Source organism: Bacteroides graminisolvens, assembly GCF_963666085.1.
GTDB lineage: Bacteria > Bacteroidota > Bacteroidia > Bacteroidales > Bacteroidaceae > Bacteroides > Bacteroides graminisolvens.
The window spans coordinates 2,364,531-2,422,201 of record NZ_OY762556.1; the positions used below are offsets into that span (position 1 = coordinate 2,364,531).

Here is a 57,671-nt window from a genome sequence, read left to right on the forward strand (position 1 = left end):
AGGATCAGCTGGATGCGGCAACCATTTATAGTATATTGGAGACAGAGATCTTGCCATTGTACTATGACAAGAATGAAGATGGTTATTCCGAAGAATGGATTAAGTATATTAAAAACTCCATCTCTCAAATTGCTCCGCATTATACCATGAAACGCCAGTTGGACGATTACTATGATCGGTTCTACAATAAACTGGCCAAACGTTTCCATGTTTTAAATGCAGACAATTATAAGAAAGCTAAGGAAATAGCAGCATGGAAGGAAGAGGTTGCCGAGAAATGGGATTCTATTGAGGTCGTTTCTTTTGAAAAGAGTGAGGAATTAATTCAGGCTTCTATTCAAAGCGGCAAGGATTACACCATTACTTACGTCATTGATGAGAAAGGATTGAATGATGCGATCGGCATTGAGCTGGTTACCATTTTTACTGATGCAGATGGCAAAGAACATGTTTATTCTGTTGAACCTTTCGAGGTAGTTAAAAAGGAAGGAACACTTTATACTTTCCAGGCAACTCACAGCTTATCCAATGCCGGAAGTTTCAAGGTGGCATACCGCATGTATCCTAAAAACCCTGATCTGCCTCATCGTCAGGACTTCTGTTATGTTCGTTGGTTTAACTAAATAGAACGTATGATACTAAAAAAGGTCGCTAACTTAGCGACCTTTTTTAGTATCTGATTACCGGATGATTACTTAATAAGCTCGGCCAATTTAGCTTGAAGCTCTTCACCGTGTAAGCCACGTGCCACAATGGTTCCGTCTTTGTCAATCAGCACAACATGAGGAATGCTGCGGATGGCATAAAGTCGTGAACCTTCGCTTTCCCAGAATTTAAGGTCAGACATTTGAGGCCACGTAATATTCAATTGCTTGATGCCATCTTTCCAAGACTGGAGGTCTCTGTCTAACGACACACCTACAATTTCAAATCCCTTCGTTTTATATTTTGCATAAGCCTCAACCAAGTTAGGCATTTCACGTCTGCAAGGACCGCACCAGCTAGCCCAGAAGTCTACCAAAACCACCTTGCCTTTGCCAGCCACATCAGACAGTTTGATATCCTTGCCTTCGGGAGTTTTCATCTGGAAATCAACAAACTTCTGACCTACGGCGGTCGCTTTTGCTGTTTTAACCAACTCCTTCAGATGAACAATCGTTTCATTGCTTTGGAATGCAGCCGGAACTTTCTCGAGCAGCGGTTCAATTTCTGCATATTCCAGGTAGTAGTTATATTGCCCCAAAAGGAATACACCAACCGTGTTTTCTATGTTCTTCTGAATTCCGTCTTTTATTATTTTCATCATCTCTTCTTCCAGAGAATTCATCTCCTTCAGTTTGGCTTCTTTCTGCTCATCGGTCAGCGCCGGATTCCCCATTGATTCATAAATCTCATTCTGCTTATTATTCAATGCGCTCATTTGCGTTCTGAATTCCTGGTAAGCATTATTGGCCGGAGTACCTACGGCAGAATTCTCTTCCTTACCCATCTTCACATCAATCTTTCCGTTTTCAAGGAAGAAATCCATGATGAGTTGATTGTCGCCTTTGGCATACGTAATATATCTGTTAACAGTAGAGTCCTGACTTCCCTCAAAACTGAAACCACCTTTCGAGATAATAGCCGTATCAATCTTGTTGAATTCTCTGTCCGAACGTTCCTGTAAAAATACAGTATCACCATCTGCTGCGCCTTCAATAGTTCCGCTAATTGTGTAACCTTTATTTCCGCTGTTACAAGCTGATATACCCAGGGCTGTTACCGTAAGTAAATAGATCAGTTTCTTCATGCTTCTGTCAATTAAATGAATATTTATTTATGCAAAGATAGTTTTTTTGTTGAGCCTTGCCATAATGCTGATGTTATATTATGATAATATATTCATCTAATACTAGAAATATGTACCTTTGTGTGCCTAATAAAGTATGAATATGCAAGAAGAAGATTTTATCATAGAGATTCGTAACGTCTCAAAATTTTTTGGAGAAAAAACAGCTCTCGAATGTATCAATTTATCCGTTCGCAAGGGTGAGTTTGTGACTATTCTCGGTCCTTCGGGATGTGGTAAAACAACCTTGCTACGTTTGCTGGCCGGCTTTCAGACGGTTTCTGAGGGCGAAATACGTATTGCCGGCAAAGAAATTACGCAAACACCTCCGCACAAACGCCCTGTAAACACCGTTTTCCAAAAATACGCTCTCTTTCCTCACTTGAATGTATATGACAATATTGCTTTCGGACTCAAACTCAAGAAGCTTTCCAAAGCTGTGATTGAAAGAAAGGTGAGAGCCTCTTTGAAGATGGTGGGGATGACCGATTACGAATTCAGAGACGTAGACTCCTTGTCGGGCGGACAGCAGCAGCGAGTTGCCATTGCCCGTGCCATTGTCAACGAGCCGGAAGTTTTGTTGCTCGACGAACCCTTGGCTGCACTCGACTTGAAGATGCGCAAAGACATGCAGATGGAGTTGAAAGAGATGCATAAACGCCTGGGCATCACCTTCGTTTACGTCACCCATGATCAGGAAGAGGCGCTCACATTGAGCGATACGATTGTGGTGATGAGTGATGGCAAAATACAACAGATAGGCACACCCATTGATATTTATAACGAACCGGCCAACTCCTTCGTTGCCGACTTTATAGGCGAGAGCAACATCCTGAACGGTACCATGATCAAAGATAACCTGGTGCGTTTTTGTGATACCGATTTTGAATGCGTGGACGGAGGTTTCGGCGAACAGACTCCTGTCGACGTGGTCATCAGGCCCGAAGACATCTACATCTTTCAGCAATCGGATGCCGCTCAACTGACGGGAGTGGTGCAATCAACCATCTTCAAAGGTGTGCATTACGAAATGACTGTTCTCTGCGGCGACTATGAATTCCTGGTGCAAGATTACCATCACTTTGAGGTAGGCGATACGGTGGGCTTGCTGGTTAAGCCCATGGATATTCACATTATGCATAAAGAACGTCTTTGCAATACGTTTGAAGGCAAACTGCTCGATGCCGAGCACGTAGAGTTTTTAGGTTGCACCTTTGCCTGTATGCCTGTTAGCTGTGCCCAGCCGGGTGAGAAAGTGAGTGTTGAGGTCGACTTTAATCAGATTATTCTGCAAGACAACGAAGAAGACGGAGCGCTTACCGGCGAAGTACGATTCATTCTATATAAAGGAAACCATTACCACCTCACCGTTTTATCCGACTGGGACGAACTGGTGTATGTGGATACCAATGATGTGTGGGATGACGGTGACCGGGTAGGAATTACCATTCCGGCCGAGGCCATTCGTGTTGTGAAGTGCTAACCCATTAAAGAAACCAAGAAGTGATTAAAAGGATTTCATTGTTTTTTGCATCGCGCAAGAGTTGGACCCTCCCTTACGTCCTTTTCTCCGCCGTATTTGTGGTCATCCCCTTGCTACTCATTGTGGTGTACGCATTTACCGACGATAACGGAACGATTACATTGAGTAATTTCTCCAAGTTCTTTATGCACCAAGAGGCCATTAATACGTTTGTCTATTCCATTGGCATTGCCATTATCACCACGGCTATCTGCATCCTCATTGGTTATCCGGCGGCATGGATATTGAGCAACAGTAAGCTAAACTCATCGCGCACACTGGTGGTACTTTTCATATTACCCATGTGGGTTAATATATTGGTGCGTACGCTTGCCACAGTCGCTTTGTTCGACTTTTTTGCTGTGCCGTTGGGCGAAGGCGCTTTGATCTTCGGCATGGTGTATAACTTCCTGCCTTTTATGATTTACCCCATCTATAATACCTTGCAGAAGATGGACAGAAGTTACATTGAGGCGGCGCAAGACTTGGGAGCCACGCCCGTTCAAGTGTTTGTCAAAGCCATTATACCGCTTTCCATGCCGGGCGTCATGAGTGGGGTGATGATGGTGTTTATGCCTACCATATCGACTTTCGCCATTGCCGAACTGCTCACGATGAATAACATCAAACTCTTTGGTACCACCATTCAGGAAAATATCAATAACAGCATGTGGAATTACGGAGCGGCGCTTTCACTTATTATGCTGCTGCTTATTGCTGCAACATCCGTCTTTAACACTGACGATAAAGACAATTCAAACGAAGGAGGTGGACTATGGTAAAAAGAATTTTGGCGCAGGCCTATCTGTGGGTGATACTGTTTGTGTTGTATTTACCCATCGTGATCATCTTTATTTATTCGTTTACAGAAGCCAAAGTGTTGGGCAACTGGACGGGCTTCTCCACCAAATTGTACACGTCCTTGTTCTCTTCGGGCACGCACCATTCGTTAATGAATGCGCTGATCAATACCATTACCATAGCGCTGCTGGCCTCTTGTGTTGCCACGCTGCTGGGTAGTGTCACCGCCATTGGAATTTACAACCTCAAGGCGCGTTCAAAGAAAGCAATCGGCTTTGTGAACAGCATTCCCATCCTGAACGGCGACATTATTACCGGTATTTCTCTGTTCTTATTATTTATTTCGTTAGGCATTTCGCAGGGCTATCTTACGGTGCTGCTGGCTCACATTACCTTTTGTACTCCTTATGTGGTGCTGAGTGTGTTGCCCAGACTGAAACAGATGAATCCCAATATTTATGAGGCGGCACTCGACTTAGGAGCCACTCCCATGCAAGCCTTGCGCAAGGTCATCATTCCGGAAATTCGTCCGGGCATGATTAGCGGCTTTATGCTGTCGGTTACTCTTTCGATTGACGACTTTGCCGTAACGGTATTTACCATTGGTAATCAGGGTTTGGAAACGCTTTCTACCTATATTTATGCCGATGCAAGGAAAGGCGGACTCACACCCGAGCTGCGCCCGTTGTCAACCATCATATTTATCGTGGTTTTAACGCTGCTTATTGTCATAAACCACCGCACGGGGAAAGCGAAGAATAATTAGTAAAACAGCTGTAGTTCATTCTATTATAGGCTATATAACACAACGTTGATGAAAAGATATACCATTTACTTATTGACATTCTTTCTGTATCTCTCTCTTACGGCCTGCTATAACTCAGGCGAGCCGCGCGAGAATGTTTTGAAGATATACAATTGGGCCGACTATATTGACGAAGAGGTACTCAAAGAGTTTCAGACTTACTACAAGGAGCAAACGGGTGAGGATATACGCATTGTGTATCAAACATTCGATATCAATGAGGTCATGCTTACCAAAATAGAAAAGGGGCACGAAGACTTTGATGTGGTGTGCCCGTCGGAGTATATCATTGAGCGCATGCTCAAGAAAAAACTGCTTCTGCCCATTGACACAACGCTGGGTGGAACGGCCAATAACCTGCATAACATTGCACCTTACATACGCTCTCAAATAGATAAGTTGAGTCAGCCGGGCCAACAAGCAAGCCGTTATGCGGTTTGCTACATGTGGGGCACCACGGGTATCTTGTACAATAAAAAGTTTGTGTCCGATGTCGATGCTTCTTCGTGGTCGTGCTTGTGGAATGTAAAATACAAAGGCAAGATTCTGATGAAGGAAAGTTACCGCGATGCCTATGGCACGGCAGCCATTTATGCCCATGCCAATGAGTTGCGTAACGGAACCATTACCGTTGAAGACTTGATGAATGATTATTCTCCGCAGGCAATGGCTGTGGTGGAACAATATTTGAAAGCCATGAAGCCTTTGATTGCCGGGTGGGAGTCGGACTTTGGCAAGGAGATGATGACCAAAAACAAAGCCTGGCTTAACTTGACGTGGAGCGGAGACGCTGTTTGGGCCATTGAAGAAGCTGCTTCGGTAGGTGTAGAGCTCGATTATCAGGTTCCCGTTGAAGGCAGTAATATTTGGTATGACGGCTGGGTAATTCCCAAGTATGCAGGCAATCCCAAAGCGGCCAGCTATTTTATAAACTTCTTGTGCAGACCCGACATTGCCTTGCGAAACATGGATGCAACCGGTTACGTGAGCGCCGTTGCCACCCCTGAAATCTTAGAAGCGCAAACAGACACAACGCTGGGTTATTACTCGGATTTGACTTACTTCTTTGGTCCGGAAGCCGACAGTGTGCAGATTGACCGCATTCAATATCCGGATAAAAAGGTGGTAGAACGCTGTGCCATGATTCGCGACTTTGGCGACAAAACACAGAATGTGCTCGAAATCTGGTCGCGTATTAAAGGAGATAATTTGGGCGTAGGCATAACAATTCTTATATTTGCCGTGGTTGCTTTTATGAGTGGGTGGACTATCTATAAAAGATGGTTGAAATATAAACGAAATAAAATGCAGCGAAGAAGGAGTCGTCGAAAAACATTCCGCACGTTTAGAAAACCCTAAAAACATTCTTATCAATGATGAACTTGAAATCTTTTACTTTATTGGCTTTGTCGGCTTGCTGCTGGTTGGCTTCGCAGGCTCAGCCGCATGCGGCCAGAAATGAGTTTCTGCTCGACAAAGGCTGGAAGTTTACCAAAGGTGATGTGCCCGGCGCGCAGGCACAAAGCTATGATGACGCATCGTGGCAACGAGTTGTTATACCGCACGATTGGGCTATATACGGTCCGTTTGACCGCTCTCATGACTTACAGGAAGTAGCCATCACACAAAACCTTGAAACAAAGGCGTCGGTAAAGACCGGTCGCACCGGAGGCTTGCCTTATGTTGGCATCGGCTGGTATAGAAAATCCTTTTCCGTAGATGACTTTGAGAAAGGCAAACGCCGCGTAACGCTTCTGTTCGACGGAGCAATGAGTGAAGCCCGTGTGTATGTCAATGGCAAGGAAGCGGCTTTCTGGCCGTTGGGATACAACTCGTTTCATTGCGATGTAACCGACTTTCTGAATGCCGACGGCAAAAACAATGTGCTGGCTGTGCGCTTGGAAAACAAACCGCAGTCGTCGCGCTGGTATCCCGGAGCCGGACTTTACAGGAACGTTCACCTTATTGTGACGGACGAAATTCACGTTCCGGTGTGGGGCACTTATATAACCACCCCGCATGTGTCCGACGAATATGCGGCTGTCCGCCTGGAAACAACGGTCGATAACCTGGCAAATGAAAATGTACGCGTACAAACCGAAATAGTGAATGCTGCCAACGAGGTGGTTGCCCAGAAAAACGAGATGCGCAAGCTGATGAAAGGGCAAGCCTTTGTGCAGAACTTTACGGTGAACAACCCTTCATTATGGTCGCCCGAGACTCCTGTTTTATACAAGGCGGTATCAAAGATTTATGTGAAAGATCAATTGGTTGACGAATACACCACCCGCTTCGGAATTCGTTCCGTGCAGGTGATAGCCAACAAAGGTTTCTTCCTCAATGGCAAGCTGCGTAAGTTCCAAGGCGTTTGTAATCACCACGACTTAGGGCCGCTTGGCGCAGCAGTGAATGTGGCCGCTTTGAAACGCCAGCTTACGCTGCTTAAAGAGATGGGCTGCGATGCCATTCGTACGGCTCACAACATGCCGGCTCCCGAGTTGGTTGCGTTGTGTGACGAGATGGGTTTCATGATGATGATTGAACCGTTCGACGAGTGGGACAGGGCCAAGTGTGACAACGGTTACCATCGCTTCTTTAATGAATGGGCAGAAAAAGACATGGTCAACATGCTTCGTAACTACCGCAACAACGCCAGTGTAGTAATGTGGAGCATCGGCAACGAGGTGCCAACGCAGTGCAGCGCCGATGGCTATCGGGTGGCATCGTTCCTGCAAGAGATCTGTCACCGCGAAGATCCTACACGTCCGGTAACTTGCGGCATGGATCAGGTGACTTGTGTGCTGGGCAATGGCTTTGCTGCTTTGCTGGATGTTCCGGGGTTCAACTACCGGGTGCATCGTTACGAAGAGGCTTACGGCAAACTGCCTCAGGGAGTGGTGCTGGGCTCGGAGACTTCCTCTACAGTCAGCTCACGGGGCGTGTATAAGTTTCCCGTTGAGAAGAAAGCCGACGCGCTGTATGACGACCATCAGTCTTCATCATACGACATGGAGTACTGCTCTTGGTCTAACTTGCCCGACGATGATTTGGCCATGGCCGAAGATCATGACTGGACGATGGGACAGTTCGTGTGGACCGGTTTTGATTACTTGGGAGAGCCTTCTCCTTACGATACCGATGCCTGGCCTAATCACAGTTCCATGTTCGGCATCATTGACTTGGCTAGTATTCCGAAAGACAGATTCTACTTGTACAAAAGCATCTGGAATAAGAAGGAGCCTACTTTGCATGTGTTGCCACATTGGAACTGGGAAGGCCGCGAGGGTCAAACGACTCCGGTATTTGTTTATACAAACTGTCCTACAGCCGAACTTTTCGTAAACGGTAAAAGCTACGGCAAGCAGACTAAGAGCAAGGAGTCACTGCAACACCGTTACAGGTTGATGTGGATGAACGTGGTGTATGAACCGGGAGAAGTCAAGGTCGTAGCTTATGATGCGACAGGCAAGGTGGCCGATGAGAAAGTGGTGCGTACGGCAGGGAAGCCTCATCACATGGAGTTGGTGGTGGATAGAAAGGAGCTGACTGCCGATGGCAAAGACTTGGCTTACGTTACCGTGCGCGTGGTAGATAAAGACGGGAATCTTTGTCCGCACGACAACCGGATGATACGTTTCTCTGTAAAAGGCAACGGCAGTTACCGGGCTTCGGTCAACGGCGACCCTACTTGTCTGGACGTATTTCATCTGCCGCAAATGCATGCGTTTGGCGGACAGCTCACTGCTTTGGTGCAGTCGGCCGAAACACCGGGGAAGATTGTTTTTCAAGCCACGGCCAAAGGGTTGAAGAGCGCCCGCCTGGTGCTCACCGCTACTCAACCGTGATTGAAAAAAAGAGCAAAATAAAAAGGTAAATGCTTGACTTTGGCAATATAATGTATTATCTTTGTCAACATAATCCTATGGTACATTCAATTTAATATAGGCAAAAAGGCAGGAGCTCAAACTCCTGCCTTTTTTCGTTGGCTGCCGTTCAGTTTTTCCATCAGACGGTTGCTCACGCCGATTTGCACGGTAGCAAATGGTCCGGGAGAAACCGTCTCTTGGCGGGGAGACGGTTTCTCCCGGACCAAAAGACGGTTTATCTTTTTAAATTGCTCGTTATCTTTTTCAAATCGGCGGTTATGTTTTTCAAAAAGTTGGTTATCTTTTCTCAAATTCCTGCCGATGATTCGCTGTCTCTCCCCATTCGTTAATAATACATAAACCTGCTCTTGACAAGATTCAGCGAAACGAGTGCGAAAGTCAAACTATTTCTTTGTTATTTAGACAGTTTATCAGCGATATGGAAATAATCGAAGTCAACGAAACCGCCTACTTCTTTGGTCGCGTAATTAAATAGTCCGTAACGATATCCCATGAAGTGGGGGATGGTGTACGACATTTTAAGAGGCTTGCCAATGGAAGTCCACTGCTTGCCGTCTAAGCTATAATAGAAATACGCCTTATCGGTTCTGTTTTTGAAATCACAATCTATTTTGAGGTACACCTTATCTTGCGTCAAAGGAATGTTCTCTACCTCGGGTGCATCGGCAAAGTTCATGTTGACCATCACCAGGTGCTTCATATTTCCTTCTTTTCTGATGCCAACCCATCCGAAATCTTTCTGCAGCAAACTCAAGCCCGCGCAATCGCCGTCCTTCATGTTGCTGGCATCCATACAAGTTGAGCTGCTGCACTCGGGGCCAACGGTACGTTGCGTCAGTGTGTTGCGTGCCATCGTATATGATTGATCAATGCGTCCTGTCTTTAAGCGGAGGTAACCGTTTCTCTCAGTAACCGACCATAAATTATTGTCGGGGTTGTGATTCCACTGCCATACCAGCGGCAAAGCAGGTTCTCCTTTTTTCCTGTTGAACTCGTCGGAGTTAACAATGCCCGGTATCAGGCTTTTATTGGCAGGCAGATCGAGGAATTCAGGAACCTTGCCATTTTCGCCCAGCACAGGCCAGCCGTCTTTCCATTTCACGGGAACCAGGAAAGGAATACGCCCTACAGAACCACAGTCTTGGAACAGGTAAGCAAACCATCTCCCGTCGGGTGTGTCAATGAGTCCGCCTTGTGCCACACCTTTGTCTTGAAGCACCATCTTACCCTCGTACGGGCCTGTGATTTTGTCGGCGCGGTGAACAATAACCGTACGCATGCTGTTTCTGGGCCATGTAATATTAAAGAGGTAATACTTCCCTTTTATTTTAAAGAGCTGAGAACCCTCGGCGGGTAACCCGATGTTGTTTCCGGCGGGTAAAGCGGCATTCTCAATGATTACCTTTTCTTCAGTTCCCTTTTTTACTCCGGAAAGATCGTCTTCCAACTCCACCAACTTCAGCTTTCCGGCTCCGTATATGAGGTAGGTCTTGCCATCGTCGTCAAAGAAAAGAGTGTGATCATGGAAACTGGGTGCGAAGGTATGTTCCACCCAAGGCCCTTTGGCTATATCTTTTGTTTTATAGATATGAGTTCTGCCGGTTGGTTGGGCAAAGGTGCTGACGTAATACATTCCCTTGTGGTAGCGCAAACAGCTGGCCCAGGAGCCTCTTCCGTAGGTGCTTTCCCCGTTCTTCAGACTTAATGAATTGATGGTGTCTAAGGTTTGATAAGCATAGCTGATCATTTTCCAATTGACCAGATCGGTCGATTCCATGATGGGTACGCCCGGACTCATGTGCATGGTGGTGCTACTCATATAATACTTGTTGCCCACCCGTATTATCGACATGTCGGGCACGTCTGCATAAACAACCGGGTTATGAGCTTGCGTGTTTTGGGCCATAACCACTTGGCAAGTGGCGGCCGTGTTGAGAAGGAATAAACTTAATACGAAGTGTCTTAACATAGTTCCTTGATTTCGTTTGTTAATAAAATGGTTTATTATAGGAGCAAAGCTAATTAGTATTTGCTAAAAACAGGAACGATCAGGTAACATCTTCTTATGGTCATGTTACATATACCATAAAAAAAGTCTCCCGCACAAACTGTACGAGAGACTTTATACTTTTTAATCCTAAATAGTATCGGAATGCCGAAATTCGGATTATTCTGCAGCAGCTTCTGTTGCAGGAGCTTCAGCAGCTTCTTCAGCAGCAGGAACTTCTTCAGCAGCAGGTGCTTCTTCTGCAGGAGCGTTAGCAGCAAGTTCAGCAGCTTTCTTCTCTGCAAGAGCTTTAGCTTTCGCTTCATTCACTTTCTTTTCTGCTTCCAGACGAGCCTTAGCATCAGCTTTAGCTGCTTCATCTTGCTTAGCTTTCAATGTAGCCAAACCTGTTTGCTTGTTGTTTTTCCAAGCTTCAAATTTAGTATCAGCTTCTGCTTCGCCGAATGCGCCTTTAGCAACACCGCCTAAAAGGTGTTTTTTGAAGTACACACCTTCACGAGAAAGGATAGTACGTACAGTGTCTGTAGGTTGTGCTCCATTCATAACCCAAGAAAGGGCACGTTCGAAATTCAAATCTACTGTAGCAGGATTGGTGTTCGGGTTGTAAGTACCAATCTTCTCTGTAAATTTACCATCACGTGGTGCTCTGCTGTCTGCAATTACAATTGAATAAAACGCGTAACTTTTACGTCCGTGTCTTTGCAATCTGATTTTAGTTGCCATTTAAAAATGTTTTAAATTAATGATTTGAATAATGCTACTAACTCGTAATAGCGGTGCAAAGATACTTCTTTTATTCTGATTGACAAAGTTTTTGTATCTTTTTCAACTTTCGGTCAGGAATACTGCCGGGGGTATCTGATCAGAATGGAGGTCAAAGCAAATAATCCCATCATAAACGGGTAATACAGATTGCCGATAATGTGAATAGGAGAGATGTTTGCCAGTCCGGCGGCAATAAGCATCTGCGCTCCGTAGGGTATGATTCCCTGAATGAAACACGAGAAGGTGTCTAATATGCTGGCAACTTTTCTGCGGTCGAGGTGAAACTTGATGGCAATGTTGCGCGCAATGGGTCCTGTGGTAATGATGGCGATGGTGTTGTTGGCCGTACATAAGTTGGCTATGCTTACCAATGCCGCAATGCTTAGTTCGGCTCCGCGCTTATTCTTCACGCGTTTGGTTAACGCGTTAATGATGTAGTCGATGCCTCCGTTGTACCTGATTGTTTCGAGCATGCCGCCCGCCAGCAAAGTGACAATGATCAGTTCGCCCATGCCGATGATGCCGTTTCCCATGGAAGCGAACCAGCCAAAGAAGTCAAAACTGCCGGTGTACAAGCCCACCGCACCGGTAGAGATGATGCCCAGCAGCAGCACCAACATAACGTTCATTCCGGTGATGGCCGTTCCCAAAACAATGAGGTAGGGCACTACCTTGATCCACTCAATGGATGTGAGCGCGACGGGTGCCGTGATGGATAGTCCTTGAAAAATATAAACGCCCAGCACCACAATGGCAGCGGGAACCACAATCATGGAGTTGACACGAAATTTATCTCTCATCACACACTCTTGTGTTTTGGTGGAGGCTATGGTGGTGTCCGATATAAACGATAAGTTGTCGCCAAAGAAGGAACCTCCCACTACTACTCCTACCATGTAGGGCAGATCAATTCCGGTTTTTTGTGCCAGACCGATGGCCACGGGAGTTAAGGCTACAATGGTGCCAACGCTGGTACCGATGGACAAAGAGATGAAACACGAGGCGATGAATATACCGGCAATCAGCAGGTTGTCGGGCAGTATCTGCAAAGTGAGGTTCACCGTTGCATCAATGGCGCCCATGGCTTTGGCGCTTTGTGCGAATGCTCCGGCTAAAACAAATATCCATATCATTAACAGGATGTTCTTGTTGGAAGCTCCGGCGGAGAATTGTTGTATTCTATGCTCCAGGTTCAATCCGCGTGTTATGGCAATGGCATAACAAGACGAAAACAAAAAGGCAACGGTAATGGGTACTTTATAGAAGTCGTTCACCCAAACAGAGGTGACCAGGTAAAGGCACATGAATACCAGTAGCGGACTTAAAGCCAGCATGCCCGATATTTTGGTTTGCTGTTGTTGTTATCCATGAAGCAGTATGTTATAATTTGATTTTGCGAGGCAAAGATAATACATAGAAGGAACACTGACTCTAACAGTTACAGTTCTTTTGCATGATGTTTCTCAATTGAAACAAATAACAAGCAGCTTTGTAACGCTATAATCAGTGTTCCCCGATATATAAATGCCGGTTTTATAGAGTAGCTGTCGCAGTCCGGCATCCGACAACTACCATCTTCTTATAAAGTAACTCCGGTTTTGAAAATTGAAATTTCACGGAACCCTTTCTTCTCATTGTTAACTAATTCACCGCTGGCCACACGAATGATGTAATCAATAAATCGTTCACATGTTTTTTCCATGGGTTCGTTTTCAACAATAACTCCCGCGTTGAAGTCTATCCATCCCGGTTTTCTTTCTGCCAAGCCCGAGTTAGTAGAGATCTTCATCGTAGGAACATACGTTCCGAAAGGAGTACCGCGTCCGGTGGTGAAAAGTACCATGTGACAACCTGCCGATGCCAACGCCGTTGAGGCTACCAGGTCATTGCCCGGCGCAGACAATAGGCTGAGGCCTTTCACTTTCAAGCGTTCGCCATAAGGCAGAACTCCCGAAACGTAGCTCTTTCCGCATTTCTGTGTGCAGCCCAGCGCTTTCTCTTCCAGTGTAGAGATACCTCCGGCCTTGTTTCCGGGTGAAGGGTTCTCGCCAACAGGTTCGCCGTGTGAAAGGAAATATTCTTTGAAGTCATTGATCAGGTGAACGGTTTGGTTGAACAAATCTTTGTTCTCGCAACGATTCATTAAGATGGTTTCTGCGCCAAACATTTCGGGAACTTCCGTTAATACGCTGGTTCCGCCCTGTGCGATAAGGAAATCAGAGAACATACCCAACAATGGGTTTGCAGTGATACCCGAGAAGCCGTCGGATCCGCCGCACTTCAAGCCTACGCGAAGTTCAGACAAAGGAACATCTACACGAACATCTTTGGATGCTTTCGCATACAGGTCGCGAAGTATTTTCATGCCTTCTTCATATTCGTCGCCAACTTTCTGTGTTACGAGGAATGAAACCCTGTCTTGATCATAATCTCCCAGGAATTCTCTGAAAGCATCGGGTTGGTTGTTTTCGCAACCCAAACCAACTACCAATACGGCACCGGCATTGGGGTGGAGCACCATGTCACGTAAAATCTTACGTGTGTTTTCATGATCGTCACCTAACTGTGAGCAACCGTAGTTGTGAGGGTAGGCCACAATGGCATCAACGCCTTTGCCTTCGGTTTCTTTACGCAAACTGTCGGCTAGTTGGGCTATAATTCCGTTAACACATCCCACAGTCGGAATGATCCATATTTCGTTACGAATACCCACTTCGCCACTCTTGCGGCGATAGCCTTTAAACGTAAGGTCTTTCTGGGGAATATCCAACGAAACTTGCTGAGGGTTGTAAGAGTAATCAAGCAATCCTGCCAAGTTTGTTTTGATATTGGTTTCATTCATCCACTCACCTTGCTTCTTGGCGGTAGTGGCATGTCCGATCGGGTATCCGTATTTTATAATGTTTTCGCCTTCTGCTAAATCGTTCAGAGCAAATTTATGTCCGACCGGGATGTCTTCCTTTAGCGTAACTTGTATTCCGTTGACTACAATATTTTCTCCTGCAGACAGATTATCTATTGCCACAGCTACGTTGTCGGCCGGATTAATTTGTAAATACTTTGTTTTCATCAGTTTCTATTTTAAATTTATTATCTGGGTATCTTCAGGTAGAAATCAATGTTTTCTGCCGTCAGAAGATCTATAGGCATGTAATTAATGCAAGTAACTTCTTTCTTCAAGATAAGATAGTCACACAATGTTTTGATACCGTTGAGTCCCTGTAATTCGGGTTGCTGCGCTATTAAAAACGTAACACTTCCTTCTTTCAGGCAAGTGATATTGCGTTCCAGCAAATCGTATCCTATCAGGTTAAACGGTATTTGTTGTCTTTGGTTTAAATATTCTCCGATAATGTATGCTTTTGAATTGAATGTAATTCCGAAACGTACATCGGGATGTTGCCGGAAGAAATCATCCAGCATGCTGTTGTCTTCACTGGGTCTTTTGGCATGGAGGTTTAATTCCAGTATGCGGCAGTCGGGATAATGCTCTTTCATGTATTGTCGGAACCCGATCTCTCTGTTCTCTTGCTGGTTTGAACCCACAATGCCTTCGTTTATCTTTCTGAAAATGACAATCTCCTTTTCGTTTTGGGTGAGCATCATCAACATCCGCGCTGCGAAATAACCGCTCTGGTGGGAGTTTTGACCGAAGAATGCCAACGGGCGAAGTTCATTTATGTTTGAGTCTATATATATATAAGGTATACTACATGTGTTGAGGGCATCGGTAAGCACCTTGGTGTATTGCGGTGCCGTAGGCGCCAGAAGAACCCCATCCGGTTTGGCGTCGACAATGGCTTTGCCTGCATCAACAAATGAATGATAGTCGTAAGGATCATAATAAGATATTTGTGCCGAGGTGTTGAAGTCAGAATAGTTGGCCAATGCTTCTTTGATTCCGGTTTCAACGGCCGTCCAATATTCGCCTTCCAGATGTTGCGGCAACAAACACGCAAAAGAATACCGTTTATTCGATGCCAGAGCACTGGCATACATGTTGGGCTGATAGTTGAGTTGCTCCAGTATTTCTTCCACTCTTTTGCGACTGGCTTCAGAAACACCGCTTCGTCCATGAATCACACGGTCTACAGTCCCTACAGATACATCTGCTAGTCTGGCTATATCTTTAATTCTGATTCTATCCGGTAACTTATTCATTTTTGCTTTGTATTATGGGGTTGTGTGCCCGCACACAATAATAATCTTAATATTTTCGACACAAATATATAACAATTTTTGTAATTACGAAAATTATCGTATCTTTGTGCCCGCACACGAGACACAAACAAGAGGTTTAAATGTCTCGGAAAAAGGGTCTAAAACCTTTTGTTTAAGAGCCTTTTGCTATCAATGATTATAATTTGAAACTTAACAATATTAATAACTTATTTGAATTAAACAGAATTATGGGAAAGAAAGTTGTTACTTTTGGGGAAATTATGCTTCGTTTGGCAACTCCGGGTTACCTAAGATTTTCACAAGCTAAAGAATTTACTGCTACTTTTGGCGGTGGAGAAGCGAATGTGGCAGTTTCATTGGCAAACTATGGTCTTGACACTGAATTTGTAACCCGTCTTCCTAAGAACGATATTGCTCAATCTTGTATCATGGATTTACGTGCACACAATGTGGGCACAAAAGAAATAATCTTTGGTGGCGAACGTGTTGGTATTTACTTTTTAGAAACAGGTGCGGTTGCCCGTGCTTCTAAAGTAGTTTACGACCGTGCTCATTCTTCAATTTCTACTATCGAACCGGGAATGGTTAACTGGAAAGAAGTATTCAAAGATGCTCAGTGGTTCCACTGGACCGGTATTACACCTGCTTTGTCGCAAGGTGCTGCCGATGCTTGTTTGGAAGCTATCAAAGTTGCCAATGAAATGGGAGTAACCGTTTCATGCGACCTGAACTACCGCAAGAATCTTTGGAAATACGGTAAAACGGCCGATGAGGTGATGCCTGCTTTGGTAGAAGGTTGTGATGTTATTTTGGGTAACGAAGAAGATTGCGAAAAGGTATTCGGTATCAAACCCGAAGGATTTGACGTAACTGCTACCGGTGGTGAAGTGAATTCTGCCGAATTTGAATCTGTATGTACTCAGATGATGAAGAAGTTCCCCCGTTGCAAGAAGATGATCGTAACTCTTCGTGGTGCAATCAATGCAAACCACAACACTTGGGGTGGCGTTCTTTACTCTGACGGTTCTTTGAAAGTTTCAAAAAGATATGATATCACACACATCGTTGACCGCGTAGGTGGTGGTGACTCATTCATGGGAGGTCTTATCTACGGTTTGATCAGCTATCCTACTGATGATCAGAAAGCGCTTGAGTTTGCTGTTGCTGCTTCATGCTTGAAACATACTATCTATGGTGACTTCAACCTGGTAACAGTAGCTGAAGTTGAAAACCTGATGAAAGGTGACGGTTCGGGTCGTGTTAGCAGATAATATCTTACCTATTAATTGATAAAAGAAATGGCAAAATTTAATAAAATACAGGTGCTCAATGCAATGGCAAGCACCGGAATGGTTCCCGTTTTTTACCACAAAGACGTTGAAGTTGCTAAGAATGTTGTAAAGGCTTGTTATGACGGTGGTGTTCGTGCATTCGAATTTACCAATCGTGGCGACTTTGCACAAGATGTTTTCGCTGAATTGGTGAAATGGGCTGCAAAAGAATGTCCTGAAATGGTTATGGGTATCGGCTCTATCGTTGATCCGGGTACTGCTGCATTATACATTCAGTTAGGTGCTAACTTCGTGGTTGGTCCGTTGTTCAATCCCGAAATTGCTAAAATCTGTAACCGTCGTTTGATTCCTTATACTCCGGGTTGCGGATCTGTATCTGAAATCGGTTTTGCTCAGGAATTAGGATGCGATTTATGCAAGGTATTCCCTGCCGGCAATGTAGGCGGTCCTTCATTCGTGAAGAACGTGAAAGCTCCTATGCCATGGTCTATGCTGATGGTTACCGGTGGTGTTGAGCCTACTAAAGAGAACTTGACTGCTTGGATTAAAGCCGGAGTTACTTGTGTGGGTATGGGTTCTAATCTTTTCCCTAAAGAAGTAGTTGATGCTCAGGACTGGGGATGGATTGTTGCGAAGTGTCAAGAAGCTTTCGGCTATATTGCTGAAGCTAGAAAATAATGATATTTACTAATGCGGCCATCTGCTTGTAAAGGCAAATGGCCGGTTAGTAATAAAATATGCCTCGATTAAAAGGGTTAGTTAGTTAATATTATTAGAGGCATATTTTTCCCATTTTGTTTAAAGGTGTTTAAGGGGACAACCATCGGAATGATTTTGTTAGTGAATCATTTCGGTGGTTTGTTTTTTTTATTTGTTCTTGTTAACCAGTTTATTCATAAAACGGGTTGCGGTGAACGATTGTCTGTGGAAAATAAACACAGGAATGGCAGCGCCCACAACTAAGGCAAACAATACAAAGATGGTGGTTATACCGTTTCTGAAGAATTGTTCGATGTAATTGAATGAAGCCGTCTGATCCGTGCTTTGCATGAATTTGGTGAGTGCCAGAATGCTTTTGTAGGCAAACATTCCCGGAATCATTGGGAGCAATGAGGGGAAAGAGAATACTTCTGCCGGACAATGGATGAATTTGGCAAACGGAATAGCCAGCAAACCAATGGATACGGCTGCACAAAATGATGCAGTGGCAATATCCATTGTGAACATTTCAGTGTGTAGCAGAAAATAACGCAGTCCATGTCCTACTGCAGCCAGAAATGCCGAAATAGCCAATGCCTTACGAGGCGGATTAGAGATGATGGCAAAACCTATCGCTGCAACGGCGGCAAACAATCCGTCGTATATGATTGCTTGAATAAATTCGTAATCTATCATAAGGCGCTGACTCCTGTAATTAAAAGTGTTATCGATAAGCCTATTGCTATACAGATAATGAGCAAGCAGGCATTAATAAATCGCGAGGTTCCGGCCAATACATGCCCGTCAATAATATCCATAATGGAGTTTATCAATGGAACACCCGGTATCAGGTAGAGCACACTCGTACCTAAAGCCATATCGGGCGTATTACCCCAATGAAACAAATAACCGGTACTACCAATGATGGAAGCAATAAATGAGGAAATAATGAAAACGGCTAAATGATTCCAATGTCTTTCTATTAAGAATTGGCGAACAAAGAAACCGGCCAGGGTGGCTACGAATACAATGCCCATGGAAGTGACGTCTCCCTGGAAAAGCCTGCAGAACGATGCGTTGGCACAAGCAACCAGGAATAAAACCAACCATTTGCTTTCACGCGGTTTGTTTATAATCTCATGGTATCGCTGCTTGAGCTCATCAAGTCCCAGCCTGTTGTCGTAGGCTTCCCAGCTAAGCGTGCTTAGCTTAGAGTTGACGGCAAAGTTCAGAGCCATAGGCTTGATCCTGCTTACTGTACTATACGAATGAGAGTTGTCGGCATCTCTCAAAGTCATAATGATGGTTTTTTGAAAAATAGTCATGTCCAGGTCGAATCCAAAAGACTCGGCAATTCGGGTGGTATTTCTCACAACACGCGAAGTTTGCACACCTACAGCCATTAAGGAGGTGGAGTAATCGGACAAAAACTTGGATAGTTCTTTCAGTTCGTGGTGAATGTCCATACAAAAATAAATGTGAAATATCAGTTCAGGCCGCAAAGTTACAAAAAAAACGAAGTTGATATACATACTTCTAGGTATTTGATATGTTTTAAGATAAAGTTATCTTTGTAGCATTGAATAACTAATAATTTGTCTGATGGAACACGAACATCACCACCATCATGATCATACTACCGTGATCACGTCTTTAAATAAGTTGTTTTTGATTGGTATCGGACTTAACATTGCTTTTGTCATTGCTGAGTTTAGCATTGGAATCTATTATAATTCGCTGGGACTTATATCTGATGCGGGACATAATCTGAGTGATGTAGCTAGTTTGATTCTGGCTATGCTTGCTTTTCGTCTGGCGCAAATCGCACCGAATGGAAGATACACGTACGGATATAAAAAGAGTACGGTGCTTGTTTCCTTGTTGAATGCTATTATTTTGTTGATTGCCGTTGGTATTATTCTGGGCGAAAGCTTGGGCAAACTTGTTAATCCGCAACCTGTAGAGGGTGTGGCTATTGCTTGGACGGCCGGTGTGGGTGTGTTTATCAACGGAATAACTGCCTGGTTGTTTATGAAAGACAAGGATAAAGATTTGAATGTGAAGGGAGCTTACATGCACATGGCTGCCGATGCGTTGGTTTCCGTAGGAGTTGTTTTCTCGGGGATACTTATTTCATACACCGGCTGGTCCATCATAGATCCCCTCATTGGTGTTGTCATTGCCTGTATTATTATTTATTCTACCTGGTCTTTGTTGCATGATAGCATTAGGCTGTCGCTCGACGGAGTTCCGGTAGGAACTGACGGAGAGAAAATCAGAGAGCAAATTATGGAAGTCGCTGATGTTGTAGAATGCCACCACTTGCACATCTGGGCCATAAGTACAACGGAAACGGCGCTGACTGCACACATTGTTATTGAAAACTTTAGCGTACTCGAAGTGGTGAAGAAAGAGGTGAAAACCATCTTGTTGAACTCCGGAATCAGGCACGTGACATTGGAGTTTGAAGATGTAGAAAACTCTTGTTCGGAGCACAAATGTTAAAAATACATTCTACCAGCTATTTGTGTTAATTAACAACAGATTGCTTTGCTTATTCATTCTTTTCCATATATTTGCATTCATGAATGGTTTATCGCTACTTTTCGGTAGCGGTAATTAAAAGGGAATCGGGTGTAAATCCCGGACAGTCCCGCTGCTGTGAAGCTTTATTTTCAACGTTTTGATAATTAATACCCCTTTAACCACTGGCCTTAGCCGGGAAGGTTTATCAAAACGGAAGCTAAGTCAGAAGACCTGCCATCTGTTTGAAGTCTATATTCTTCGTGGGTTAAGAGTATAGTACAAGATAAAATCAATTTAATATTTTACGTATGGAAAACATCAGGCCTCCGTTCAAGATTGACATTGCAGGTGCGTTTCTTTTGCCTCAGGCGTTGAAAGAAGCTCGCGAGCAATATCGGAATGAGCAGATTTCTTTGGTTACATTACGTGCTATGGAAGATGCTGAAATCCGCAATCTGGTAGAACGACTTAAGTCGGCGGGATTACAAGTAGTTACAGACGGGCGTTTTCGTAATGCCATGTGGCCGCTTGACTTTATGTGGAGTTTTGAAGGTGTACAACCCGTAAACGCTAAGAAGACCGGTATTTGTCTGAACGGAAGAATTGATTTTCATCACCATCCTGTTATCGATGATTTCATGTTTCTGACGGGCGTCACCGGGGGAGATGTAATTGCCAAACAGGTTTTGCCGGCACCTTCACTTTTGTTGTCTGAAGTGTTGAAAACAGATGCTGAGCAGTTGGACGTTTTTTATGAAGACAGAGAATTGTTAGTCTCAGATATAAGTGCAAGCTACTGTAAATTGATTCAGAAATTGTATGATTCGGGATGTCGGTACATACAGTTTGATGATTCTTCGAGGAGTGTCTGTGAAGAGGGTATTGCCTTGAATAATTTGGTTTTGGAAGCAATTCCGGCTGATTTGTATGTTTCATTTCATGCTTCTGTCGATATGTTATCGGCGATAAGAGGAGTGAAGGCTTTTTTCTTGGATTATGATGATGAATGTTGCGGGCGTACAAGTCTGCTGTGGTTCATCAAAGAACAGAAAGCTACATTCGGATTTATTCCGTCACATTATCCGATGCCCGATGAGCTGGATGAGATCTATGAAAAGATAGACGAAGTAACACCTTATATTGCACTAAACAGGTTAAGTTTATGTGTGCCTAATGCGCAGGTATTGCCCAATGAGGGGTATGAAACCGCGCTTAAGAAACAATGGACTACCATTGACATGGCCATGATAGCTGCTAAAAAGCTGTGGGGCCAGACCGAATGATTTCTTTATAACTAGTATATTTTCTAAGAAATAAACTCTGCCAAGTTTATTTAGGAAGCCCGGGCGAAGTGATTCGATCGGGCTTTAATCTTTCTCGGGCAGCCCGAAAAAAGTCTGTTTACTCTTTCATACAATCAAAAAAGAGTGCCTTGTTTAAGGGCACTCTTTGAAAAAAATACAAGTTAAATAAGAAAAACAACTATAACTTTGACGAAATGTATAACGGTTATATCTATTATGAATGTTTAGTTAAGGCATTCTGTTTTCAACTTTTCAATCCAGTTGTCAATACGCTGATCGGTCAAATCGTCCTGATTAACTTCATCAAGAGCCAGACCTACGAATTTGCCGTCGACTACAGAAATTGAAGAATCAAACGTATAACCGTCTGTTTCAGTTCTTCCGCAGAATGTACAACCGGTTTCTTTTAGTTCTTCGTATAGATTACCCATGCCGTTGCAGAATGTGTCACTGTATGAATCAGAATCACCACAACCAAATAACGCAACGAACTTGTGAGAAATACCGGCCGCTTTCAGTACTTTAACACCATCGTACCAGTCGTCTTGCAGTTCACCGTCACCCCATGTGGCCGATCCTAAAACCAACACATCATATTTGTTAACTAACTCTTCCGAAATCTTGGCTGCATCGTGTAAATCAGACTTTTCAACGCCCAATTTTGCTGCGATTTTACGTGCCACATCTTCTGTAGTTCCTGTAGTGGAACCATAAAATATACCTATTTTACTCATAACTACTTTTTAATTGATTTTGTTATGTGCAAATATATGGCCAAAATAATCACTATTCAATCCCTATTTATAGTGGAAATACAACTTATGAGTACCTACATATTGTTATTTTGAGAAAAATACCTAATTTTAGTGATTGTGCGCGCACAAAATTATGTGTTAATTTGCACCAACTAATATATAATAGGTATTTTATGGACAAAATTCAGAAATACAAACCGGCCGATAAGATGAGTGATCTCATCTGTGATAACTATTCCTTGTTACAAGTAATGAGCCGTTTCGGACTCTCGCTTGGCTTTGGTGATAAAACCGTTAAAGAGGTATGCCAGATGAATGGGGTTGACTACCGTACTTTTCTCACGGTGGTGAACTTTGTTGAAGAGGGATATTCGCGAATGAATGATGATTCTGATGATATATCCATTCCCGCTTTGGTTGATTATCTTCGTCAATCACATATTTATTTTCTTGATTTCTCTTTGCCGAGTATTCGTCGCAAATTGCTTGACTCCATTGACTACTCCGAAAAGGAAGTAGTTGTGCTCATGCTTAATTTCTTTGACTCGTACGTTAGCGAGGTGAGGAAACACATGGAATACGAAGAAAAGACTGTCTTCAAGTATGTTGATGATTTGCTCCATAATCAGGCGCCAAAAAATTATCAGATCAGTACATTTTCAAAACACCACGACCAAATCAGTGAGAAACTGACCGAATTGAAGAATATCATTATCAAATATTGCCCTTCTAACGCAAACAATAACCTGCTCAATGCAGCTCTGTTTGATATATTCGCCTGTGAAGAGGCGTTGGACTCGCACTGCAAGGTAGAAGATCTTATTTTTGTTCCGGCCATTTTGAAACTGGAGAGGAGGGTGAGACATGATTAAAAATAATGAGGTGATCCGAATAGCTATCGCCGAATCATCTGTTATTATCCGTAGCGGTTTGTCGGTTGCGTTGAAACGTTTGCCTAGTCTCAAGGTGCAGTCGGTAGAACTAGGTTCTATAGAAGCTTTGAATGATTGCTTGCGCTCTCAACCCATTGATATTTTGATTGTGAGTCCCAATTTCGGCAATTACTTTGATGTGCTCCGTTTTAAGGAAAGCCCCATTGGCAAGGGAATCAGTGTCATAGCATTAGTAAGTACCTTTATCGATGCTTCTGTATTGAGTAAATATGATGATTCCATATCCGTTTATGATGACTTAGAGGTAATATCCAATAAAATAAGTCGCCTGCAGAACATTGAATCCGATGACGATAGCGATAGCCAAGAAGCATTGAGCCAACGAGAGAAAGAAATAGTAGTGTGTGTAGTGAAAGGAATGACCAATAAAGAGATTGCAGAGCAACTCTATTTGTCAATTCATACAGTAATTACTCACCGCAGAAACATAAGTAAGAAGTTGCAGATACACAGTGCAGCCGGTCTTACCATTTATGCAATTGTTAATAAGTTAGTGGAAATAGGGGAGGTAAAAGGCATATAATTTAAAAAGTGTCAATATTACACTTTATGCTTTTGTAATTCCGATAATCTATATATCTTTGCAGTGCAATTAAGAAATTAATTTTCGCTCAAATAAGTATCAGGTATTAGTTTGAGAATAGTTTTCAGGTAAAAGATTTAGGATAACAATTAGGTTTTAGAGTTTTTAAGGTAACAAGGTAGAAAAAAGAAAAGCCATTTGGCTTTTCTTAAAGGGATACGGGAAATTCAGTTAATGAATTCTCGTTTTTTTTATTTTATACACTTTGGTTGCCTAGCTTTTCTGGTATTCCATAGGAGTCATTCCGGTCATCTTCTTGAAGAACTTACAGAAAAAGGAAGGATTGGGGAAGTTTAGCTTGTCGGCTATCTGGTAAACGAGCAAATCGCTGTGTTTCAGCAATACTTTCGATTCAATAACGACCGCCTGATTCAGCCACTCCATCACCGTTTGCCGGCTGGTGTTTTTTACCAATGTATTCAAGTATCGGGGTGATAGACACAGCTTGTCGGCGTAGAAAGCTACATTGCGTTCCTGCGTGCAATATTCATGCACCAAAGTGATGAAGCGGTGGAACGTTTCCTCCTGTCTGGTATGCCTCGTCTCTGTATCCGCTTTGCTTCTTTTTCGTATATAGCTAATGTTGAATAGAAGAGCCGATACCAAACTTTGTACTACCTCTTTCCGGAATACTTCTTCGTGAACCGTATCCCAGATCAGAAAGAAATACCGTTCGGTCATTTCATAGTCTTTCTCGGAAAGCGGCAAAAACAGATTCTCTCGTCTTCCAATGTAATATTCCAGCACCTCATCTTTGTTCAGGAACTGAATGAAATCATTTTGAATGGCCATCATTCGCATCTCAAAATCGGTAGTGAATTCGTGCATCTCAATAATGGAGTTTGGAGCTAATAGCAATAAATCTCCTTTCTTAGCCGTATATTGAATCAGATTGATGGACAGTGTAACTTGTCCGCTCACGGCATAAACGATTCTGCCTTCCTTCAGCTTGTAGGGCTGGTGGATGAAAAAAAGTTCACTAGTCATCCTCATGAAGCTACTGACTATGCCAAAGTCCTTTGTTACAAACCGATATTCGTTGTTTTGAACAATAAAATAATCCAGCACATTCTTCAATGATATTTCTAAAGGTTCGTTTGCTACCATAATACTTTCCTCCTCAAAAGGTTTATTTATCTCACAAAGATAATAAAGAGAACATAAAATTGCTTCTTAAAGAGCATAAAACGAACTATTGGAACATAATGACCAACAAACAGATTGTCTGTACCTCTTTTACACACTCTATCTTTGCGGTATCGAAAATTCAATCAAAAATAAGTATATCAAATTCAAACCCCAAGAACTATGAAACAATTTGTTTTCTGGATTCTCATTGGCTGTTTTGCCGCACCCTCTCAGGCACAGATTACCTTGGAAAGTTGCCGGCAAAAGGCACAGGCAAATTATCCGTTGGTAAAGCAGTACGAGCTTATTGAAAAAACAAAAGAGTTTAGTGTGAGTAACGCCGCCAAGGGCTATTTGCCCCAGTTTAGCTTGTCGGCCAAAGCAACTTACCAAAGTGACGCTACGACAATCGATCTGAAAATAGGTGATTTCGCTTTGAACCGTGTTGCTCCCAAGGATCAGTATCAGGCTATGGTTGAACTGAATCAGCATATATGGGATGGAGGCAACATTCATTCGCAAAAAGAACTGGCCAAGGCCAACTCCGATGTGGATCGTGAAAAATTAAACGTCGACATGTATGCGTTGATCGAACGGGTGAACGATCTGTATTTCGGCATCTTGATGCTCGATGAGCAGCTTACGCAAAACACGCTTCTTTTAGATGATCTGGAAAGAACTCACAAACAAATATCGGCTTATGTAGCCAACGGAGTAGCTAACTCGGCTGATTTAGATGAGGTAAAGGTTGAACAGCTCAATGCCCTTCAAAAGCGGACGGAATTAAAAAGTTCACGGGAGGCTTATGTGAAAATGCTGTCTGTTTTTACGGGCGAAGAGATTACTGAAACTGCGTTGTTTGCTAAGCCGGTGGAGACTGTTGCCCCGCTGACTGACCCGACCGACTTCCGTCGTCCGGAGTTATCCTGGTTTGAAGCACAAAACGGTCGGCTGGATGTGAATGAACAAATGCTTCAGGCCCGTAATATGCCTCGTCTGGGATTGTTTGTGCAGGGTGCTTATGGCAATCCGGGACTTAACATGCTCAAAGATAAGTTTGAAACCTATTACATTGCGGGTGTTAAACTTTCATGGAATTTCGGTGGTTTGTACACCCTGAAGAATGATAAAAAACAAATTCAAGTCAACCGTGCTCAGCTGGATTCCAATCGGGATGTCTTTCTGTTTAACACACGCCTGCAGGCCACGCAGCAAAACAGTGCCATTAATTCGGTACGGGCGTTGCTCGACAAGGACGATGAAATCATTGCTCTGCGAACCAACATCCGGAAAGCGGCCGAAGCCAAGGTGTCAAACGGTACGTTGGCGGTGACTGATCTGCTGCGCGAAATTAATTCGGAAAACAAAGCCAGACAGGTCAAGGCTTTGCATGAGGTGCAGTTACTTATGAATATTTATCAATTGAAATACACAACGAATAATTAAGTATATGAGAGCAATGAAATTTTTAGGGATGATGTCTTCCCTTGCTTTATGTGTGGCATGTGGTAGCGGTTCGGATAATTATGATGCAACCGGAACTTTTGAGGCGACAGAGGTTACCGTTTCGGCTGAGGCTGCGGGACGTTTGCTGTTCCTTGATGTAGAAGAAGGCAGTCAGCTTACAGCCGGTGCGGAAGTGGGCATTATAGATACAGTGCAGCTGGCACTGAAGAAACTACAGTTGGAGGCTAGCATGAAATCGGTACAAAGTCAGCGCCCCGACCTCAATAAACAAGTAGCCGCTACCAAACAGCAAATAGCCACCGCGGAGCGTGAAAAGAGAAGGATCGAAAACTTATTAAAAGCTGGTGCGGCCAACCAGAAACAGCTGGATGATATTCATTCCGAGATAGCCGTGCTACAGAAACAGTTGACAGCGCAGACATCCTCTCTGCAAAACAACGTGCAAAGTCTGACCGACCAAGGAACTTCCGTGGCAATACAAGTGGCACAGGTTGCCGATCAGCTGGCTAAATGCCACATCTCATCACCTATAAACGGAACGGTTTTGGCACGTTATGCCGAGGCCGGCGAATTGGCATCTGTTGGAAAACCCTTGTTCAAGATAGCCGATGTGGAACAAATGTATTTGCGCGCTTACATCACATCTGCTCAGCTGGCCGAAGTGAAGTTGGGAGATAAAGTCACGGTCTTTGCCGATTACGGCGACGAGATACGCAAAGAATATGCAGGCGTGGTTACCTGGATTTCTTCCCGTTCGGAATTTACCCCCAAGACCATTCAAACAAAAGACGAAAGAGCCAATCTGGTTTACGCCATCAAGGTATTGGTTCAGAATGACGGAGGTCTTAAGATTGGAATGTATGGTGGCATGAACTTACAAAAATGATGAAAGCGGTAGAAGTAGAACATATTTCCAAAAGTTACGGTAAGGTCATGGCTTTGCAAGACATCTCCTTTGAGGTCAACAGGGGAGAGCTCTTTGGCATCATCGGTCCCGACGGAGCCGGCAAGAGCACGCTGTTTCGCATACTGACCACCTTGCTTTTGCCCGCTGGCGGCACGGCGAAGGTCGACGGACTCGATACGGTCAAAGATTTCAAGGAGATTCGTAAGCGGGTAGGGTATATGCCCGGCAAGTTTTCTTTGTATCAAGATCTGTCGGTCGAGGAAAACCTTACCTTTTTTGCAACGGTTTTTCAAACAACCATTCAGGAAAACTATCATCTCATTGAGGATATCTACAAGCAGATTGAGCCGTTTAAAACCCGAAAGGCCGGAGCCCTTTCCGGAGGCATGAAGCAGAAATTGGCTTTGTGTTGTGCCCTGATTCACAAGCCCAGCGTGCTTTTTTTGGATGAACCCACTACGGGCGTCGATCCGGTGTCGCGCAAGGAGTTTTGGGAAATGCTCAAACGCCTCAAGCAACAAGGTATTTCCATATTGGTTTCCACGCCTTACATGGATGAGGCTACTTTGTGTGATCGCATCGCACTGATTCGTCAGGGAGAGTTCCTGAATATTGACACTCCGGAACATATCATGGATTCTTTCGGGACAGATCTCTGGGCCATTCGTGCGCAGAATATGTATGCGTTGCTTCAAGATTTGCGTGCCAATGAACAGGTACTTTCCAGCTTTGGATTCGGAGATATGCATCACATTACCTTGAAAGAAGGGTACAGCGCGGTGCAACTTCGTTGTGAACTGGAGGAAAAGGGACATAAAGGATTGTTGTTGGAATCCGTCAGACCCAATATAGAAGATTGTTACATGAAATTAGCATCTCAAGAATATGAATGATATTGTAATTCAAACAGAGCAGCTTACCAAGCGTTTCGGTGCATTTACGGCAGTTGATCACCTCTCTTTTGAAGTCAGAAAAGGGGAGATCTTTGGTTTTCTTGGTGCCAATGGAGCGGGGAAGACAACGGCCATGCGTATGTTGTGCGGACTCAGTAAGCCTACCTCGGGGAAAGGTATGGTTGCCGGGTTTGATGTAGCCCTGCAATCCGAGCAGGTGAAGAAGAACATCGGTTACATGAGCCAGAAGTTTTCTCTGTATGAAGACCTCAAAGTATGGGAGAATATTCGCCTTTTTGCCGGTATCTATGGCATGAAGGACAAAGAAATAGCCCATAAGACAGAGCTTTTGTTGGAACGGCTGGAGTTTTCGGAAGAGCGTAACACATTGGTCAGACGCTTGCCACTGGGCTGGAAACAGAAGCTGGCTTTTTCGGTATCCATCTTTCATGAACCGAAAATTGTTTTTCTGGACGAGCCTACCGGTGGGGTAGATCCCGCTACCCGCAGGCAGTTCTGGGAACTCATTTATCAGGCGGCCGACAGAGGAATTACGATTTTTGTCACGACCCATTACATGGATGAGGCGGAGTATTGCAACCGGGTTTCCATTATGGTTGACGGGCGTATTGATGCGCTCGACACGCCTTATAACCTGAAGAAACAGTTCGGTGCTGACCATATGGATGGAGTCTTTCAACAACTGGCGCGCAAGGCCATACGTAAAGCAGATTAAACGATGAAGCAGTTTTTTGTATTTATAAGAAAAGAATTTTATCACATTTTCCGTGATAAAAGAACCATGATGATTTTGCTCGGCATGCCTGTCATTGAAATCATTCTTTTCGGTTTTGCCATCAGTACGGAAGTTAAGAATGTACGGGTAGCCGTGCTTGACCCGTCGTCCGACTTTCTCACCCGTCGTATTATTGATCGCGTAGATGCCAGTGAATATTTTACGATCAGCCTGCGTGTGCACAACCAGCAGCAGATGGATGAGGCTTTCCGGAAAGGGGATATTGATTTGGCGCTGGTCTTCAGTGAGCAGTTTGCCGGTAATCTATACACCGGTGATGCCAAGGTGCAGTTGGTAGCCGATGCAACCGATCCGAACATGGCCGTGAGCCGCACCAATTATGCCACGGGCATTATAGCGGCTGTGCAACAAGAACTGTTGCCCGAAGGTGCGACCGGTTCTACGATTGTGCCCGATGTTCGTTTGTTGTACAATCCGCAAATGAAAAGTGCCTACAACTTTGTCCCCGGTGTTATGGGACTAATCCTGATGCTGATCTGTGCCATGATGACTTCCATCTCCATTGTGAGAGAAAAAGAAACAGGAACTATGGAAGTGCTGCTGGTATCGCCTATGAAACCTATCTATATTATCTTGGCTAAGGCAGTACCTTATTTTGTGCTTTCATTTGTCAATCTGGCCACCATTTTACTGTTGTCGGTCTTTGTGCTTCACGTTCCCATAGCCGGAAATTTCTTTGTACTCATTCTGGTTTCGCTGCTGTTTATCTTTGTCTCCCTGTCGTTGGGACTACTTATATCTACCGTTACGCAAAACCAAATTGCAGCCATGTTGGTATCGGGTATGGTTCTGCTAATGCCCACCACACTGATGTCGGGCATGCTCTTTCCCATCGATGCTATGTCGGTTCCGTTGCAGGCCATATCTTCCATTCTTCCGGCACGCTGGTACATTGAAATTGTGCGGAAAGTCATGATTCAGGGAGTCAGTGTTGTCTTTGTCCTCAAAGAGATAGCCATTTTAGTCCTGATGGCCTTTGTGCTTATTATGATTAGTCTAAAGAAATTTAAAATACGTTTGGAGTAGAATTATGCTAAAGTTCCTCATTGAAAAAGAATTCAAGCAGTTGCTTCGCAACTCTTTTCTGCCGCGGCTTATCATCGGCTATCCCTGCATGGTGATGATTATTATGCCTTGGGCGGCGAATATGGAGATTAAAAACATCTCTGTGAATGTAGTCGACAATGATCATTCTGTTGTTTCTCAGCGGTTGATTCATAAAATTGATGCCTCTTCTTATTTTCACCTCAACAACTTGTCACCTACCTATAACTCTGCCTTGCGAGATATAGAGTCGGGCGATGCCGATGTGATATTGGAGATTCCCCGTCATTTTGAGAAGAAACTCGAGAATGGCGAAGCCTCACACGTATTGCTCGCTGCCAATGCGGTTAACGGAAGCAAAGGCGGACTGGCCAGTTCGTATATGACGGCTACGCTAGCCGATTACAATGCACAGTTGCACGCAGAAAACCCTTCGTCCGGCATTGTTCAGGAGGCCGCTAGCTCTGTGCAACCCTCCGTGAGTGTATCGGGGAAAAACCTCTATAATCCTCACTTGAACTATAAACTGTTTATGGTACCGGCATTGATGGTGATGCTTGTCACTGTGATCTGCGGTTTTTTGCCGGCGCTGAATATTGTTAGTGAAAAAGAAGTAGGTACTATTGAGCAAATGAATGTAACGCCGGTAGGTAAGTTCAAATTCATACTGGCCAAACTGATTCCCTTTTGGGTTGTAGGTTTTGTGGTGCTTACTCTGTCGTTCGGCCTTGCCTGGCTTATCTATGGAATACTTCCGGTGGGCAGTTTGGGAATCATCTACCTTCTCTCCGCTTTATTTGTGCTGGTTATGTCGGGTTTCGGACTCGTTATTTCCAATCACTCGGCCACCATGCAGCAGGCTATGTTTGTCATGTTTTTCTTTATGATTATTCTATTGCTGATGAGCGGTCTTTTTACTCCGGTTACGAGTATGCCCCAATGGGCGCAAATTATCACCATTCTTAATCCGCTCAAGTATTTTGTTGACATCATGAGAATGGTGTACCTCAAAGGCAGCGGATTGACCGATCTGTCTTTGCAGATAGGCGCCTTGCTGGCTTTTGCAACCCTATTTAATTTCTGGGCTGTGAAGAGTTATCGAAAGAGTGCTTAAAGCACAAAAGGAGTGTCTTTTTGCAAGGCACTCCTTTTGTGGTTATCATTCATCATTTACGTTTGCCGTTTGGGGCAATTAATGAATCTCAATCAATTTCTGGGCTTTCTTCGTTTCTTGTTCGGATAATTTGGGCAGTTCAATGTTTAGAACCCCGTTCTCCACTTTCGCGGTAATCTTTTCCTTATCCACATTGTCGGGCAGTATCATTGTTTGCTGGAATTTAGCGTATGAAAACTCTCTTCTCAGATATCTGCCGTCTTTCTTTTCTTCTTTGTTTTCGGTTTTCTTCTCCATGGAGATGACTAGATTTTCGTCTTCGTCGAGACGAACATTGAAATCATCTTTCGTCATACCCGGAGCGGCTACCTCCACTTTAAAATTGTTTGCAGTTTCAATTACGTTAATTGCAGGTGCAGTAACGTTAGTTCTTTCCACCCAGTCGTTATCGAAGAAATCATTAAAGATACTTGGTAACCAATTTTGAGATCTTCTTACAGGCATCATAATCATAATCTCCTATCTTTAAGTTAAACAATCAATTTACAATATCTTTTGAATACCCTTTTGAAGTATTCTTTTCGATAACTATATGGCAAATCATGTGCCAATGAAGTAAGCTGAAAAAATGACATTTATTAAGTATTATAAAAGCTTTTGTTCTGACAAAAAGTGTGTTTTATATTGGTTTGGCGAAGATTATGGTGTCTTTTTGTCTTGCTGCGGACGGAAGGTTTAGTTATAGGCAAAAAAAAAGGAGTCACGCCTGACTCCAACCTTTGTTAACCTTAAATCTAATACTATGAAAAACACATTGCAAAGGTACGCACTTTTTTGGCATTTGCAAGCTTCGTGTGCGAAAACATGTGTTTTATAACATACTTTAATAATGGCATTCCTTTATTTTGTATTTGTATACAATTAAGCTTGATAACGGACAGGAAATTCATTTGCACAATCAAGTGGTGCATAAATTAAATATTTTGATTAAATTCGCAATGTGTATGGCTTTGGCAAGTCTTACTCCGGTGAAATCACATTTATCATCCTGTTAAGGGATATAGCAACAGATTACTATGAAAACATTATTCTTAAAACTATTTTCAACCTGTATTTTCCTGACAATCAGTGCAAATGGTGCTGCGAAGAGTTATGTTGCAGACAGCAAAACGCTGAAACCTCGAATTGTTATAATGACAGATATCGGACCCGGTGATGTTGAGCCGGACGACATGGAATCGGCTGTCCGACTGCTAGCTTATGCCGACCGATTTGAAATAGAGGCACTTATTACCACTATCGGCTGGAATTGCGACCCGTACCCTACGGATTGGGCTGAGTATTTGCATCAGGTCATTGATGGATATGGGATGGATGTGAAGAACTTGATGAAGCGTTCTGCACAGACAGCATTTATGTCGGTCGATGCGGAACGGAATAAACCTCAAAAACTGGGATATTGGCCAAGTGTGGAGTATATACGCCAGCGCACGGTCATGGGCAGTCAGCGGGCCGGTATCGGTGTTATCGGTGAAGGTAACGACACGGACGGAAGCCGGTTGATCATTCAATTGGTTGATGAGGCCGACGATCGTCCGATTTGGTTTTGTGCTTGGGGAGGTGCCAATACACTAGCTCAGGCGGTGTGGCGGGTGAAGAAGGAGCGCTCGAAAGAGGAATTAGATCGTTTTCTCCACAAAATCCGATTGTATACCATTACAGATCAAGACATGCAGTACAACATGCGCATGAATCGTGCTTATAGTTCCCATCAATGGCTTAGGCAGGAGTTTGCCAATGATTTGATGTTGATTTGGGATGAGTCGGCTTGGTTGACGCAGTGCGAACTTGGTAGCAAGAATTGGGCATTATATGCCAAGTATATTCAAGGGCACGGACAAATGGGCGCTGTTTATCCACGTTACAAATATGGCGTGGAAGGAGATACCCCGAGTTTTCTTCATGTGATGCCTAACGGTTTGAATGATCCGGATGATCCCGAGCAAGTTGGCTGGGGAGGGTATCACCAGTTCGGTATGTCGCCCGATAGCATTACTGACGCGTGGACAAATTGGCTACAACCGCAGAAAAACATTTCCCGAAGTTACGAAGAACATTTCTATCCGGACGAGTTTAATGATTTTGCAGCGCGTATGCAGTGGGCTGGTGAGGGTAAAGGAAATCGCAATCCAGTAGTTATCGTCAACGGCATAAAAGGTTTGCAACCCGTGGTCGTCAAAGCAGTGGCAGGTAAGACCGTCAAATTGAATGCAACCCAAAGTTATGATCCTGATAACGATCAGCTAAAGTTTCATTGGTGGCAACAACCCGAGGCCGGTACATATAGACAAAAGATAAGTGTCAACACGACTGATTCTGATTGCCTTGAAATAGCCATTCCTAAAGATGCACAGGGTAAGAGTCTACACTTTGTTTGTGAGGTTCACGATAGTGGTATTTTCAATTTGGTTACTTACCGACGAATTATTATACATGTAAAATAGGATTTTGAATTTCTTTGGGATCTAGAGACTAGCTGGATGTTCTCGTAAAGCCAAGTAGGGTATGGGCAAAAAAAAAGGAGTCACGCCTGACTCCAACCTTTGTTAACCTTAAATCTAATACTATGAAAAACACATTGCAAAGGTACGCACTTTTTTGAAATCTGCAAGCGTTGTGTGCGGAAACATGTGTTTTATAACATGATTTAATAATTTGTATTTTAAAAACTAACTTAACTTAAATCGAATTCGTAGCCGTCCGTTTTCAAAATCACTGCTGATAATCTTGAAAGTCCCTATTTCCGAGGTGTTGTTGACATGTGTGCCGATGCAGGCACAAGTATCGTAATTGCCTACTTTAACGATACGTAACAAATCACTCGCTTCTTCGGGAAGTTTGCTGAGATCAACATCGTGGGGCGCTTCTTCGCGTGTGCAGAATTCAACCGTTACTGGTAAATGTTGCTTGATGACTTCATTTACTTTGTCTTCAATCTCCTGCATCTGGTCTGCCGTGGGACAGGCAGGAAGCAGATAATCGCATTTACTCTTTCTTCGTTCAATGTGTGCATTTTTAGAACGGGGGCAACCAAACATCCTTACCATGGTTTGGTTCAGAATGTGTTCTGCCGTATGCATAGGCGGATACTCCTGTTTGTTATGCTCGTTTAATATGGGCTTTTCCATAATTATTATGACTTTTTGTTGTTGATTTTTGCAATATAAAATATTAAATTCATTATAAAGATAATAAAACCGAATATGGGCATGACTTTAGTTATGATATTATCTTCCGATAATTTGTACATCAACCAGAAGCAGTAGGAGATTGTGCTGACAATGATTACAAAAGATAGAATAAGTGTGTACTTGTTCAATAGATAATATTCTACTATTTTTTGAACCCTAGGCTTCTTTTCCCATTTCTGATAGAGTTGGCTTTGAGGTTTCTTTATCCAGTTATTGAGGTACTGTTTTACATACATTTCTTTATTGCGAAAGCTAAGTCCTTCCCAATAATTTTGTTCACCTTCTTCCCTTAATTCTTTATATGCAAGATAAAGAACATGAAAGTCATAAAGAAATGCTGCCGGATAATCTAGGAAAATCTTTTCTAATGATTCTAAAATAGAGAAGACATTCTCATTGCTCTCCAACTTTACTTGGATACAGTAAATTGCTTTATATTTTAATATGGTTCCAAAATCGTTTATATCAATTGAAAGCTCATCTAATATTACATTTGTCAGACCGATGAGTGTTATTTGATTCTCTGTATTTGTGAATTGGCTTAATTGTATAATTTGCGTACTGGAGTACCCGGCTTGAAGTAACTTTTGAGCCCACTCTATCCATAAAGTCGTAACTTTATGTTCGCTAACCTCTGTTGTAAACCAATAGAATGCAATATCTGCGGTTAATGGAACATCTTCATAAATTTTATGATGGAATGTGTTAAGCTCTCCAATATTGTGTACTGGTGGACTTTCTTGTTTGTCGTGTATATTCAGTTGTTGTTTTTCCATTGTTTTTTTGTTATGGTGTCCTGAACTCCTTGATTTTCGCTTATGGGCAAAAAAAAAGGAGTCACGCCTGACTCCAACCTTTGTTAACCTTAAATCTAATACTATGAAAAACACATTGCAAAGGTACGCACTTTTTTGAGATCTGCAAGTTTCGTGTGCGAAAACATGTGTTTTATAACATGATTTAATATTTTGGAGTTGAAAGGCAAATGTTATAAACGCTTATTAAGAATTTCAACTTGGCTTTTCTTACCGACTCAAATATTCAAACCAATCAAAGTCGGCATACGCATGCGTGGCCGGTGTTTGAGATGTAGCATATAGTCCCAATATAATTCCGGTGAACCCTCCGGCGGTTTCGGTGCTCAGGTAACGGGTATTCATTTGCCCGATTGACTGAAACGTAGTTCCATTCAACGAATAGGCGAATGAGTAGGTGTCATTTTCACCTTTCACCTGTAGCTGAATGTTTGAAGCCGGTACAATAACCTCCTTGGCAATGTGCGTGAGTAATCCCATTCGGTAGCGCAGCACCACGGCTTGCTTGCCTTGCCCCAATTGCTTGATGTAAAGGTCGTAGTGTGCCTGGTTGTTCATCCATACGGTAAGACCTGCCTCGTCGTTGGGGGCAGCTTTCTGAAGCTTAACCGATGTGGTGGTTGTGAAGCGCATGTGTTCCTGTCGGCGACCGATAAAAGTAGGACTCCCCGAATCATCCAGTTTCACGCCGGTTGCCAGCAAACGCAGTTTGCCGTCTTTGGTGAATTGGTAGTTTTCCATGTGCGGATTTCGGAGGTGTATCCATTCCGGTGAAGCTTTACCGGCGTTGAATTCATCTCGTGCAGACTTTTCAGGAAACGGATGCTGAGGCAGGGTAGGCACTCGCATATCCAGACTGATTGTTCCGTTGCCGTTAACCACGGGCCAGGCATTGGTATCCCAGCGCACAGGAGCAAGATATGTTTCGCGTCCCAACAGATGATGCAGTCCCGATTGCGGACGAAAAGCCAGACAAACCATCCACCACGAACCATCTGCTGCCTCTACCAAATCGGCATGGCCGGTTCCTTGTATGGGGTTGAGCTGCGCTTCCATATTGATATGGGTTAATATGGGGTTGGCCGGATTGGAATCATAAGGCCCTTCCATGTTTCGACTGCGTGCAATGGTTACTTTATGGCCGTACTCCGTGCCGCCTTCGGAGATAAGCAGGTAATACCACCCGTCTTTTTTATACAGATGAGGCCCCTCGGGATAGCGTCCTCCGGTTCCTCGCCAGATAGCTTTGGTACTGCTAAGCTGCTCACCCGTCATGGGGTTAATTTCGCATAGCATAATGGTGTTGTCGGGGTTGCTGACCAGGTAACACTTCCCGCTTTCAAAGTAGATAGACGGGTCAATGCCGCCCTGTTTAATCCATACCGGGTCCGACCATTCACCAGCAGGGTCTTTGGTGTGAACCAGAAAATTGCCTTTGTCGGTCACATTGGTGGTGATCATGTAAAAAGTCCCTTCGTGGTAACGAATGGTAGGTGCGTATATACCGCCTGAAGAACCGGCTTTTTGAAGGTTCAACTGCGACGGACGGGTGAGTACGTTACCCAATTGTTGCCAGTGAATGAGGTCTTTACTGTGAAATAACGGTACTCCCGGAAAATACTCAAAGGTGCTGTTGACCAGATAATAATCGTCACCTACACGGCATACACTGGGGTCGGGATGGAATCCCGGGATAACCGGATTCTGATAACCTTCCTGCGCATGGCAGAAACTTGATAAGTAGAGGAAAGAGAATACGGTAAGTATGATGTTTTTCATCTCGTTATAAAATTAGATAGAAGAATACGTTTTTAATTCAGGCTATAAATTTACGATTTAATTTGTTGAAATGGAAATAATACGATCATAAAATGAACTGTTCACCAACTTTTTTTTATTCTAGGCCAACAAATAAAAATTCTAGGCCTGGGATTTAAATTTGTTGGCCTACATTTTATTTATCATCTATTTTTATCTATCTTTGTTAAGCCATTGTTGCTGAGAATACGTACTGATATAAGATATACCTGCATAAACACGACGAATGCTTCATTTTATATAAGCTCCCAACTCATTGATGGTAAAAGAACCTGCCACCTGTTTTACAGGAGGGGTGTTTTTGGTGTTTTGGATTCAAATTCAAAATACAATATTTATTATTTTATTAATTATTTAAGATTATAATATTTATTTGTGGCCGATGGCATGGCCGCTTTTAAAACAAGGGTGTGTGTAAGTTGCTGTAAATGAAGTGATTGAGTTGTACGCTGCCTGTTCAACTGCTTATACGGCTTTTGGACGTTTTTGCCGACTGAAAATTTATTACTAAATAACTGTATTATGGAAAAATCACCGTTGGATTCGGTCTTTGTAAAGGGATATATTTTAGTTCCCAAAGCGCTCATGGAAAGTCGTCTGGCCGACAGATCCAAGGTTTGTAGTGAGTTTGAAGCTTTTATGCTTGTTTTGTGCCATGTGAATTACCGCGATGCCACGTTTGATGTGTATGGAACGGATGAACTTTGTAAGCGAGGGGAGTCTTTTCGAAGCATGCAGACTTGGGCCGATATGTTTGGCTGGAGTCGTGCCAAGACGCGTCGCTATTTTGAGAAGCTGGAGAAAATAAATGTAATTATGCTACTTGCACACAAGAGAACAACGCATATCCGGGTAATTAATTATGATTTGTGGACAGGGGTGCGCAAGGATGCTTACAAGAAGGATCCAAATTACGAAAAGGAATTTCAGGAGTTTTGGGATTATTATCATGAAACGACGCAAATGCGTAAGGTAAACATAGCACGGGCAAAGAAGGAGTGGAGCATGCTTACGGCCGAAGAGCGCAAGCTGGCGTATAAAAACGTAGACAATTATTATTATTACCTAACAAACACGCGTTATTGTAAGCAGGCGGCTTCGTACCTGAAAGATAAAAGCTTTTTGGATGAAGATTGATGAGACGGGAACGCAAAAGTTGGGGTATGGGCAAAAAAAAGGAGTCACGCCTGACTCCAACCTTTGTTAACCTTAAATCTAATACTATGAAAAACACATTGCAAAGGTACGCACTTTTTTGGTATTTGCAAGTGTTGTGTGCGAAAACATGTGTTTTATAACATGATTTAATATTTTGAACCTTGAAATGTTTAATTCTGTAACAGATTTACACAGTTTCCCACTTCTCTTTCATCAGGTCTTCCAGCTTCAACAACTCGTCGCGGTATTGTGCTGCTTCAATGAACTCGAGCTTTTTAGCGGCTTCCTGCATCAGCTTACGTGTCCGGTCAATGGCTTTCTGCATCTGTTCACGGTTCATGTATTGCACCACAGGATCGGCTGCAATGTTAGGCCTTTCGGGCTCAATGTAAGCTTTGGCTCGCTGCGCATCGTTCTCGGTCAGGTTGTCTTTGAATACAGATAGGTTGCGCGCCTTAATGATTTGTTGCGGTGTAATGCCGTTGGCTTCGTTATAGGCCAGCTGTTTTTCGCGTCGTCTGTTGGTCTCGTCAATGGTCAGTTGCATGCTGTCGGTTATCTTGTCGGCATACATAATGACCTTTCCGTTAACGTTTCGGGCGGCACGGCCTGCTGTTTGCGTGAGTGAACGGTGCGAACGAAGGAAACCTTCTTTGTCGGCATCCAGAATAGCAACCAGGGAAACCTCGGGTAGGTCGAGCCCTTCACGGAGCAGGTTGACTCCAATCAGTACATCGTACACACCCTGGCGAAGATCATCCATGATTTTAACGCGCTGCAACGTGTCAACATCACTGTGAATGTAGTTGCAACTTACCTGATTGTTGAGCAGGAATTCGGTCAGTTCCTCGGCCATTCGTTTGGTGAGGGTGGTTACCAACACACGCTCGTTCATTTCAATACGTTGCTGTATCTCTTCCATCAAATCATCAATCTGATTCATGCTGGGACGCACGTCGATGATCGGATCTAGTAGTCCGGTAGGACGTATAACCTGTTCAACAACGACTCCTTCGGAGCGGATTAGTTCGTAATCGGCCGGTGTGGCACTCACGTAAATAATCTGTTTGGCCAGTTCCTCAAACTCTTCAAATTTCAGCGGACGGTTGTCGAGTGCGGCAGGAAGTCTGAAACCGTATTCAACCAAGTTAGTCTTTCGTGCCCGGTCGCCTCCGTACATCGCTCTGATTTGCGGCACGCTCACGTGGCTTTCATCAATGACCATCAGGAAATCATCGGGGAAAAAGTCGAGCAGACAGTAGGGGCGTGTGCCGGCCTCGCGACCGTCAAAATAGCGTGAATAGTTCTCAATGCCCGAACAGTGTCCCAGCTCCCGGATCATTTCCATGTCATACGTTACACGTTCGTACAGTCTTTTGGCTTCGTAGGGTTTGCCGATTGATTCAAAAAAGGCTACCTGACGTGTCAGGTCGTCTTCAATCATGTGGATGGCCCGTTGCGTGGCCTCCTTGGTTGTCATGAACAAGTTGGCCGGATATATCTTATATGATTCGAACACTCCTACGGTTATGCCCGAAAGCGGGTCGACTTCCTCAATGGCGTCTACCTCATCGCCCCAGAAAATAATGCGTAGTATGTGATCGGAATAGGCCAGTGCAATGTCAACGGTATCTCCTTTTACACGGAAGTTACCCCGGTTCAGGTCAATGTCGTTGCGCACATACAGGCTGTCGACCAGTCGGCGCAGAAAGACATTACGGTTAACGGCTTTTCCTTTTTCAACATCAATCACGTTGCTATAGAAATCGGCCGGGTTACCCATACCGTATATGCATGATACGGACGACACAACCAGCACGTCCTGACGTCCAGAAAGAAGGGCGGAAGTAGCGGCCAGCCTCAGTTTATCGATCTCGTCATTGATGGCAAGGTCTTTTTCAATATACGTATCACTGCCCGGCAGGTAAGCCTCAGGCTGGTAATAATCGTAGTAAGATACGTAATACTCAACCGCATTGTTGGGGAAGAAGCTTTTAAACTCGCTGTAAAGCTGCGCGGCCAATGTTTTGTTGTGGCTTAAAATCAATGTGGGTTTATTGATGTTTTTCACCACATTGGCAATGGTGAATGTTTTTCCGGAACCGGTAACACCCAGAAGCGTTTGCGCGGGCACTCCCTGAAGTACACCTTCAGTGAGTTGTGCAATCGCTTCCGGCTGGTCACCGGTAGGTTGATAAGCTGATGTTAGCTCAAAATTCATTATCCGAGAATCAATTTTAATATGAATAACACAGAAAGGATATACATGGTTGCGGATATCTTTTTGTATTCTCCCGTAAACAGTTTAATGATGACATAACTTAACATACCCAGCACGATACCGTCGGCAATGGAGTAGGTCAGTACCATCATCAGCATGGTAACGAAGGCAGGCAGCGCTTCGGATATGTCACTCAGGTCAATGTTCGGTATGTTTCCAATCATCAATACGCCCACAATGAACAAGGCACCTGTGGTTGCCGCACTTGGAATGAGCAGAAACAGTGGCGCAAAGAACAAGGCAATGATGAAAAGAACGGCTACGGTAAGAGAAGTCAGTCCGGTGCGTCCCCCTTCGCTGATGCCCGATGCACTCTCCACATAAGAACCTACGGTTGATGTTCCGCATACGGCTCCGAAAGTCGTACCGATGGCGTCTGCCAAAAGAGCTTCCTTGATGTGAGGAATCTTACCGTCTTTGTCCATCAATCCGGCTTTGGATGTTACCCCGATCAGCGTACCGATGGTGTCAAACAAATCCATAAAGATCAGCACAAAAACAATGATTAGCATATCGACAGAGAATATCTGGCTGAAATCGAACTGCATGAAGGTAGGCTCCATGGAGTGCGGCAGGGATACGGGTGAGAAATTATCGGGCAACAAGGTTACTCCCATTGGAATACCGATAGCCGTACAAGCCATGATGCTGTAAAACAGAGCACCTTTCACGTTCTTCTTCATCAGGATACCACTTAGAATGATACCGATAACAGCCAGCACGGCGGCAGGTGTAAACTTACCCAGCATCACGAAAGTTGCTTCGTTTGACACAATGATACCGGCATTCTTCAGTCCGATGAAGGAAATGAACATACCGATACCGGCCGATATAGCGTAACGCAAACTCATGGGAATGCTGTTTACGATGGCTTCACGGATATTGAAAGCAGTTATTAAGATAAAAATGACACCTTCTATGAGGACCGCAGCCAATGCTGTTTGCCAGCTAAGGCCCATGCCCTGTACTAAGGTGAAAGCGAAAAAGGCGTTTACTCCCATGGCTGGAGCAAGGGCAACAGGCAGTTTGGCCATGATTGCCATGCAGAATGTGGCTACGGCAGATGCCAGAGCGGTGGCGGTGAAGACTGATTCTTTGCTCATTCCTGCCTGCGAAAGAATGTCGGGGTTTACAGCCAAAATGTACGACATCGTTAAAAAGGTAGTAATACCGGCAACAATCTCCGTTCTGATACTTGTCTGGCCATGATAGCCAAATAAATGGGTAAATTTCATTTTGAGTACTTTTTCTTTAAATGTGTTATAAAATGGATAAAAAAGCCCTTTGGGCAAAAACAAGTGGCAATATTCGGCAAAAATGTCGAGATATACAAATTGTTTTTCCAAATTAATTCTTTACTTTGCAACATTATCAAACTCGGATACTGATACTACTAATAATTTATATCGAAAAGCATGATTTGGAATGAAAGCATCGAATGTATGGACCGCGAGAATCTTCGTAAGCTCCAGAGCATGAGATTAAAAAAAATCGTTGAACACGTTTATCACAACACGCCTTTCTACAGAAAGAAAATGCAGGAAATGGGAATTACGCCGGATGACATCCATGACATAGATGATCTGGTAAAACTTCCTTTTACAACCAAGACTGATTTAAGAGATAATTATCCGTTTGGCTTGTGTGCGGTGCCCATGAGTCAGATTGTACGTATTCACGGTTCTTCGGGTACCACAGGCAAGCCTACGGTGGTGGGTTACACGCGGAAAGACCTGGCAGCGTGGACGGAGTGTCTTTCACGCAGCTTTTCTGCTTACGGAGCCGGCAATACGGACATATTTCATATCGCTTACGGTTACGGTTTGTTTACCGGGGGACTGGGTGCTCATTACGGAGCCGAGAATATCGGTGCATCGGTTATTCCCATGTCGAGTGGTAATACGGAAAAACAAATTACGCTGATGCATGACTTTGGCTCGACGGTTTTGTGCTGCACGCCTTCTTATGCTCTTTTTATAGCCGATACGATCAAAGATTCGGGCGTACCCCGTGACGATTTTAAATTGAAGGTCGGCGTTTTCGGTGCGGAACCGTGGACGGAAAGCATGCGTAAAGAGATTGAAGAGAAGTTGTGTATCAAGGCGTATGATATTTACGGGTTGAGTGAAATTGCCGGACCGGGAGTGGGGTACGAATGCGAATGCCAAAACGGTACGCACCTGAATGAAGACCATTTCTTTCCAGAAATTGTTGACCCCAAAACTTTGCAACCGGTTAACCCGGGTGAAACGGGTGAGCTGGTATTTACTCACCTCACCAAAGAAGGAATGCCTTTGCTGAGGTATCGCACTAAAGATTTGACGGCTCTGCATTATGAAAAATGTGCATGCGGACGAACATTGGTACGCATGGATCGTATTTTAGGCCGAAGTGATGATATGCTTATTATTCGCGGAGTCAATGTATTCCCCACACAAATTGAGTCGGTTATACTTGAAATGCCCGAATTCGAACCACACTATTTGCTTATTGTTGATCGTGTGAACAATACGGATACAATGGAGCTGAAGGTAGAAGCACGCCCTGATTTCTATTCGGATGAAATCAACAAAATGCTGGCGCTGAAGAAGAAGCTGACTGCCCGTTTGCAAAGTGTTTTGGGATTGGGAGTCAACGTGAAGATTGTGGAGCCCAGAAGCATTGAACGCAGTGTAGGAAAGGCGAAACGTGTTATTGATAATAGAAAACTCTGATAAAACGAAAATAATATGGTAGCAAAACAACTCTCTATTTTTTTAGAGAATAAAGAAGGTAGACTTACCGAGGTTACACGTATACTGGCCGATGAAGGTATTAATCTGTCGGCACTGTGTATTGCTGAGAATGCGGATTTCGGAATCTTAAGAGGAATTGTTTCTGATCCCGATAAAGCTTATAATGCTTTGAAAGCACATCATTTTGCCGTAAGCATAACGGATGTGGTAGGTATCAACTGTCCCAATGTGCCGGGTGCACTGGCTAAAGTGCTGGAGTATCTGTCGGAATCGGGCGTGTTTATCGAATATATGTACTCGTTTGCCAACAATGGTTCGGCCAATGTGATTATCCGTCCCAACGATATGCCGGGGTGTATAAGGGTTTTGACGGAGAAGAAGGTCGATCTCCTTGCAGCCAGTGATTTGTATCGACTGTAGTCTGTCGTTTTTTAGTATTAAAAAACATTGATTAATTGATTTATTCGAACCGAATGAGTACCTTTGCACAATTATTTTGTAATTAGAATGAGAAAAAGTGTCGTTACATACATGTTGGCAGCTATGTTGCTTTCTTCATGCGGAGAGTATAACAAGTTGCTGAAGAGCACAGACTACGAGTACAAATACGAAGCAGCCAAGAACTACTTTGCGAAAGGAAAATACAGCAAATCGGCCACGTTGCTGAATGAGTTGATAACCATTCTTAAAGGAACCGATAAGGCGGAAGAGTCTTTGTACATGCTTGGTATGAGTTATTATAATCAAAAAGATTATCAGACTGCTGCTCAGACTTTTATTACGTATTACAACTCTTATCCGCGAGGCACGTTTGCTGAATTGGCACGTTTCCATGCCGGAAAAGGTTTATGTCTGGATACCCCTGAAGCCCGTCTTGATCAGTCGGGAACTTACAAGGCTATTCAGGAGTTGCAGATGTTTTTGGAGTATTTTCCCAATAGCACCAAGAAGCCGGAGGCACAGAATATGATATTCGAATTGCAGGATAAACTGGTTCAGAAGGAACTCCTTTCTGCCAGGTTGTATTACAATTTGGGTAACTATATGGGTAATAACTTTCTTTCTTGTGTGGTGACTGCACAGAATGCACTCAAGGATTATCCGTACACGCACTACCGCGAAGACCTTTCCATTTTGATTTTGAAGTCAAAATACGAAATGGCTATTTATAGTGTGGAGGAAAAAAAAGGAGAACGTTACAGAGAAACAATTGATGAGTATTATGCCTTTGTAAATGAGTTCCCCGAAAGCAAATACCTCAAAGAGGCAGAGAATATATTCAAGGAATCAAAAGAGATAATTAAAGATTAAATTTAGATAGATTTATGGACTACAAAAAATCAAATGCTCCTTCGTCAACAGTAACCCGTGATATGATGGATTTATGTTCTGATACGGGTAACGTATATGAAACAGTTTCTATCATCGGTAAGCGCTCTAATCAGATCAGTGTTGAGATCAAAAGTGACTTGTCTAAGAAGTTGCAGGAGTTTGCTTCTTACAATGATAACCTCGAAGAGGTGTTCGAAAACAGAGAGCAAATTGAAATTTCACGTTATTACGAGAAATTGCCCAAACCCACGCTGATTGCTGCGCAGGAATATTTGGAAGGCAAGATTTATTATAGAAATCCTTCTAAAGAAAAAGAAAAGTTGCAGTAATACATTGCATACTTACATACTATAAGCCAGGTGGTTGAAGTGGGAGAGAAGTCTGTACATTTTACTGCTTGGCTTTTATTATTCTCGTTATAACCCGTACTTATTATTTTAATACCTTACCGATTATGATTCAACGAATTCAAACCGTTTATCTACTTTTGGTTACCGGCTTGCTGATTGCTGCCATGTGTATGCCATTGGGCTATTTTACAGGGGCAGATGCCGTGCAATATACATTGATGCCTGCCGGGGTGAGTGCCAACAACCTGTTTCAGTCAACCTGGGGTATCTTGTGTATCCTTATATTAAGCTCGATCATTTCTTTTTTGACCATATTCTTATATAAGAACAGAATGCTTCAAATACGTATGACTGTTTTTTGCAGTGTCTTATTGGTGGGTTTTTACCTGGCTTTCCTAGCTTTTATGTTCATGTTAAAGAGTGATCTGGAAGCTTCGTTCCGCATATCTTGGGCTTTGAGTTTTCCTTTGATAGCGATTATACTTAACTACTTAGCTCTACGTGCCATTGGGCGTGATGAGGTGATGGTGAAAGCTGCCGATCGTTTGAGGTAAGAACCTGATTATACATAAAGAAACAAAAAATGCGGAAACTCAATTTCCGCATTTTTTGTTGGGTGACCTCCCGGCTTATTTGCTAAGGTCAAATAAGTATGTGATTCGAGCCGACAGGATGCTGTGCGCCGCCCTTGAAAAATCATCCTTTTTAGTTGTTTTATAAAAGTCGGACAGTGCGTAGTAATACCGGCCTTCCACCAGAAAGTTACCGACACCTGTTCTTATTTCAACGCCTGCACCACCTACAATTCCGTAATCGAACTTGTTATCGGCCATCTTACCGTATTGGTAGCTGGTGCGACTGATGGGACTGAAGTCGGCACTCTTCTTTTCTTTCTCATTAAGCAGGAAACCAATTTGTGGTCCGGCATTGATGAAAAACTGTCCGCCCCTCTCTTTTCCGAATGCTAAGTGCGCCAGAAAAGGTATTTCCAAGTAGTTCATTTCACGGCTGTAGGTATCCGTGTTCTCTTCAATCAGCTCGGTCCAGCCTCTTTGCGAATAGTTCAGCTCCATTTGCAGTCCGCAAATCATGGCGAAATATTTCTCGGAAATATATCTCACAGTTAATCCTCCGGTCATGCCATTGGTCGTTTTCTGCTTTATTTTGGGAGTAAAAGATACATTGCTGAAGTTCATTCCACCATTGACCCCTACTGCTATGTTATTGCGCAATTCGCCTATCTGCGCCAAAGCGGGTAGGCTGACGGCTGCAAAGGTGAGTACCATTCCTGTCTTTAGAAACTTTTTAATCATGAATCTTATGCTTTATTTTATTCGAAATCGAGTTTTATTAATTCAAAATCTTTGGTGAAACGAACGAAGAATACTTTTTTGTTCACAAAGCCTCCCCATGTATTCACCCTCTCAAAGCTGAATCCGGTTTGAATGGGAGTAAGCTTCATTTTAGACAGGTTACGTTCCAGTCCGGTGCCATATTCGCTTAACCCTTTCAGGAAGAAGAAACCTGTATCAAATCCCAGCATGCCGTATTTGGGGAATGTGTTGGCCATATCTTTCGAATACCATTTGCGGTAGCCGTTATTGAATTTGATGGCGGCCGGCAAAAGGTTGTTTGTGTAAAAGGAAGAGTAGAAATACGTATCAAGCTCAAAGAAACTATCCAGATGGTCTTTGGTGTACGTCTGCCATTCCGGGTAACCGAAGAGGTTGATCACCATTTCCGGACTGTTTCGCACCAGTAATTTCAATTGAGGAAGTAATTTAATTAATGTAAGGTTACTGCCCGAAGTGGGTACGAAGATATTTGTTTTTCCCAAACGAAGAGCCGCTTTTAATTCCTCTTGTGAAGCACTGGCTTTCAATACATGCAGGGTAGTTCCCTTTCTTTTCAGTTCTTGTTTGAACCCTTTGATGAATTCTGCTTTTTCGCCGTTTCCGTTGGTTGCATCGAGTATAATCACGTTGGCGTTGGGAAACTGACGGTTAAAGTGTTCATATACTTCCGAATACAAATAAGATTGTGGGGTGTTTATTTGATATACCCAAGGATTCTGGAACACCTCGTTGTCTTTCGATGTGAATGGAATAACCAAACGGATTTGGTTCTTTTTGGCAAAGGCAGCCAGCGGATCAATGTGCTCGGCATGCAACGGACCGAAAATGACATCCATCTTTTTCAGTTCGCTTTTATCTAGTATAGACTGGATAGAGCTGGTTTCATCACCCGAGTCATAGGTGTAAAGGTCAACGGACACGTCTGTTCTTTTTAAACTGTCAACAGCCATAAGAAAACCTTCGTAGTACTCAACCATTCTGGCCGATTCGTTTCTTTTGTTCCCGTTGAGCATGAAAGGAAGTATGACCGCAGCTTTGATGGTTGATAACCGTTTGTATGTTTTGGCACTGTTGGCATTGAACAAATCACTGTCGTTCGGTATGGTTGAAGTTCCTCTCTGATCTTCGTTGTTGGAAGCAGCGAAGGGAATGCACAATTCGTCTCCTTTGTTCAAACCTCTGTTCTTTAATTCCGGATTGGCTGCAATTAACTCTTGCGAGCTGATTCCATACCGCTGACCAATGCTGTAAAGGGTTTCCCTCTTTTTAACCTTGTGAGTTTCCCGGCATCGGGATTGAGGAGTGGCGGCCACATTGTTTTGTACGGGCTCTTTTACGAAGGTGGTTTCAGTGTTTTTGTTCAGGGGGATGCGAATAACGGTTCCTATGCGAAAGTTTTGTGCACTTAATCCCGGGTTGGCATCGCAGATGGCATCTGCCGACATCTGATACATCACGGTAAGGCGGTAAAGAGTTTCTCCGCTTTTAATCGTGTGGAAAATATCTTCTTTCTGGTTAGAGGTTTTCTGAGGTATTTTTAAGGTCTGGCCAACGTAGATCTTTTCATCACAGCCCGGGTTTAGAGTAATAATGTCTGCCTTGTTTACTCCATACATGCTGGCAATAGAATAAAGGCTTTGCCCTTTTTCAATGGTATGTAAAAACCAGGAATTTCTTTCTTGTGCTGAAATATGCAGTACACAGGCGTTTAAAACGAATAGCAGAATACTAATCTTTTTTATAAGTCTCATCAGCGGTTATTTTACGTTATAAATAAAATGAAGCGCCATTTGCCAATGGCTATCCAAATGCAAAGGTACTAAAAATGTCATGTATTTGCACAACATAATGAGTTAAGAAAATAATAAAGCATTTTTTAAAACTATTTTTCATCAGGAAGCATTATTTTTGCAGGTATTATATTTTAAGTAGAAAGATGCAAGAAAAAGAATATATAAATGTCTATGGAGCTCGTGTCCATAATCTCAAAAACATTGATGCAGAAATTCCCCGCGACAGTTTGACTGTTATTACCGGATTGAGTGGTAGTGGAAAATCATCTTTGGCATTTGACACCGTCTTTGCTGAAGGACAACGCCGGTATATTGAAACGTTCTCCGCTTATGCGCGTAACTTTTTGGGAAATCTGGAGCGGCCGGATGTAGATAAGATAACGGGATTGAGTCCGGTAATCTCTATCGAACAGAAAACCACCAATAAGAACCCCCGTTCTACTGTGGGCACTACCACGGAGATATACGACTACCTTCGTTTGCTGTATGCCAGAGCCGGTGAGGCTTATTCGTATTATTCGGGTGAACGGATGGTGAAATACACTGAGGAACAGATTACAGATCTGATTCTGAAAGATTATAAAGCCAAGAAAATATACATTCTGGCTCCGTTGGTGCGTACACGAAAAGGACATTACAAAGAACTTTTTGAGCAGATCCGCAAGAAGGGCTATTTATATGTGCGTGTTGACGGTGAGGTGCGTGAGATTACGCACGGTATGAAGCTCGATCGGTATAAGAATCACGACATTGAGGTGGTTATTGATAAGCTGATTGTGGGCGACAAGGACGATAAACGCTTGAAACAGAGCATTGCCACAGCTATGCGTCAAGGTGATGGTTTATTGATGTTGCTTGATCTTCAAAACGAAAACATACGGCATTACAGCAAGCGGTTGATGTGTCCGGTTACCGGGTTGTCTTATAAGGAACCGGCTCCGCACAACTTCTCTTTCAACTCTCCGCAAGGCGCTTGTCCCAAGTGCAAAGGACTGGGGGTTGTGAATCAAATCGATATTGAAAAGGTAATTCCTGATCGAAAACTTTCTATTCATGACGGTGCCATTACCCCGCTCGGTAAGCACAAGAACTCCATGATCTTTTGGCAGATAGCTGCTTTGCTGGAGAAATATGATGCTGATTTAAAAACACCTGTGTCTGAATTGCCCGATGAGGCAATCGATGAAATCTTGAATGGTTCTGACGACCGCATTAAAATAAAAAGCTCGCTCATTGGCACATCGTCCGACTATTTCACAACTTACGAAGGAGTGGTGAAGTATATCCAGATGTTGCAAGACAAAGACTCGTCGGCTACGGCACAGAAATGGGCGGAACAATTTGCCCGCACAACCGTTTGCCCCGAATGTAAGGGAGCCCGTTTGAACAAAGAAGCCTTGCACTTCCGCTTTCACGATAAGAATATTATGGAGCTTGCTTCAATGGATATATCCGAACTTTACGAGTGGTTAGAACATGTAGAAGATCACTTGGGTGAACAGCAGAAGAAGATAGCCGTTGAAATCTTAAAAGAGATTCGTACCCGCTTGAAATTTTTGCTTGATGTGGGACTGGAGTATTTGTCGCTCAACAGAAGCTCGGTGAGTCTCTCGGGCGGTGAGAGTCAGCGCATTCGTCTGGCCACACAAATTGGTTCGCAACTGGTGAATGTATTGTATATTCTCGATGAGCCCAGTATCGGACTTCATCAACGTGATAACCTTCGTTTGATTCGTTCGCTCAAGGAGCTGCGGGATATCGGGAACTCGGTTATTGTGGTTGAGCACGACAAAGATATGATGTTGGCTGCCGATTATGTGATTGATATGGGACCCAAAGCCGGTCGGCTGGGAGGAGAGGTTGTCTTTTCGGGTACGCCTCAGAAGATGCTTGAAACAGATACGTTGACTTCCAGATACCTCAATGGAAAAACGCAGATTGAGGTCCCTGCACAACGAAGAAAAGGAAATGGAAAGTCATTGTGGCTCAAAGGAGCACGCGGAAACAATCTCAAAAATGTGACGGTTGAGTTTCCTTTGGGCAAACTGATTTGTGTTACGGGAGTATCGGGAAGTGGCAAGTCGACTTTGATTAATGAAACCTTGCAGCCTATTCTTTCGCAGAAATTCTATCATTCTCTTCAGGATCCGTTGGAATATGAATCGATAGAAGGATTGGAACACATAGACAAAGTGGTCAATGTGGATCAGTCGCCTTTAGGACGTACACCTCGCTCCAATCCGGCTACTTATACCGGTGTATTTTCAGATATAAGAAACCTGTTTGTCGGTTTACCGGAAGCCAAAATACGTGGTTATAAACCGGGTCGTTTTTCATTTAACGTGTCGGGAGGCCGTTGTGAAGCCTGTTCCGGTAACGGGTATAAAACCATTGAAATGAATTTCCTTCCCGATGTATATGTTCCTTGTGAAGTCTGTCATGGCAAACGATACAACAGAGAAACACTGGAGGTTCGTTTCAAAGGAAAATCAATTGCCGATGTGCTTGATATGACCATTAACCGTGCAGTGGAGTTCTTTGAAAATGTGCCTCAGATTTTGAATAAGATCAAGGTGATTCAAGACGTGGGGCTGGGTTACATCAAACTGGGACAATCGTCGACTACCTTATCGGGTGGCGAAAGTCAGCGCGTGAAGTTGGCTACCGAATTATCTAAGCGAGACACCGGAAAGACTGTGTACATACTCGATGAACCTACCACCGGATTACACTTTGAAGATATTCGTGTGCTCATGGGTGTTTTAAATAAACTGGTCGACAAGGGGAATACCGTCATTGTTATTGAGCATAACCTGGATGTGATTAAGATGGCCGACTACATCATCGACATGGGACCCGAAGGCGGAAAAGGCGGTGGAGAACTTTTAAGCTGCGGTACTCCCGAAGAGGTAGCCCGCTGCACCAAAGGATATACGCCTCGTTTTTTGAAAGAAGAACTGGGAATGTAATGAGTTGAAAACATGAAGATAAATAAAACAAATGCGGCGCGCCTGCTCGATAAGGAGAAAGTGAATTATGAATTGATTCCTTATGAAGTTGACGAGAGTGATCTGAGTGCGGTGCACGTAGCCGCAAGCTTGGGAGAAGACATCAATCAGGTTTTTAAAACATTGGTATTGCGAGGAGATAAAACGGGACATTTTGTTTGTGTTATTCCCGGTGACGAGGAAGTGAACCTGAAGCTGGCCGCTAAGGTGTCCGGTAATAAGAGCTGTGACATGATTCCCATGAAAGAATTGCTTCCCACAACCGGTTACATACGCGGTGCCTGTTCGCCCGTGGGGATGAAAAAGCATTTTCCCACCTACATTCACCATACATGCATTAACTATCCTTTTATCTATGTAAGTGCGGGCCAGCGCGGATTGCAGATAAAAATCGATCCGAATGAGTTAATAAGACTTGTAAAGGCGGAAGTTTGCACGCTTTTTTAGGAATAATATGCCAAAAAGTATATATTTGCACTAAATATGATATAATTCGTATTTCAGAGAGAATATATTAATTCAAAATTTATAATTTATGATGGACAAACATCCCAAAGGCTTATTATCTGCTGCCCTGGCTAACTTGGGTGAGCGTTTTGGTTTTTATACCATGATGGCAATCCTGGTTCTTTTCCTTCAGGCGAAGTTCGGCTTGAATGGCAAAGATGCGGGGCTTATTTACTCAGTTTTTTATTTCTCTATCTACATCCTAGCATTTGTAGGAGGTCTCATAGCTGATAAAACACGTAACTACAAAGGCACGATTCTAACAGGTCTGGTTGTCATGGCAGTCGGTTATTTCATGTTGGCCGTTCCCACACCTACACCAGTTTCTGATAAAACATTGTTTTTGGTTATTACTTGTCTGGGACTGCTGGTTATAGCCTTTGGTAACGGATTGTTCAAAGGAAACCTTCAGGCTTTGGTAGGGCAGATGTATGACAACCCTACATACTCCAGCATGAGGGATTCAGGCTTTTCATTGTTCTACATGTTTATCAATATTGGTGCTATTTTTGCTCCTATTGCAGCTGTGGGTATTCGTGGCTGGTGGTTGGACAAGCATGGTTATTCGTACAATGCAGATCTTCCATCTCTTTGTCACGGACATTTAGCCGGAACTTTATCTCCTGAGGCCAGTGATTTGATGACAAAATTATCTGCCGAAGTCTCTGTGAACCCGGTAACTGATATGTCTGTTTTCGCTGCTGATTATCTGAATGTGTTTACTACCGGTTTTCACTATGCATTTGCAATTGCTATTTTAGCTATGTTGTTATCTTTGACTATATATATTGTTAATAAGAGAACCTTCCCCGATCCTAGCGGTAAGAAAGCACAGCAGAATGATGCCGGTGTGATTGAGATGGATGCAAAGGAAGTGAAACAACGTATGTATGCACTGTTTGCTGTGTTTGGTGTGGTTATTTTCTTCTGGTTCTCTTTCCACCAGAATGGCTTGACATTGACCTACTTTGCAAAAGAATACACAGATCTCAACCTCTTTGGTATGAGTATTTCAGCTGAACTCTTTCAAACATTGAATCCATTCTTCGTGGTATTCTTAACACCTATTGTTATGGGAGTTTTTGCTGCACAACGCAAACTAGGCAAGGAGCCTTCAACGCCTAAGAAGATTGCCATTGGTATGGGTATTGCGGCTTTGGCCTTTGTTGTCATGGCAGTAGGTTCTTACATGTCAAATCTACCTTTGCATAAAGACATCATTACTTTAGGGTCTTCGTCTGTTAAGGTAACTCCATTCTTATTAATGCTGACCTATCTGATACTTACCGTTGCTGAGTTGTATATCTCTCCGCTAGGTATTTCTTTTGTTTCTAAAGTAGCTCCTCCCAAGTATCAGGGAGTTATGCAAGGTGGATGGTTAGGCGCAACTGCTATTGGTAATCAGCTGTTGTTTATTGGTGCTGTGCTTTACGAATCAATTCCTATTTGGCTTACTTGGACCGTATTTGTGGTTGCATGTAGCCTCTCGATGATAACAATGTTTATCATGCTTAAATGGCTTGAGAGAGTGGCGAAATAAACCACACAAATAAATAAAAAGAGTGGGGTCACCTTAATTTTAGGTGGCCTCATTTTTTTCTAAATCCTCATTAATGAGGATTGTCAGTTTAATTGTAACTCCTTAATTTTGCAGCAAAATGATGAAAAGGATGAAAGTATATGCATTTTTAGGAGCTTTGGTGTTTCCTAGCTATCTATTGGCAGCCGTGACGGTGCCCGATTCCACGTCGCGTAAGTCGGTCATGCTGGATGAAGTAGTGGTTACTTCTTATAAAGAAAAAAAGACTTTACGTGAAGTTCCGGCTTCCATCTCTTTAATTTCTTTGGGTGATCTGAACAAAAAGAATTTGGTCGATTTTAAGGAATTGAGTTCGTATATACCCAATCTGTTTTTACCCGATTACGGCTCAAAACTGACTTCTCCTATATACATTCGCGGAATCGGTTCCAAGCTGACTCCTTCGGTAGGACTTTATGTTGACGGCATTCCTTTCTTTGATAAATCGGTTTTTGATTTTGATATGAATGAAGTGAATAGGGTGGAAGTGTTAAGGGGGCCTCAAGGCACGCTTTACGGACGAAATACCATGGGAGGGATTATCAATGTATATACCAAGAATCCACTCGATTATCAAGGACTGACATACAAACAGATGGTAGGCAACTACGGGCAGACTCAGTTTTCAGGAAGCTATTACGGCAAACTGTCTGACCGGGTAGGTTATGCCGTTTCGTCTCGCTACAAACACAATGATGGCTTTTTCGTCAACGCATATACCGGCAGTGAGGCTGATAATCTCAATCAGATATCGACCAAAGGAAAGATTCAGTGGAAAACGGAGTCGGGATGGGATGGCGTTTTTTCAGTCAACTATGAATATACGGATCAAGGAGGATATCCTTATGGGTTACTGGATAACACAACCGGACAGATTAGTGATGTGAATTACAACGCATACAGTTCATACAGGCAAGGGGTGCTTACCAGTGGACTTTCCATGAGTTATTCCTTTGATGATTTTGTGTTGAAATCAGTAACGGGTTATCAAAATCTGGATGACAGGCAGGCCATTGATCAGGATTTTACAGCAGAGGCAAAGGCTTTTGTGATACAAACTCAAAAACAGAATCAGTTTTCACAAGAACTCGAAATGCGCTCCAAAGACGGCAAGCGTTTTACATGGTTGAACGGACTTTTCGGCTTTTACCAAACGGGTAAACGCATGGTGTTGTACACTACTCAGAAGGATTATGATGAGCCTTCCTACGGACTGGCTGCCTATCACCAGTCTACCTTGAAGGACTTTTTGCTGAAAAAACTGTCGTTGACAGTGGGTGCACGTTTTGACTATGAGAAAGCCAAACAAGATTACATTGTCTGGAAACTGTCGGCCGATCAGAAAGAACAGACTACCCGATTGAACGATAGCGAAAGCTTTACCCAATTTACCCCTAAGGTTTCTCTTCAATATCAGTTTGACGCATCAAACATGATATATGCAACTACTACCCGCGGTTATAAAACCGGTGGATTTAATATTTCATTCAGCACGGAAGATGAACGTACTTATTCACCGGAATATAGCTGGAATTATGAAGTGGGCGGACGCTTTTCGGCTTTTAACAACAGACTTTATGGCGACTTGGCTTTGTTTTATATTGATTGGAGGAACCAACAAATTTCACATGCTGTTGCCAATAAAACGGGATCTATGTTGACCAATGCCGGCAAATCATATAGCAAAGGAGTGGAACTGTCACTGAATGCTCGTCCGGCAGATATGTTGAATTTGCAATTCACTTACGGTTATACCGAGGCCAAATTCCGCGAATATCAGTATGGCGATGCTGATTATTCAGGTAATTACATTCCTTATGTGCCGCAACAAACATTGATGTTGGGCGGAGATTATACGTGGAACCTCAGTGCCCGTTATGTGGACCGCTTGATTTTTTCGGCTCAGTACACAGCTACAGGCAGGCATTATTGGAATGACAGCAATGATGTGCGTCAGGGATTCTACGGTATTTTAAATGGAAAGCTGTCTGCCGTGAAAAGAAACCTGACGGTAGATTTATGGATAAAGAATGCTGCATCAAAAGAATATATGGCTTATTTCTTTCAGACTTCGGGAAAATATTTTGCTCAAAAGGGAAAACCTCTTACCTTTGGAACAACAATATCATTTACCCTATAATTGCAACGTTTGATAATGGCCGAAAAACAGTTTAGTAAGCTTTTTACTTTTTTTTCTCTCTATATAGCGCAATCTGTACCGATGAGCCTGTTCAGTACTTTATTACCGGTGTTGATGCGGCAAGATAATTTTTCGCTGACTGCCATCGGTATGCTTCAATTCATAAAATTGCCGTGGATCGTTAAATTCTTATGGGCGCCGCTGGTTGATAGGAAGACTTCGGGACTGAATACGTATAAAAGCTGGATATTCTCGTCGGAAATTGTCTACGCTTTCCTGATTCTGATGCTGGCCTTTCTTGATTTGAAAGCCGATTTTTGGTTGGTGCTGACCTTGATAATCCTTTCGTTTATAGCATCAGGGACACAAGATATTGCCACGGATGCCATGACTGCACTTTCTTTTAATAGAAAGGAAAGGAGCAGGGGAAACAGCATGCAAAGTATGGGGAATTTTACCGGATCACTTCTAGGAGGGGGATTGCTGTTGATCCTCTATAAATATATTGGGTGGACGGCCATGCTGCTGGGCTTGTCGGTCTTTGTACTGTTTATGCTCGTGCCTTTGTTTTACTACAGAGATGCTAACTTTGTGTCGCGCGCGGGCAGGGTGCCCATCGGTATGAAAGATTTGCTTCTGTTTTTTCGCCAGCGTCGCATTGTTCCGCAACTGACTTTTCTTATTTTATTTAATTCCGGTCTTATTGGAATTCTTTCCATGCTGAAGCCCTGGTTGGTCGATTTGCATTATCCGATGGCGCACATTGGTGTCATGTTCAGTGTGTTCGGCTCTTTGTGTGGCTGCCTGGGTTCGTATTTCAGCGGAAACATCATCCGCAAATGGGGCAGGGGAAAGGCCGCTGTGATTTATGCGAGCTGTGTTTTTGTTACTGCGATTTACTTTGTGATACTTTCCTATTGGGGATTGCTGACCACGTTGAACCTTTGCATCGGTATTTTTTGTTTGTGGGCTACTTACGGATTATCAACCGTACTGGTTTACACCATTGCCATGGATTACGTACGTGTGGGACGAGAAGGTACCGACTTCACTCTTCAGATAGTTGTGCTTCACCTGAGCAGCATGCTGGTTGCTGTTGGTAGTGGTAAACTGGCTGATTTATCTGGCTACACGGTGTTATTTGTAGCCGAAGCGGCTTTAGCTTTTGCTTCTTTGTTTTATGTATGGTTTTACTTTAAAAAGATATCCGGAAGATGAGTACTGATTTATTAGCTAAATATAATGTACCGACACCCCGGTACACCAGTTATCCGCCGGCCAATTATTTTCACGAACAATTTGGTGCCGAAGATTTCAGAGAGGCTGTTATGGCCTCTAACGAAAAAGACCCCCGGCATATTTCGTTTTATGTACACATCCCTTTTTGTCCGCGTTTGTGTTATTACTGTGGATGCAACTCGTATGCCATGGAAAAACGCAGCGTGGTGGATGCATACGTGGAGGCACTGAAAACAGAAATAAAAACCATATTACCTTTGCTGGATAAATCGCGTAAGATTGCCCAGATTCATTATGGAGGAGGTACGCCTACAGCTATCCCGTTGCATTACCTTAAAGAGATTAACGAGCTTTTCCTTTCTTCTTTTCGCTGCATAGATGAGCCGGAAATTGCAATAGAATGTCACCCGGGCTATTTGAATGAGAAACATTGGCTGCAATTGGTTGAAGCCGGTTTTAACCGGTGTAGCATAGGCATACAGGATTTTAAGGAAGAGGTGCTGCGCACTGCTAACCGCAAGGGTTCTCTGTTACCTCCTGCACGTATTTTTGAATTATTGCGTGAACATGATGTCTCTATAAACCTTGATTTCATTTATGGTTTGCCGGGACAAACGGCTGCCGGCTTTGAAGAGACAATCAGGCAGGCTGCTTCGTTGAGGCCCGACAGGTTGGTTACCTTTTCTTATGCTCATGTGCCTTGGGTGAATAAAGACATGTTGAAGCTCGAAAAAGCGGGACTGCCGGAAGCGGAAGAAAAAAGTAATATGTACAGACGTGCCGCGGCTAGCTTGAGTGAGAGAGGATACGTGCCCGTAGGGCTCGACCACTTTGTGCGGCCGGATGATTCGCTTCATGTGGCCTTACAAAATGGATTGTTACACAGAAACTTTCAGGGGTATTGCACGAGGGCTACCACCGGTCAGGTGTACGCTTTCGGCGTAACAGCCATCAGTCAGCTGGCAGCAGCCTATAGTCAGAACATAAGGGGCGTGCAAGAGTATATTGACAAGGCATCGCAAGGTGAACT

Annotated in this window: 49 protein-coding genes, 1 pseudogene and 1 riboswitch (2 of these 51 cut by a window edge); of the genes and pseudogenes, 31 read left to right on the forward strand and 19 right to left on the reverse strand. The window is 43.4% G+C overall.

Features of this window, described 5'->3' with window-relative positions; genetic code table 11:
• Positions 1-623: the end of a glycosyltransferase family 1 protein gene (locus ACKPCE_RS09740; protein ID WP_319505023.1), read on the forward strand. Its footprint begins 1,942 nt before the window's first position; only the last 623 of its 2,565 coding nucleotides appear in the window; its start codon lies off the left edge, out of view; it ends in the stop codon at positions 621-623.
• 68 nt (positions 624-691) lie between these two features.
• Here the strand turns inward: ACKPCE_RS09740 and ACKPCE_RS09745 are convergent, their stop codons facing one another.
• Positions 692-1,789, reverse strand: a complete 1,098-nt coding sequence (locus tag ACKPCE_RS09745) for a redoxin domain-containing protein (RefSeq protein WP_319505024.1) — start codon at positions 1,787-1,789, stop codon at positions 692-694.
• A gap of 136 nt (positions 1,790-1,925) precedes the next feature.
• On the opposite strand from ACKPCE_RS09745, the gene ACKPCE_RS09750 reads away from it, so the two are divergent.
• From ACKPCE_RS09750 to ACKPCE_RS09770, 5 genes are read left to right on the forward strand one after another with little or no spacing between them, the layout of a single operon-like run.
• Positions 1,926-3,311 carry a polyamine ABC transporter ATP-binding protein gene (locus ACKPCE_RS09750; RefSeq protein WP_319505025.1) on the forward strand — a complete coding sequence of 462 codons (1,386 nt, stop codon included), beginning with the start codon at positions 1,926-1,928 and terminating at the stop codon, positions 3,309-3,311.
• A 23-nt stretch (positions 3,312-3,334) separates the two neighbouring features.
• Complete coding sequence (locus ACKPCE_RS09755) at positions 3,335-4,132, forward strand: ABC transporter permease (RefSeq protein WP_024997265.1); 798 nt, start codon at positions 3,335-3,337, stop codon at positions 4,130-4,132.
• Positions 4,126-4,917 (forward strand): ABC transporter permease, encoded by a 792-nt coding sequence (locus tag ACKPCE_RS09760; protein WP_024997266.1) that lies wholly within the window; start codon positions 4,126-4,128, stop codon positions 4,915-4,917. The genes ACKPCE_RS09755 and ACKPCE_RS09760 overlap by 7 nt, the downstream gene beginning before the upstream one ends.
• A gap of 48 nt (positions 4,918-4,965) precedes the next feature.
• Positions 4,966-6,315, forward strand: a complete 1,350-nt coding sequence (locus tag ACKPCE_RS09765) for an ABC transporter substrate-binding protein (protein ID WP_319505026.1) — start codon at positions 4,966-4,968, stop codon at positions 6,313-6,315.
• 17 nt (positions 6,316-6,332) lie between these two features.
• Positions 6,333-8,801 carry a DUF4982 domain-containing protein gene (locus ACKPCE_RS09770; RefSeq protein WP_319505949.1) on the forward strand — a complete coding sequence of 823 codons (2,469 nt, stop codon included), beginning with the start codon at positions 6,333-6,335 and terminating at the stop codon, positions 8,799-8,801.
• A 116-nt stretch (positions 8,802-8,917) separates the two neighbouring features.
• Here ACKPCE_RS09770 and ACKPCE_RS09775 read toward each other — a convergent pair whose 3' ends face one another.
• The 6 genes from ACKPCE_RS09775 to ACKPCE_RS09800 form a co-directional block, all read right to left on the reverse strand.
• Positions 8,918-9,133 carry a hypothetical protein gene (locus ACKPCE_RS09775; protein ID WP_319505027.1) on the reverse strand — a complete coding sequence of 72 codons (216 nt, stop codon included), beginning with the start codon at positions 9,131-9,133 and terminating at the stop codon, positions 8,918-8,920.
• A 104-nt stretch (positions 9,134-9,237) separates the two neighbouring features.
• The gene (locus ACKPCE_RS09780) at positions 9,238-10,812 is read right to left on the reverse strand and encodes a glycoside hydrolase family 43 protein (RefSeq protein ID WP_319505028.1); all 1,575 of its coding nucleotides are present in this window, start codon (positions 10,810-10,812) and stop codon (positions 9,238-9,240) included.
• Positions 10,813-11,010: 198 nt separating this feature from the next.
• Positions 11,011-11,574: a 30S ribosomal protein S16 gene (locus ACKPCE_RS09785; RefSeq protein WP_319505029.1), complete on the reverse strand. Its 564-nt coding sequence runs from the start codon at positions 11,572-11,574 to the stop codon at positions 11,011-11,013.
• A gap of 113 nt (positions 11,575-11,687) precedes the next feature.
• A complete protein-coding gene (locus ACKPCE_RS09790) occupies positions 11,688-12,950 on the reverse strand; it encodes a Na+/H+ antiporter NhaC family protein (protein ID WP_319505030.1) in 1,263 nt (420 codons plus the stop codon).
• Positions 12,951-13,195: 245 nt separating this feature from the next.
• Positions 13,196-14,686 carry a UxaA family hydrolase gene (locus ACKPCE_RS09795; RefSeq protein WP_319505031.1) on the reverse strand — a complete coding sequence of 497 codons (1,491 nt, stop codon included), beginning with the start codon at positions 14,684-14,686 and terminating at the stop codon, positions 13,196-13,198.
• A gap of 20 nt (positions 14,687-14,706) precedes the next feature.
• Positions 14,707-15,777 (reverse strand): LacI family DNA-binding transcriptional regulator, encoded by a 1,071-nt coding sequence (locus ACKPCE_RS09800; RefSeq protein WP_319505032.1) that lies wholly within the window; start codon positions 15,775-15,777, stop codon positions 14,707-14,709.
• Between the two features lie 248 nt (positions 15,778-16,025).
• Here ACKPCE_RS09800 and ACKPCE_RS09805 point away from each other — a divergent pair, with 248 nt between their 5' ends.
• Both ACKPCE_RS09805 and ACKPCE_RS09810 read left to right on the forward strand, forming a co-directional pair.
• Positions 16,026-17,069: a sugar kinase gene (locus ACKPCE_RS09805; protein ID WP_024997273.1), complete on the forward strand. Its 1,044-nt coding sequence runs from the start codon at positions 16,026-16,028 to the stop codon at positions 17,067-17,069.
• Positions 17,070-17,096: 27 nt separating this feature from the next.
• The gene (locus tag ACKPCE_RS09810) at positions 17,097-17,768 is read left to right on the forward strand and encodes a bifunctional 4-hydroxy-2-oxoglutarate aldolase/2-dehydro-3-deoxy-phosphogluconate aldolase (RefSeq protein ID WP_024997274.1); all 672 of its coding nucleotides are present in this window, start codon (positions 17,097-17,099) and stop codon (positions 17,766-17,768) included.
• A gap of 189 nt (positions 17,769-17,957) precedes the next feature.
• Here ACKPCE_RS09810 and ACKPCE_RS09815 read toward each other — a convergent pair whose 3' ends face one another.
• The gene (locus ACKPCE_RS09815) at positions 17,958-18,485 is read right to left on the reverse strand and encodes a threonine/serine exporter family protein (RefSeq protein ID WP_276965406.1); all 528 of its coding nucleotides are present in this window, start codon (positions 18,483-18,485) and stop codon (positions 17,958-17,960) included.
• Positions 18,482-19,255 (reverse strand): threonine/serine exporter family protein, encoded by a 774-nt coding sequence (locus ACKPCE_RS09820; RefSeq protein ID WP_276965409.1) that lies wholly within the window; start codon positions 19,253-19,255, stop codon positions 18,482-18,484. The genes ACKPCE_RS09815 and ACKPCE_RS09820 overlap by 4 nt, the downstream gene beginning before the upstream one ends.
• A 136-nt stretch (positions 19,256-19,391) precedes the next feature.
• On the opposite strand from ACKPCE_RS09820, the gene ACKPCE_RS09825 reads away from it, so the two are divergent.
• Entirely contained in the window at positions 19,392-20,294 is a 903-nt protein-coding gene (locus ACKPCE_RS09825; protein ID WP_319505033.1) for a cation diffusion facilitator family transporter, read from the forward strand.
• Between the two features lie 67 nt (positions 20,295-20,361).
• Positions 20,362-20,568, forward strand: a riboswitch (cobalamin riboswitch).
• A 55-nt stretch (positions 20,569-20,623) separates the two neighbouring features.
• Entirely contained in the window at positions 20,624-21,598 is a 975-nt protein-coding gene (locus ACKPCE_RS09830) for a uroporphyrinogen decarboxylase/cobalamine-independent methonine synthase family protein (RefSeq protein ID WP_319505034.1), read from the forward strand.
• A 245-nt stretch (positions 21,599-21,843) separates the two neighbouring features.
• Here the strand turns inward: ACKPCE_RS09830 and fldA are convergent, their stop codons facing one another.
• Entirely contained in the window at positions 21,844-22,353 is a 510-nt protein-coding gene (gene fldA, locus ACKPCE_RS09835) for a flavodoxin FldA (protein ID WP_024997279.1), read from the reverse strand.
• Positions 22,354-22,547: 194 nt separating this feature from the next.
• On the opposite strand from fldA, the gene ACKPCE_RS09840 reads away from it, so the two are divergent.
• Together ACKPCE_RS09840 and ACKPCE_RS09845 are read left to right on the forward strand one after the other, a co-directional pair.
• On the forward strand, positions 22,548-23,246 hold the full coding sequence (locus ACKPCE_RS09840) for a hemerythrin domain-containing protein (protein ID WP_024997280.1): 699 nt from the start codon (positions 22,548-22,550) through the stop codon (positions 23,244-23,246).
• Positions 23,242-23,850 (forward strand): response regulator transcription factor, encoded by a 609-nt coding sequence (locus ACKPCE_RS09845; protein WP_024997281.1) that lies wholly within the window; start codon positions 23,242-23,244, stop codon positions 23,848-23,850. Before ACKPCE_RS09840 ends, ACKPCE_RS09845 begins: the two co-directional genes overlap by 5 nt.
• Positions 23,851-24,123: 273 nt before the next feature.
• Here ACKPCE_RS09845 and ACKPCE_RS09850 read toward each other — a convergent pair whose 3' ends face one another.
• Positions 24,124-25,017 (reverse strand): AraC family transcriptional regulator, encoded by an 894-nt coding sequence (locus ACKPCE_RS09850; RefSeq protein WP_319505035.1) that lies wholly within the window; start codon positions 25,015-25,017, stop codon positions 24,124-24,126.
• 201 nt (positions 25,018-25,218) lie between these two features.
• Between ACKPCE_RS09850 and ACKPCE_RS09855 the strand changes: the two genes are divergently transcribed.
• The 6 genes and pseudogenes from ACKPCE_RS09855 to ACKPCE_RS09880 all read left to right on the forward strand — a co-directional run bounded on the left by ACKPCE_RS09855 (position 25,219) and on the right by ACKPCE_RS09880 (position 31,280).
• Complete coding sequence (locus tag ACKPCE_RS09855) at positions 25,219-26,484, forward strand: TolC family protein (protein WP_319505036.1); 1,266 nt, start codon at positions 25,219-25,221, stop codon at positions 26,482-26,484.
• A 4-nt stretch (positions 26,485-26,488) separates the two neighbouring features.
• Positions 26,489-27,391, forward strand: coding sequence for an HlyD family secretion protein (locus ACKPCE_RS09860; protein ID WP_319505037.1), 903 nt, complete (start codon positions 26,489-26,491; stop codon positions 27,389-27,391).
• On the forward strand, positions 27,388-28,305 hold the full coding sequence (locus ACKPCE_RS09865) for an ABC transporter ATP-binding protein (RefSeq protein WP_319505038.1): 918 nt from the start codon (positions 27,388-27,390) through the stop codon (positions 28,303-28,305). The genes ACKPCE_RS09860 and ACKPCE_RS09865 overlap by 4 nt, the downstream gene beginning before the upstream one ends.
• Before the next feature lie 4 nt (positions 28,306-28,309).
• A pseudogene (locus tag ACKPCE_RS09870) lies at positions 28,310-29,041 on the forward strand (ABC transporter ATP-binding protein); the annotation flags it as partial.
• 3 nt (positions 29,042-29,044) lie between these two features.
• A complete protein-coding gene (locus ACKPCE_RS09875; RefSeq protein WP_319505039.1) occupies positions 29,045-30,148 on the forward strand; it encodes an ABC transporter permease in 1,104 nt (367 codons plus the stop codon).
• A 4-nt stretch (positions 30,149-30,152) separates the two neighbouring features.
• Positions 30,153-31,280: an ABC transporter permease gene (locus tag ACKPCE_RS09880; protein WP_319505040.1), complete on the forward strand. Its 1,128-nt coding sequence runs from the start codon at positions 30,153-30,155 to the stop codon at positions 31,278-31,280.
• Between the two features lie 78 nt (positions 31,281-31,358).
• On the opposite strand, the gene ACKPCE_RS09885 is transcribed toward ACKPCE_RS09880, so the two are convergent.
• Positions 31,359-31,787: an Hsp20/alpha crystallin family protein gene (locus ACKPCE_RS09885; RefSeq protein WP_276965439.1), complete on the reverse strand. Its 429-nt coding sequence runs from the start codon at positions 31,785-31,787 to the stop codon at positions 31,359-31,361.
• A gap of 569 nt (positions 31,788-32,356) precedes the next feature.
• Between ACKPCE_RS09885 and ACKPCE_RS09890 the strand changes: the two genes are divergently transcribed.
• A complete protein-coding gene (locus tag ACKPCE_RS09890; protein ID WP_319505041.1) occupies positions 32,357-33,784 on the forward strand; it encodes a DUF1593 domain-containing protein in 1,428 nt (475 codons plus the stop codon).
• Positions 33,785-34,009: 225 nt separating this feature from the next.
• Here ACKPCE_RS09890 and ACKPCE_RS09895 read toward each other — a convergent pair whose 3' ends face one another.
• The 3 genes from ACKPCE_RS09895 to ACKPCE_RS09905 form a co-directional block, all read right to left on the reverse strand.
• Positions 34,010-34,468 (reverse strand): alanyl-tRNA editing protein, encoded by a 459-nt coding sequence (locus ACKPCE_RS09895; RefSeq protein WP_319505042.1) that lies wholly within the window; start codon positions 34,466-34,468, stop codon positions 34,010-34,012.
• A 5-nt stretch (positions 34,469-34,473) separates the two neighbouring features.
• Positions 34,474-35,307: a hypothetical protein gene (locus ACKPCE_RS09900; protein ID WP_319505043.1), complete on the reverse strand. Its 834-nt coding sequence runs from the start codon at positions 35,305-35,307 to the stop codon at positions 34,474-34,476.
• Positions 35,308-35,556: 249 nt separating this feature from the next.
• Entirely contained in the window at positions 35,557-37,125 is a 1,569-nt protein-coding gene (locus tag ACKPCE_RS09905) for a glycoside hydrolase family 43 protein (RefSeq protein ID WP_319505044.1), read from the reverse strand.
• 561 nt (positions 37,126-37,686) lie between these two features.
• Between ACKPCE_RS09905 and ACKPCE_RS09910 the strand changes: the two genes are divergently transcribed.
• Positions 37,687-38,301: an LvrA C-terminal domain-related protein gene (locus tag ACKPCE_RS09910; RefSeq protein WP_276990751.1), complete on the forward strand. Its 615-nt coding sequence runs from the start codon at positions 37,687-37,689 to the stop codon at positions 38,299-38,301.
• A gap of 208 nt (positions 38,302-38,509) precedes the next feature.
• Here the strand turns inward: ACKPCE_RS09910 and uvrB are convergent, their stop codons facing one another.
• Together uvrB and ACKPCE_RS09920 are read right to left on the reverse strand one after the other, a co-directional pair.
• Positions 38,510-40,543, reverse strand: a complete 2,034-nt coding sequence (gene uvrB / locus ACKPCE_RS09915) for an excinuclease ABC subunit UvrB (protein ID WP_319505045.1) — start codon at positions 40,541-40,543, stop codon at positions 38,510-38,512.
• Positions 40,543-41,838, reverse strand: coding sequence for an NCS2 family permease (locus tag ACKPCE_RS09920; protein ID WP_319505046.1), 1,296 nt, complete (start codon positions 41,836-41,838; stop codon positions 40,543-40,545). The genes uvrB and ACKPCE_RS09920 overlap by 1 nt, the downstream gene beginning before the upstream one ends.
• A gap of 180 nt (positions 41,839-42,018) precedes the next feature.
• Between ACKPCE_RS09920 and ACKPCE_RS09925 the strand changes: the two genes are divergently transcribed.
• The 5 genes from ACKPCE_RS09925 (at position 42,019) to ACKPCE_RS09945 (ending at position 45,574) form a co-directional block, all read left to right on the forward strand.
• On the forward strand, positions 42,019-43,317 hold the full coding sequence (locus ACKPCE_RS09925; RefSeq protein ID WP_276990761.1) for a phenylacetate--CoA ligase family protein: 1,299 nt from the start codon (positions 42,019-42,021) through the stop codon (positions 43,315-43,317).
• 15 nt (positions 43,318-43,332) lie between these two features.
• Positions 43,333-43,758, forward strand: coding sequence for an ACT domain-containing protein (locus ACKPCE_RS09930; protein ID WP_027318136.1), 426 nt, complete (start codon positions 43,333-43,335; stop codon positions 43,756-43,758).
• 87 nt (positions 43,759-43,845) lie between these two features.
• Positions 43,846-44,649 carry an outer membrane protein assembly factor BamD gene (locus tag ACKPCE_RS09935; protein ID WP_319505047.1) on the forward strand — a complete coding sequence of 268 codons (804 nt, stop codon included), beginning with the start codon at positions 43,846-43,848 and terminating at the stop codon, positions 44,647-44,649.
• A 14-nt stretch (positions 44,650-44,663) separates the two neighbouring features.
• Positions 44,664-44,999, forward strand: coding sequence for a DNA-directed RNA polymerase subunit omega (locus ACKPCE_RS09940; RefSeq protein WP_276990764.1), 336 nt, complete (start codon positions 44,664-44,666; stop codon positions 44,997-44,999).
• A 125-nt stretch (positions 45,000-45,124) separates the two neighbouring features.
• Positions 45,125-45,574: a DUF4293 domain-containing protein gene (locus ACKPCE_RS09945; RefSeq protein WP_277640062.1), complete on the forward strand. Its 450-nt coding sequence runs from the start codon at positions 45,125-45,127 to the stop codon at positions 45,572-45,574.
• Positions 45,575-45,649: 75 nt separating this feature from the next.
• Here ACKPCE_RS09945 and ACKPCE_RS09950 read toward each other — a convergent pair whose 3' ends face one another.
• Positions 45,650-46,333, reverse strand: coding sequence for a porin family protein (locus ACKPCE_RS09950; RefSeq protein ID WP_319505048.1), 684 nt, complete (start codon positions 46,331-46,333; stop codon positions 45,650-45,652).
• A gap of 17 nt (positions 46,334-46,350) precedes the next feature.
• A complete protein-coding gene (locus tag ACKPCE_RS09955; RefSeq protein WP_319505049.1) occupies positions 46,351-48,126 on the reverse strand; it encodes a LysM peptidoglycan-binding domain-containing protein in 1,776 nt (591 codons plus the stop codon).
• A gap of 185 nt (positions 48,127-48,311) precedes the next feature.
• Here ACKPCE_RS09955 and uvrA point away from each other — a divergent pair, with 185 nt between their 5' ends.
• The 6 genes from uvrA to hemN all read left to right on the forward strand — a co-directional run.
• A complete protein-coding gene (uvrA, locus tag ACKPCE_RS09960) occupies positions 48,312-51,137 on the forward strand; it encodes an excinuclease ABC subunit UvrA (protein ID WP_319505050.1) in 2,826 nt (941 codons plus the stop codon).
• Between the two features lie 12 nt (positions 51,138-51,149).
• Complete coding sequence (gene ybaK / locus ACKPCE_RS09965) at positions 51,150-51,623, forward strand: Cys-tRNA(Pro) deacylase (RefSeq protein WP_319505051.1); 474 nt, start codon at positions 51,150-51,152, stop codon at positions 51,621-51,623.
• A gap of 88 nt (positions 51,624-51,711) precedes the next feature.
• Positions 51,712-53,223 carry a peptide MFS transporter gene (locus ACKPCE_RS09970; protein ID WP_319505052.1) on the forward strand — a complete coding sequence of 504 codons (1,512 nt, stop codon included), beginning with the start codon at positions 51,712-51,714 and terminating at the stop codon, positions 53,221-53,223.
• Between the two features lie 118 nt (positions 53,224-53,341).
• Entirely contained in the window at positions 53,342-55,402 is a 2,061-nt protein-coding gene (locus ACKPCE_RS09975; protein ID WP_319505053.1) for a TonB-dependent receptor, read from the forward strand.
• 15 nt (positions 55,403-55,417) lie between these two features.
• Complete coding sequence (locus ACKPCE_RS09980) at positions 55,418-56,620, forward strand: MFS transporter (RefSeq protein WP_319505054.1); 1,203 nt, start codon at positions 55,418-55,420, stop codon at positions 56,618-56,620.
• Positions 56,617-57,671 carry the 5' portion of an oxygen-independent coproporphyrinogen III oxidase gene (hemN, locus tag ACKPCE_RS09985; RefSeq protein WP_319505055.1) on the forward strand. Its footprint extends 316 nt past the window's final position, so only the first 1,055 of its 1,371 coding nucleotides appear in the window; its start codon is at positions 56,617-56,619; its stop codon lies beyond the right edge, outside the window. The genes ACKPCE_RS09980 and hemN overlap by 4 nt, the downstream gene beginning before the upstream one ends.

Excerpts from the sequence above, each read along its gene's own strand:
- ACKPCE_RS09745 (WP_319505024.1), bottom strand. The coding sequence starts at position 1,789 with ATGAAGAAACTGATCTATTTACTTACGGTAACAGCCCTGGGTATATCA.
- ACKPCE_RS09750 (WP_319505025.1), top strand. The coding sequence starts at position 1,926 with ATGAATATGCAAGAAGAAGATTTTATCATAGAGATTCGTAACGTCTCA.
- ACKPCE_RS09760 (WP_024997266.1), top strand. The coding sequence starts at position 4,126 with ATGGTAAAAAGAATTTTGGCGCAGGCCTATCTGTGGGTGATACTGTTT.
- ACKPCE_RS09765 (WP_319505026.1), top strand. The coding sequence starts at position 4,966 with ATGAAAAGATATACCATTTACTTATTGACATTCTTTCTGTATCTCTCT.
- ACKPCE_RS09770 (WP_319505949.1), top strand. The coding sequence starts at position 6,333 with ATGAACTTGAAATCTTTTACTTTATTGGCTTTGTCGGCTTGCTGCTGG.
- ACKPCE_RS09780 (WP_319505028.1), bottom strand. The coding sequence starts at position 10,812 with ATGTTAAGACACTTCGTATTAAGTTTATTCCTTCTCAACACGGCCGCC.
- ACKPCE_RS09785 (WP_319505029.1), bottom strand. The coding sequence starts at position 11,574 with ATGGCAACTAAAATCAGATTGCAAAGACACGGACGTAAAAGTTACGCG.
- ACKPCE_RS09790 (WP_319505030.1), bottom strand. The coding sequence starts at position 12,950 with ATGCTGGCTTTAAGTCCGCTACTGGTATTCATGTGCCTTTACCTGGTC.
- ACKPCE_RS09795 (WP_319505031.1), bottom strand. The coding sequence starts at position 14,686 with ATGAAAACAAAGTATTTACAAATTAATCCGGCCGACAACGTAGCTGTG.
- ACKPCE_RS09800 (WP_319505032.1), bottom strand. The coding sequence starts at position 15,777 with ATGAATAAGTTACCGGATAGAATCAGAATTAAAGATATAGCCAGACTA.
- ACKPCE_RS09805 (WP_024997273.1), top strand. The coding sequence starts at position 16,026 with ATGGGAAAGAAAGTTGTTACTTTTGGGGAAATTATGCTTCGTTTGGCA.
- ACKPCE_RS09810 (WP_024997274.1), top strand. The coding sequence starts at position 17,097 with ATGGCAAAATTTAATAAAATACAGGTGCTCAATGCAATGGCAAGCACC.
- ACKPCE_RS09815 (WP_276965406.1), bottom strand. The coding sequence starts at position 18,485 with ATGATAGATTACGAATTTATTCAAGCAATCATATACGACGGATTGTTT.
- ACKPCE_RS09820 (WP_276965409.1), bottom strand. The coding sequence starts at position 19,255 with ATGGACATTCACCACGAACTGAAAGAACTATCCAAGTTTTTGTCCGAT.
- ACKPCE_RS09825 (WP_319505033.1), top strand. The coding sequence starts at position 19,392 with ATGGAACACGAACATCACCACCATCATGATCATACTACCGTGATCACG.
- ACKPCE_RS09830 (WP_319505034.1), top strand. The coding sequence starts at position 20,624 with ATGGAAAACATCAGGCCTCCGTTCAAGATTGACATTGCAGGTGCGTTT.
- fldA (WP_024997279.1), bottom strand. The coding sequence starts at position 22,353 with ATGAGTAAAATAGGTATATTTTATGGTTCCACTACAGGAACTACAGAA.
- ACKPCE_RS09840 (WP_024997280.1), top strand. The coding sequence starts at position 22,548 with ATGGACAAAATTCAGAAATACAAACCGGCCGATAAGATGAGTGATCTC.
- ACKPCE_RS09850 (WP_319505035.1), bottom strand. The coding sequence starts at position 25,017 with ATGGTAGCAAACGAACCTTTAGAAATATCATTGAAGAATGTGCTGGAT.
- ACKPCE_RS09855 (WP_319505036.1), top strand. The coding sequence starts at position 25,219 with ATGAAACAATTTGTTTTCTGGATTCTCATTGGCTGTTTTGCCGCACCC.
- ACKPCE_RS09860 (WP_319505037.1), top strand. The coding sequence starts at position 26,489 with ATGAGAGCAATGAAATTTTTAGGGATGATGTCTTCCCTTGCTTTATGT.
- ACKPCE_RS09865 (WP_319505038.1), top strand. The coding sequence starts at position 27,388 with ATGATGAAAGCGGTAGAAGTAGAACATATTTCCAAAAGTTACGGTAAG.
- ACKPCE_RS09875 (WP_319505039.1), top strand. The coding sequence starts at position 29,045 with ATGAAGCAGTTTTTTGTATTTATAAGAAAAGAATTTTATCACATTTTC.
- ACKPCE_RS09880 (WP_319505040.1), top strand. The coding sequence starts at position 30,153 with ATGCTAAAGTTCCTCATTGAAAAAGAATTCAAGCAGTTGCTTCGCAAC.
- ACKPCE_RS09885 (WP_276965439.1), bottom strand. The coding sequence starts at position 31,787 with ATGATGCCTGTAAGAAGATCTCAAAATTGGTTACCAAGTATCTTTAAT.
- ACKPCE_RS09890 (WP_319505041.1), top strand. The coding sequence starts at position 32,357 with ATGAAAACATTATTCTTAAAACTATTTTCAACCTGTATTTTCCTGACA.
- ACKPCE_RS09895 (WP_319505042.1), bottom strand. The coding sequence starts at position 34,468 with ATGGAAAAGCCCATATTAAACGAGCATAACAAACAGGAGTATCCGCCT.
- ACKPCE_RS09900 (WP_319505043.1), bottom strand. The coding sequence starts at position 35,307 with ATGGAAAAACAACAACTGAATATACACGACAAACAAGAAAGTCCACCA.
- ACKPCE_RS09905 (WP_319505044.1), bottom strand. The coding sequence starts at position 37,125 with ATGAAAAACATCATACTTACCGTATTCTCTTTCCTCTACTTATCAAGT.
- ACKPCE_RS09910 (WP_276990751.1), top strand. The coding sequence starts at position 37,687 with ATGGAAAAATCACCGTTGGATTCGGTCTTTGTAAAGGGATATATTTTA.
- uvrB (WP_319505045.1), bottom strand. The coding sequence starts at position 40,543 with ATGAATTTTGAGCTAACATCAGCTTATCAACCTACCGGTGACCAGCCG.
- ACKPCE_RS09920 (WP_319505046.1), bottom strand. The coding sequence starts at position 41,838 with ATGAAATTTACCCATTTATTTGGCTATCATGGCCAGACAAGTATCAGA.
- ACKPCE_RS09925 (WP_276990761.1), top strand. The coding sequence starts at position 42,019 with ATGATTTGGAATGAAAGCATCGAATGTATGGACCGCGAGAATCTTCGT.
- ACKPCE_RS09930 (WP_027318136.1), top strand. The coding sequence starts at position 43,333 with ATGGTAGCAAAACAACTCTCTATTTTTTTAGAGAATAAAGAAGGTAGA.
- ACKPCE_RS09935 (WP_319505047.1), top strand. The coding sequence starts at position 43,846 with ATGAGAAAAAGTGTCGTTACATACATGTTGGCAGCTATGTTGCTTTCT.
- ACKPCE_RS09940 (WP_276990764.1), top strand. The coding sequence starts at position 44,664 with ATGGACTACAAAAAATCAAATGCTCCTTCGTCAACAGTAACCCGTGAT.
- ACKPCE_RS09945 (WP_277640062.1), top strand. The coding sequence starts at position 45,125 with ATGATTCAACGAATTCAAACCGTTTATCTACTTTTGGTTACCGGCTTG.
- ACKPCE_RS09950 (WP_319505048.1), bottom strand. The coding sequence starts at position 46,333 with ATGATTAAAAAGTTTCTAAAGACAGGAATGGTACTCACCTTTGCAGCC.
- ACKPCE_RS09955 (WP_319505049.1), bottom strand. The coding sequence starts at position 48,126 with ATGAGACTTATAAAAAAGATTAGTATTCTGCTATTCGTTTTAAACGCC.
- uvrA (WP_319505050.1), top strand. The coding sequence starts at position 48,312 with ATGCAAGAAAAAGAATATATAAATGTCTATGGAGCTCGTGTCCATAAT.
- ybaK (WP_319505051.1), top strand. The coding sequence starts at position 51,150 with ATGAAGATAAATAAAACAAATGCGGCGCGCCTGCTCGATAAGGAGAAA.
- ACKPCE_RS09970 (WP_319505052.1), top strand. The coding sequence starts at position 51,712 with ATGATGGACAAACATCCCAAAGGCTTATTATCTGCTGCCCTGGCTAAC.
- ACKPCE_RS09975 (WP_319505053.1), top strand. The coding sequence starts at position 53,342 with ATGATGAAAAGGATGAAAGTATATGCATTTTTAGGAGCTTTGGTGTTT.
- ACKPCE_RS09980 (WP_319505054.1), top strand. The coding sequence starts at position 55,418 with ATGGCCGAAAAACAGTTTAGTAAGCTTTTTACTTTTTTTTCTCTCTAT.